Genomic DNA, 56211 nt, shown 5'->3' with positions numbered 1-56211 from the left:
GTAGGCGAGCCAGCCCAGCATGGCGGCGGCGGTGGCGACCTGCGTGTTGGTGAAGGCCACGGCGGCGACGCCGTCCGAGGCGAGCCAGGAGCCGGCGTTGAAGCCGAACCAGCCGAACCACAGCAGACCGGCGCCGAGCATGACCAGCGGCAGGTTGTGCGGCCGGAACGGGTCCTTCTTGAAGCCCACGCGCTTGCGGATGACGAGGATCACGCCGAGCGCCGCCGCACCGGCGTTGATGTGCACCGCCGTACCACCGGCGAAGTCGATCACGCCGCGGGTGAACAGGAAGCCGTCGGACGCCCAGACCATGTGGGCGACCGGGAAGTACACGACCGTGACCCACAGCGCGACGAACAGCGCCCAGGCGACGAACTTCACCCGGTCCGCGAGCGCACCGCTGATCAGGGCGGGGGTGATCACCGCGAACATCAGCTGGAAGACGGCGAAGACGTAGACCGGGATGGAGTAGCCGTCCCACAGCTGGGAGATCCCGATGTTCCGCATGCCGGCCCAGTCGAGGCCACCGATGAAGGCGTTGCCGGAGTCGAAGGCGAGGGTGAAGCCGTAGAGCGTCCAGAGCACCGTGACGATGCCGATGGCGATGAAGCTCATCATCAGCATGTTCAGGACGCTCTTGACCCGCACCATGCCGCCGTAGAAGAAGGCGAGGCCAGGGGTCATCACGAGTACGAGTGCGGCGCTCAGCAGCATGAACGCCGTGCTACCGCTGTCCAACTTGGGCGTGTCTGCGGCAAGCGTCAAGATGCCTGCTGCCATCGGCGTCTCCTCGTCATCCGGACGGCCCGTGCGGGAAGTGGGCTCTGTGGGCCGGTTTTCGCCATGAGGTTGTCCCAGGCGGGTTTCCGTGGGCGCCACCCGGTGTTTCGAGGCCGTGACGAAGAAGTCGGCTGTGTTACGTCACGGTGAACCGCAGCCCCAGCGTAAGCCGCCGTGACTGCTCCGTGACCATGAGCGGGGCCGACACGCTGTATACGGGACCGGCCGCGGACGGCCACCCGGTTGACCTGGCATGGGGGAGCCGAGTCGGGCTGTCGGGATGGCCGGCCGCGGCCGGAGTACTGGGGTGGTGGCTGGATCAGGCCGTTTCAGCGGCCTCGGGGAGGGCGCTGGCGAGACGGTCGGTGAGCTGGGCGACCTCGGCCACGTCGCCGTACTGGCGCAGGGCGGAGTCGGCGGTCTTCCGGATGCGGGTGTTGACCCGTTCGGAGCGCACGTGCCGGGCGACGTCGATGGCCTGCACGGTGAGGCGTGCCGCCTGCTCGGGTTCCTTCTCCAGCAGGTGCACCGTGGCCATGCCGATCAGGTTGAGGGCGTAGGCGCGCTGATGGACGCTGTCTTCGGCGAACAGATTGACGGCCTTCTGCATCACCGGACGCGCCAGTGAGGCGTACGCGGGGCTGCGGCCGGCCACATAGGCCAGGTCGCGGTAGGAGTGGGCATTCTCCGCGTTGAGCTCGGCCTCGTTGAAGAAGCTGATCCAGTCGGGGTCCTCGGAGGCGGTGGAGTCCGAGAAGGCGTCCTCGGCCATGCGCACGGCCCGGTGGCACTTGTTGACCTGACCCATGGTGGCGTACGCGCGGGCCTCCACCGCGTGCAGCATCGCCTGGGTGGTGGCGCTCGCGGTGCCGCGGCTGCCGTACTGCGCCAGATGGATGAGTTCCAGTGCGTCCTCGGGCCGGTCCAGGTGGATCATCTGACGGCTCATGCTGGACAGGATGAACGCGCCCAGCGGCTGGTCGTCGGCCTCCTTGGCGGCGTGCAGCGCGAGGACCAGGTACTTCTGGGCGGTGGGGTGCAGACCCACGTCGTAGGACATCCAGCCGGCGAGCGCGGCGAGCTCCGCGGTGACCCGGTAGAGCCGGCGGGCGACGACCTGCGGGTGCGGCTCCTGCAGCAGGTCGGTGACCTCGTGCAGCTGGCCGACGACGGCCTTGCGGCGCAGGCCGCCACCGCACTGGTTGTCCCACTGCCGGAACATCACCGTGGTGGCCTCCAGCAGCTCCAGCTCGGGGTCGGAGAGCTTCGGCCGGCGGTCGCCGGACTCACGGGGCGGTGGCATCTGCCCGTCGCCGCCGTGCGCGGGGACGGGCACCAGCCAGCGCTGCATCGGTTCCACGAGGGACGGGCCGGCGGAGAGCATCAGGGAGGTGCCGAGGAATCCGCGGCGGCCCAGCATGAGGTCGCTGCGCGAGAACTCGTTGATCAGCTGGATGGTCTGCGGGCCGGCCCACGGCAGGTCCACCCCGGTGGCGGCGGGCGGCTGGTGGGCGGGGCGCAGCCCCAGGTCCTCCACCGGGACGACGCAGCCGAAGCGCTCGGAGAACAGCTCCGACAGGATGCGCGGAATGGGCTCACGCGGCTGCTCGCCGTCGAGCCAGCGGCGCACCCGGGAGGTGTCCGTGCTGACGTGCAGCGCGCCCATCTGCCGCGCCCTGCGGTTCACCTGACGCGCGAGTTCGCCCTTGGACCAGCCGCTGCGCACGAACCATGAGGTCAACTGCGCGTTGGGCTGCTTGTCCTGTGTGCCGCCCACCGTCATGCCCCCATTCCGTCGCCCAACACCGCGGAGGTGTGGACCCGTTGCCTGGCTCGGCCCCCAAGTGCTCAGTGTGCTACGAGCCTTGCCTCCGGCATACCCGCCGGCCCGCATGCTCCCCGGGGCTTCCCAACCGAAAGTAATCCTACGATCACCCATCCGGCGACCCCCTTGCGGAAACGCCACCATTCGCCACCCCTTCGAATGAACTACATACCCACCCGGCGCGCTTCACTTGACACATGCCGATCAGGCACGGGCGTAACCATCGGCAACTGCGACCCGTTGGGGGTGTCATGGGCTTCACGATCGGCAGCATGCGGGAGATGCGACACATCCGCTCCGGCGCGCGCCGCCGCACGCACGCCTCGGCGTGCACCACCGTGGCGGAGTACACGGGGTTGTGCGGTTGGGCGGTGGCGCCGGGTGCGCGCGCCACACGCGGGGGCGGGCAGTGCTCCTGCGGGGACCCCGGCTGCAAGGCCCCGGGGGCGCACCGGCTGGACTTCGCGGGCGAGGTGCCGGCCGGCGCGACGCTGGAGGAGGCCGTGGCCGCGTGGGAGCGTGTGCCGGGCGCGGCACTCATGCTGCCCGTGGGACGCACCTTCGACGTGATCGAAGTGGCGGAACGATCCGGCGTACGCGCGCTGGTGCGCCTGGAGCGCATGGGACTGCGTCTCGGGCCGGTCGTCGCCACCCCGGACGGCCGGGCGCAGTTCTTCGTCGCACCGGGCGCCGCCGCGGAGCTGCCGCACCTGCTCTACCGCATGGGCTGGGACGACGCGGACCTCGATCTGCGCTGCCTCGGGCTCGGTGACGACATCACCGCGCCGCCCTCCGACCTCGGCGGCCTCGGCCCCGTCCGGTGGCTGCGGCCGCCGGCCCTGGACGCCGCCCAGCAGCCCCCCGAGGCGCGGCTGCTGCTCGGCACCCTGGCGTACGTCTGCCACCGCGACCGCGCCTACGCCTGAGCGGGCCGCCCGCACGGGCCGCGCCACCGCATGAGTAAGGGGCGCACTCCCTGGGAGTGCGCCCCTTACTCATGCACCTGTGTGCGTCCGTACGGGACTAGGAACCGATCAGCGCGTCCACGAACGCCTCGGGCTCGAAGGGGGCGAGGTCGTCCGCGCCCTCGCCCAGGCCGATGAGTTTGACGGGCACGCCCAGCTCGCGCTGGACCGCCACGACGATGCCGCCCTTGGCGGTGCCGTCGAGCTTGGTCAGCACGATGCCGGTGATGTCGACGACCTCGGCGAAGACGCGGGCCTGCACCAGGCCGTTCTGGCCGGTGGTGGCGTCGAGCACGAGCAGCACCTCGTCCACCGGGCCGTGCTTCTCCACGACGCGCTTGACCTTGCCGAGCTCGTCCATGAGGCCGGTCTTGGTGTGCAGGCGGCCGGCGGTGTCGATGAGGACGACGTCCGCGCTCTCGGCGATGCCCTCCTTGACCGCGTCGAAGGCGACCGAAGCGGGGTCGCCCCCCTCGGGCCCGCGCACCGTGCGGGCGCCGACCCGCTCGCCCCAGGTCTGCAACTGGTCGGCGGCGGCGGCACGGAAGGTGTCGGCGGCGCCGAGGACGACGCTGCGGCCGTCGGCGACCAGCACACGGGCGAGCTTGCCGGTGGTGGTGGTCTTGCCGGTGCCGTTGACGCCGACGACCATCAGCACGGCCGGCTGGTCCGCCCCGTCCGCATTGGGCTTGGCCTCGGTGTGCAGGGTGCGGTCGAAGTCCGTGCCGACGAGGTTCAGCAACTCCTCGCGCAGCAGGGTGCGCAGCTCCGTGGGGGTCCGGGTGCCGATCACCCGCACACGGGTGCGCAGCCGCTCGACCAGCTCCTGGGTGGGTGCGACACCGACGTCCGCGGTGAGCAGGGTGTCCTCGATCTCCTCCCACGTGTCCTCGTCCAGGTGCTCGCGGGAGAGCAGGGTGAGCAGCCCCTTGCCGAGCGCGTTCTGCGAGCGGGAGAGCCGGGAGCGCAGACGCACCAGGCGGCCCGCGGTCGGCTCGGGGAGCTCGATCGCGACGGCGGCGGGGGGTTCCTCGACGAGGACACCCGGGCCCGCGGCCTCGTCCGAGTCGGGGAGCTCGACCTCTTCGATGGTCCGGCGGGGTTCGTCCCGCGGTTCCTCCGCCTCGTCGCCGACATGGGGTTCGGCTGGAGGCGCGGTGATCGTCGGGGTCTCGGTGGGCGGTGCGGGGGGCAGCTGCTTCCTGCGGCGGCTGCCCACCACCAGCCCGCCGGCCGCGAGGATCACGACCAGGGCGATGACTACGGCAAGAATGACGGTTTCCATAACCCGTCCAGTATCGGTCACGCGGCGCCCTCCCCAGGGAGCCACCCGGGCACGGGTTCCCAAGTCCGCTCAACTGACGGCCTGTCAGTGAACGAACGGCGCCGCTCCCGGTCCTGATCCGGACCGGGGGCGGCGCACCCTGCGACGCGGGGGCGGCGGGCCTAGCCCATCTCCTCCAGGGTCTTGCCCTTCGTCTCGGGCACGAACTTGAGCACGAAGGGGATCGACAGGAGCGCGAAGGCCGTGTAGATCACGTACGTCAGCGACAGGTTCCAGTCGGACAGGCTCGGGAAGCTGGCGGTGATCACCCAGTTGGCGATCCACTGCGCCGACGCGGCGACGCCGAGGGCCGCGGCCCGGATGCGGTTCGGGAACATCTCGCCCAGGAAGACCCACACCACGACACCCCACGACAGGGCGAAGAACAGCACGAAGGCATGCGCGCCGACCAGCGCCACGGCGCCCTCGGCACCCGGCAGGGTGATGTGGCCGCCGCTGCCGGTCTTGTGGGAGAAGGCCCAGGCGACCAGGCCCAGGGAGATCGCCATGCCCGCGGAGCCGATGAGCGCCAGCGGCCTGCGGCCGATCCGGTCGACGAAGACCATCGCGATCACGGTGCCGATGATGTTGATGATCGACGTGGTGAACGAGTACAGGAACGAGCTGCTCGGGTCGATGCCGACGGACTGCCACAGGGTGGCGGAGTAGTAGAAGATCACGTTGATGCCGACGAGCTGCTGGAACACCGACAGCCCGATGCCGATCCACACGATCGGGGCGAAGCCGAAGCGCCCGCCCAACAGGTCCTTGAACGTGGACCGGTGCTCGCTGCTCAGGTGGGAGCGGATCTCGGCGACGCGGGCGTCGGCGTCGACACCCTCGCCCTCGACGTCGCGCAGCACCTCCTTGGCGTCCGTGAGACGGCCCGCGGAGATCAGGAAGCGGGGCGACTCGGGGATCGCGAAGGACAGCACGCCGTACAGCACGGCGGGCACGACCATCACGCCGAGCATGAGCTGCCAGGCCTCGACGCCCAGTACATGGCCGCGCTGGTCGCCGCCGGCGGCCTGGAGGATGCCCCAGTTGACGAGCTGGGACACCGCGATGCCGATCACGATCGCGGCCTGCTGGAACGAGCCGAGCCGCCCGCGGTAGGCGGCGGGGGCGACCTCCGCGATGTAGGCGGGGCCGATGACCGACGCCATGCCGATGGCGAAGCCGCCGATGATCCGCCAGACAGCCAGGTCCCACAGGGCGAAGGGCAGCGCGGAGCCGATGGCGCTGACGGTGAAGAGCGCCGCGGCGATCCGCATCACCCGGATGCGGCCGATGCGGTCGGCGATCCGGCCGGCGGTGGCGGCGCCGATGGCGCAGCCGATCAGCGCGATGGCGACGACCTGGGCGAGTGCGGCGGAGCCGATGTCGTACTTCCCGCGGATGCCCTCGACGGCGCCGTTGATGACGGAGCTGTCGTAGCCGAAGAGGAAGCCGCCCATGGCGGCGGCCGCGGTGATGAAGATGACGTGGCCGAGCTCGGCGTGGCCGGCCGTGCCGGCCTTGTGTGTGGTGGTGGTCACTGGTGAATCTCCCGGACTCTGCGTGGAGCCCACAGGTGGGGGCATGAGCTACGAGTGCCGGGACCCCCCAAGTCACCATCACTCGAACACTAAGAGAACATCGCCGACCCTAATCATTCAAGCTTCAAAGTCAAAACGCGTACTTTGACCTCACAAAGGAAGGTGATCCGCCTCCAGGCCCCTTCGATTGTTCACAGGTTGAACCCAAGTGGCCGTCATGCCTTCAAGCGCTGGCTGATCACCTTCGAGACGCCGTCGCCCTGCATGGAGACGCCGTACAACGCGTCCGCCACTTCCATGGTGCGCTTCTGGTGGGTGATCACGATCAGCTGTGAGCTCTCCTGGAGCTCGCGCATGATGCGGATCAGCCGCTGCAGGTTGGTGTCGTCCAGCGCCGCCTCGACCTCGTCCATCACGTAGAACGGGCTGGGCCGCGCCTTGAAGATCGACACCAGGAGTGCCACGGCGGTCAGCGAGCGCTCGCCGCCGGACAGCAGCGACAGGCGCTTGACCTTCTTGCCCGGCGGTCGCGCCTCCACGTCCACACCTGTGGTCAGCATGTTCTCCGGGTCGGTGAGGATCAGCCGGCCCTCGCCTCCCGGGAAGAGCCGCGAGAAGACGCCCTCGAACTCGCGCGCCGTGTCGTGGTACGCGGAGGTGAAGACCTGCTCGACGCGCTCGTCGACCTCCTTGACGACCTGCAGCAGGTCGGCGCGGGTCTTGCGGAGGTCCTCCAACTGCTCGGACAGGAACTTGTGCCGCTCCTCCAGCGCCGCGAACTCCTCCAGCGCCAACGGGTTGACCTTGCCCAGCTGCTGGTACGCGCGCTCCGCCGCCTTCAGGCGCTTCTCCTGCTCGCCGCGGTGGTAGGGGCGGGGCCGGTTGCGCGGGTGCTCCGGGTCCTCCGGCAGCTCCTCGCCCTCGGCGGGCGGCGACGGCGGCACGAGCTGGTCCGGGCCGTACTCCGCGATCAGACCGGCCGGCTCGACGCCGTGCTCCTCCAGCGCCTTGACCTCCATCTGCTCGATGCGCATCCGCTTCTCCGCGCCCAGCACCTCGCCCTTGTGCACGGAGTCGGTCAGCCGGTCCAGTTCGGACTTCAGCTCCCGCCCCTGGCGGCGCTCGGTGTCCAGCTCCGCCTCGCGCTCCGCCTTCGCCCGTTCGGCCGCCGCGCGCTCCGCCTCGGCACGGGCCAGGGACACCTGCACGTACGCGAGCAGGCCGTGCGCGCCCTTCAGCACCGCGGACGCGACCTGCGCCTCGTACGCCAGACGCGCCTTGCGCCGCTCCGCGCGTGCCCGCGCCTCCCGCTCGGCGCGTGCGGCCCGGTCGAGGCCGTCGGCGCGGCCGGCGAGACCCTTGACGCGCTCCTCGTGCGTACGCACCTGGAGCCGCGCCTCCATCTCCGTCTGACGGGCGTTGGCGCCGTCGGCGGCGAGCCGGTCGCGCACGGAGGTGTCGGGCTCCTCCTCGGCGGGCGCGGCCTCCGCCTCGCTGAGACGGAACGACAGCTCCTCGAACTCCTCTACGGCGGCCGCCATCGACTCCTCGGCACGCCCCACCGCGGCGGCCGAACGCTCCGCCTCCCCGGCCGCGGCCCGGGCCTGTCCGCCCAGCCGGCCCAACTGCTGGGCGACGGCGGACTTCTCCTTCTCGGCCGCGCGGCGTCTTTGCGTGAGCTCGTCGACCTGGCGGGCGGCCGCGGTCCTGCGCTCCTTCGCCAGGCCCTGCGCATCCGCGAGCTCCGTGCAGTGCACGGCGAGCGACTCCAGCTCCGCCGCCGCCTCGTCCACGGCGGCCTGGACCTCCAGCAGACTGGGCGCGCCGGCCGAACCGCCGTGGGCGAAGTGCGCGCCAAGGACGTCGCCTTCGGCGGTGACGGCCGTCACCGCGGGGTGGCCGGACACCAGGGTCTCGGCATCGGCGAGGGTGTCCACCACGACGTAGTCCCGCAGCAGCCGGCGCACCGAGGGCAGCAGCGAGTCGGGCCCGGCGACCAGCGAGGCGGCCGAACGGCTCCCCGGCGGAAGGGCGGCGCCCTCCGCGGACCCGGTGCCGCCCGCCACCAGCAGCGCCGCCCGTCCGGCGTCGTCCTTGCGCAGCAGGCGCAGCGCCTCCGCGGCGGCCGAGGGGCCGGTGACGGCGACGGCGTCGGCGGCGGCACCCAGCGCGGCGGCGACCGCGACCTCGTGCCCCGGGGCGACGGTGAGCAGTTCGGCGGCGGGACCGAGCAGACCGGCCAGCCGGTCGCCGGCGGCGAGCAGCGCGCCGGTGCCGTCCTTGCGGCGCAGCCCCATGGCCAGGGCGTCATGACGGGCCGCCAGGGCCGCCCGCCGGCGTTCCGCCGCGGTCGCGGCCTCACGGGCGGCGGAGTGCGCCTCGTCGGCGGCGGCCTGCTCCGCCTTCGCGGCGTCCAGGCGCTCGTCCAGCTCGGTGTCGTCGGCGTCCAGGCCCTCGACCCGGGCGCGGAGTTCCTCGTACTCCTCCTGCGCCGACTCCGCGCGCTCACGGGCCTCGTCGCGGGCGGCGGCGAGGCGGCCGATCTCGGCCTCGGCCGAGCCGGCCTTGGAGCGGGCGGCGTTGACCTGGCCCTGCAGCCGGGCCAGCCCCTCGCGGCGGTCGGCGATCGCCCGGGCGGCGGCCTTGAGGGCCTTGTCCTCATCGGCGAGACGGCGTTCGAGTTCGGCCCGGTGGTGGACCGTGTCGTCCAGGGCGCGCTGCGCGGCGTCCAGGGCCTCGGTGAGTTCGGCCTCCTGCTCGCGGATGCGGGCGGCCTCGCGCTCCATGTCCTCCGGGTCGCGGCCGCGGCGCTCCTCGGGCTGCTGCGCGGTGGCGTGCCGCACCCGCTGCTCGGCCAGGCCGATGGTGCCGCGGACCCGCTCGGCCAGCTGCGACAGCCCGTACCAGGTGGCCTGGGCGTCGGCCAGGCGCGGGGCCAGTGCCCGCACCTGCTCCTCCAGCCGGGTCTCACGCCGGCTCGCGGCGGCCAGTTCCGCCTCGACGGTGTCGCGGCGCTCCTTGAGCGCGGCCTCGTCGGCGACCTCGGTGCGCAGCGCCTCCCGCAGGGTCACCAGGTCGTCGGCGAGCAGCCGCAGCCGCGCGTCGCGCAGGTCGGCCTGGATCACCGCCGCCCGCCGCGCCACCTGGGCCTGCCGCCCGAGCGGCTTCAGCTGGCGTCGCAGTTCCCCGGTGAGGTCCTGCACACGGGCGAGGTTGGCCTGCATCGCGTCCAGCTTGCGCAGCGCCTTTTCCTTGCGCTTACGGTGCTTCAGAACTCCGGCGGCCTCCTCGATGAAGGCGCGCCGGCCCATCGGATCGGCGTGCAGCACGGAATCCAGCTGCCCCTGGCCGACGATGACGTGCATTTCGCGGCCGATACCGGAGTCCGAGAGGAGTTCCTGGATGTCGAGCAGCCGGCACGTGTCGCCGTTGAGCTGGTATTCGCTGCCACCGTTGCGGAACATGATCCGCGTGATGGTGACCTCGGCGTAGTCGATCGGCAGGGCGCCGTCGCTGTTGTCGATGGTCAGCGACACCTCGGCACGGCCGAGCGGCGGGCGACCGGTCGTGCCGGCGAAGATGACGTCCTCCATCTTGCCGCCGCGCAGTGATTTCGCGCCCTGCTCGCCCATGACCCAGGACAGCGCGTCCACGACATTGGACTTGCCGGAACCGTTCGGACCGACGACACAGGTGATTCCGGGTTCGAACCGCAGGGTCGTCGCCGAGGCGAATGACTTGAACCCGCGCAGGGTCAGGCTCTTGAGATGCACGCCGTGGGACTCTACCTGCCGGTCCCGGTTTCACCGAGGAATGCCGGGGGCACATGGAACGTGAGGGCGGAGATCATGGGAGGGTGAGGGGGAGGCAAAACGACGAAGGGACGCCGGGGCGTCCCTTGCACATTCCCAAACGGGGTCGTTTCCACTGATCGGCCGAAAGGTCGGATCAAGCGAGAACAGGCTCCGGGTGAGGTACGTCGACGAGCTCGCGCGAAGCGGCGGCAAGCGTGTCGTTCTCGGCCTGAATCCGTACGAGTTCGGTTTCCAGGTCCTGGACGCGCTGCTGCAGCCTTCGCATCTCGGAGAGAAGTCGCGGGTCGGGTCCGCCGACGTAACCGAGAAGCGCCTTTGCCATGATGGATGGTCCTCCACGCTGAGTGACCGACCGTTGTGCGGTGTGGGTCGTGGGTGAGGGGTTAGGAGACACCCGCGCCGTGTGCGCCGAGACTGCCCTTCGCCATGCATACAGCCGCGGTGCGCGGGGCTTCCAGCGTCTCACCAAATAGTTTGACGGTCAACACGATCACAGCCCGGCCGTCGGGAACGCCTGGGAATTCACGGTGCGTACCGGCACCGGGGGCGTCCCGCGTGGGGTGGAGGAAAGGGCCGGACAATGCTCCGGGAAGATCACCGAATCCTCGATGTCGGCAGCCTTCCACGCAGTGCGGGAAATGGCAACCTCCTTGACGCTCTTGCCAAGTGCGATTGCCATTGATCTTCGCTGTCCGTCCTACCTGCGAGGACGCGCCGCGATGAGCGGGGCGTCGACCCGGGGGGTCTCAGCGGATCGCGAAACCCTCGTAGCCGCCACGCGGCACTCCCCAGATCTCGGTGACGCCGTCGACGCGTCCGGGCGTGTCGCCCGTGCGCAGCGAGTGCAGCAGTCGGTCGCACAGAATACGGTCACCCTCGGCCACGACCTGGACCCTGCCGTCCGAGAGATTGCTCACATAGCCGGCCAGGTTTCCGATCTCCAGCGCGCTGGCCCGTGTCCACCAGCGGAAACCCACCTGGTGAACACGGCCGCGGACCCATGCGGTGAGGCGGACAGTCTCGTTCACGGAAGCACGCTAACCCGCCAGTTGCGCAGGGTTCACACCTGCCCCGCCTGTGTTTCGGTACAGTCACGGCGCAACAGGACTCACCCGAACGGGTGAACACCGTCGTCGATGTGAAGGACTGCACCGGATGGGCCGCCACAGCCGTAATGCCTTTGAGCCGGCGCCAGTCGCAGAGGCGCCGCGTCCCCGCGGCCACCGCAGCAACGCCCGGCGACGCAAGAGCAACCCCGTGCGCACCGGCCTCCTGGCCTCGTCCGCGGCGCTCGCCGTGGGCGCGATCGGCGTCTCCAGCGGCCTGCTGCCGTCGCCCGACGGCTCGGGCAGCATCTCGTACCACGACAACGGACCGGGCCAGATCCAGGCCGCCGGGATACCGAACTCCAGCAGCCCGCAGGATCTGGGCACCGTCCCCGCGGACCGCCCCTCCCAGCCGGCCAGCCGCGGCGACGCGCGCGCGACCCCGCCCAGATCGACGCCGCCCTCCGCCCCCGCGACCAGCGCGTCGCCCACGCCGACCCCCACGCCCAGCCGCACGGCCCCCACCACCGCCCCCACGGCGCCGCAGACCTCCGCCCCCGCGACGGTCGTGCCGACCACGCCTCCGGTGGCCACCGCCCCCGCCGTGGAGAACGGCTCCGAGAGCGCCGCCGAGGCCGCCGTCCTCGCCCTGGTCAACCAGCAGCGCGCCACCGCGGGCTGCCAGCCGGTCACCGACGACGAGCAGCTCGACGCGCTCGCCTCGGACTTCAGCGCCGACATGGCCGCCCGCGCCTTCTTCGACCACACCGACCCCGACGGCGACGACCCCTGGGACCGCGCCGCGCAGGCCGGCGTGAAGGACCTCGGCGGCGAGAACATCGCCCGCGGCCAGGCCACCGCGGAGGAGGTCATGACCGCCTGGATGAACAGCGACGGCCACCGCGCCAACATCCTCAACTGCGACTTCAAGACTCTCGGCGTCGGCGCGGTCTTCGGCGACGGTGGCCCCTGGTGGACCCAGGACTTCGGCTACTGAGAAGGCCGCGGGTCATACGGCCGGGCGGTCGTCATCGCAGGCTTGAGGCCGCATACGCGATCGCCGACGGTCCCGTCCGCGTATCGCGGGCGGGCCTCAGGGGCGGGTTTGGTCAGCCACGCGCTCACCGCGCGAACCGCTGCGGGGGTCGTGCGGTACGACTCAGCACGGCGCGCAACCGTTCCCGCCCCGCCCTGACACTCGCCTCCCACAGCCCCGCGACATCGCCGGACACCGACAGCAGCTGAAGGCGCTCCTCCTCGGCACGGAAGGCACCGCCTCCCACATTCTGATCCAGCATCCCCGTCGCGGTGAGCGCCGCATGGCCACAGGACACCCCGTCCTCCGCGCTCCCGGAGCGGTTTGCCAGGAGGGCGTGACGCAGGACGAGAGCGGCGAAGAAGGTGTACGTCTCGGCGATATCCGAGATCCCCTCCTCGCGCGGCTGAAGCTCGGGGAACTGCTCCAGCACGCCGACCCGATCGGAGGCATCGGCGAGCGGGCGGTCGGCGCACCAGAGGGCGTGCACGGACTCCACGCAGAAGTCCAGATCGACTTCACGGCCTCCTGTTCCGGCTCGCAACCCGACGAACAGCGGCGCCATCCGCTCGGCGCAGGCTGCCACGTACAGACGGACCGTCTCGTCGCCCGCACGACGCAGTCTCTCCGCGACGGCCTCCTGGACCAGCGTCCTCACGGTCACTCCTGCCTTGGGTTCGGATCAAAAGCGCAGACAGGCTGAGCGCAGGAGTCGGAGGGCTCCGCGAACCGGGACTCCAGCCCGGCGGCGCCGCTCCGCTCTCCTCCGTACACCTCGCTCCGCACAAGCTTCCGGACGGATGCACGCGTTCCGGCGTCCTTGGTCGGCGACCCCAGTGGGACTGCCGCGGACGCCGCACCGACAGGTGCTCGCGGCGCAGCGCGGCTACGACACGCCGGCGGGCGTGGGGCGCGGCGGGCGTTGACAGCGTGGACAGAAGTAGCTCGAGCGGTTCATCCACGGGCGGCGGCGGATCGGCGTGCCGCAGCGGCGGCAGGGCTCGTCCTCGCGGCCGTACGCGTCCAGGGAGCGGTCGAAGTAGCCGGACTCGCCGTTGACGTTGACGTACAGGCTGTCGAAGCTCGTGCCGCCCGCCGCGAGGGCGTCGCTCATCACCTCGCGGATGTGGGTGAGCAGCTCGTCGGTCAGCGGGCGGGTGAGAGTGGCGGTGGGGCGCTCGTAGTGCAGTTTCGTGCGCCACAGCGCCTCGTCGGCGTAGATGTTGCCGACGCCGCTGATCAGGGACTGGTCCAGCAGCGCGCGCTTGATCGTCGTGCGGCGACGGCGCAGCGCGGTGTGGAAGGCGGTGTCGTCGAAGGCGGAGTCGAGCGGGTCGCGGGCGATGTGCGACAGGGGCACGGGCAGCCCGTCGGGGTCGCCGGGGACCACTTCGTGCAGGGACAGGCCGCCGAAGGTGCGCTGGTCGACGAAGCGCAGTTCGGTGCCGAGGGTGTCGTCGAAGCCCATGCGGATGCGCAGGTGCGTCTCGGCGGGCGCGTCCTCGGGCTGGACGAGCAGCTGCCCGCTCATGCCGAGGTGGCCGAGGAGCGTGAGCGAGGAGTCCTCCAGCGGCAGCCAGAGGTACTTGCCGCGGCGGCGCGCCGGGCCGAAGGTCACCCCCTTCAGCCGGGCCGCGAAGTCCTCGGGCCCGGCGAGGTGCCGGCGGACGGCGCGCGGGTGCAGGACCTCCGCGGCGGCGACGGTGCGGCCGCTGACCCAGCGCTCCATACCGCGCCGCACCACCTCGACCTCGGGCAGCTCGGGCACGGCGGGCACTCCTCTCGGGGTTCGGCGGAAAACCGGAAGGGCCCGCCCGGACGGCCTGGGGCCGGCCGGGCGGGCCCGACGGTGTTCAGTTCACAGCAGCCGTGTCGCCGTCCCGCTTGGCGCGGATCGCACGCCACGCGGCCTCGGCGGCCTGCTGCTCGGCTTCCTTCTTGCTGCGGCCGGTGCCGGTGCCGTACTCGACACCACCGACGCGGGCGGCAGCCGTGAAGGTCTTCTCGTGGTCGGGTCCGGTCTCGGTGACCACGTACTCGGGGACGCCGAGGCCCTCGCCCGCGGTCAGTTCCTGGAGGCTGGTCTTCCAGTCCAGGCCCGCCCCGAGGTTGGAGGACTTCTCGATCAATGGATCGAAGAGCCGGTGGACCAGCTCGGACGCGGCGTCCAGGCCCTGGTCCAGGTAGACCGCCCCGATCACCGCCTCCAGCGTGTCCGCCAGAATCGATGCCTTGTCCCTGCCGCCCGTGCCCTCCTCGCCCCGGCCCAGGCGGACGAAGCTGCCCAGGTCCAGACCGCGGCCCACATCGGCCAGCGCGCGCGAGTTGACCACCGCGGCCCGCAGTTTCGCGAGCGTGCCCTCCGGGAGATCCGGGTGGCCGCGGTAGAGGGTGTCGGTGACCACCAGGCCGAGCACGGAGTCCCCGAGGAACTCCAGCCGCTCGTTGGTGGGCAGACCGCCGTTCTCGTACGCGTACGAGCGGTGGGTCAGCGCACGTACCAGAAGGGCGGGTTCGAGTGTGTACCCGAGCCGCCCTTCCAGAACCGCGGGGGACGAGGCTGCCTTACCGGCGTCTGTCGACGTTGTTCCGTCCGACATGAGGCCCCTCACCCGCCGATCAGACCTCGAGGACCTGACGACGGTTGTAGGTGCCGCAGCTCGGGCACGCGATGTGCTGCTGCTTCGGCTCGTGGCAACGCTCGCACGCCACCAGGCTCACGGGCGCAGCCTTCCACTGCGAACGGCGGTGGCGCGTGTTGCTGCGCGACATCTTCCGCTTCGGAACAGCCACGGCTACTTCTCCTGGTTCTCGTCGGCGCCCTCGTCGGCACCGCTCAGCTGAATGTCCTGCAGGGCCGCCCAACGGATGTCGGTGGCCTCGTGACGGTGGTCCGGGTCGTCCGCCAGCCGTGCCCCGCACTCGGAGCACAGACCGGGACAGTCGTCCTGGCACACCGGCTGCAGCGGCAGTTCGAGAACCACCGCGTCCCGCAGCACGGGTTCGAGGTCGAACAGGTCGCCCTCGAGGAGGTGAGTGTCCTCCTCCTCCGCGTCGTCACCGGCGTCGGCGGCACCATGGTGCCCACCGGTCCGGGTGTCGGCGTCGGGGTAGGAGTACAGCTCCTGGAACTCCGTGTCGAGCTCGCGCTCGACCGGCTCCAGACACCTTACGCACTCCCCCGAGAGCGGTGCGTGGGCGGTACCCGTGACGAGCACCCCCTCCATCACCGACTCCAGGCGGAGGTCCAGCGTGATCTCCGCGCCCTCGCGGACGCCGATGACCTCGATGCCGAGATCCTTCGGCGCCGGAACCGTGCGGGAGACCTTCTTCATCGCACCAGGACGACGGCCCAGCTCATGCGTGTCGAACACGAGCGGGTTGCGGTGGTCGAGGCGGGTGTTCAGAGCTCCTGCTTTCATCGGTTCGGTGCCCGTTCGTCCGGAGGACTGGCGGGCACGCCAAAGCGCCGGGGATCACACGGCCGAGGGATCAGGATACCGGTCCCTCGGGCTCAGCCCAAACCGCGCTCCTGCTCCAGCTCCCGCAGGCGGTTCAGGTCGATCATGCTGGTGTCGAAGAAGCTGGTCTCGTCCAGCGCCGCCTGGGGCTGCTGGTGCTGCTGCGGCATGTACTGCTGCTGCTCGTAGCCGCCCTGGGGCTGCTGCGGCTGCTGCCAGCCGTAGTTCGGGTCGTAGTACGCCTGCTGCTGCGGCTGGGCCGCGTAGGGGTCGGCGTACTGGGCCTGCTGCTGGTACGGGTCCGGCTGCTGTTGCTGCTGGTACGGGTCCGGCTGCTGGTAGCCGTAGGCGGGCTGCTGCTGGCCGGTGTTCGCGTCGTACTGGTACTCACCGGGGACCGCGGGGGCGGCCAGGCCCGCCAGGTACTCGGCGTCCGACTGGCCGGGGTCGTGGCCCTCGGAGTCGCCGACGTCGTGGGACGCCAGGTGGGCGCCCAGTTCGTCTATCGGGCGGTGTCCGGTGAGCTTCAGACGGCCGCGGCCTACCGCCTCCAGCGTCTTGCTCAGCACCGCCTCGAAGGCGCCCAGCTTGGCGTCCACGTAGTCGTCGGCGCGGCGGCGCAGCGTCTCGGGGTCGGCGCTGCGCTCCGGCGCGTCGTCCTCGTACGGGTAGCCGTTCTCGTCCAGTTCGGGGCCGTGGCCGTGGCCGAGCAGCTTCTCGCGGCCGCGGTCGACCGAGCCGATGGTCTTGGTGAGGACGACCTCGAAGTTGGCCAGCTTGCTGTCCACGTAGTCGTCCGCCTCGGCCCGGATCTCGGCGGCCTCGCGCTGCGCCTCGGTGACGATGCGCTCGGCCTCCTGCTGGGACCGCCGGGCGATCTCGGTGTCGGAGATCAGCGAACCGCGTTCGGCGTGCGCGGCCTGGAGGATCCGGCCGGCCTCGGCGCGGGCCTCCTCGACCATCTGCTCCCGGCCGCCCAGCAGCTGCTGGGCCTGGGAGAGCGAGTCCGGCAGCGCGGCCCGCACGTCTTCGAGCATGGCGAGCAGCTCGGCACGGTTGACCACGCAGGAGGCCGACATCGGCATGGACCGGGCGGCCTCGACGGCGGCCACGATCTCATCGAGCTTCATCTGGACGTCCACGTCACAGACTCTACTGCTGCGCGAGCTTCTTCTTGAGGGCCTCCAGCACGACGGGGGGCAGCAAGTGGGCGACGTCACCGCCCCATTGCGCCACCTCCTTGACGAGGCTGGAGGACAGGAAGCTGTAGGTGGGGTTGGTGGGGACGAAGAGCGTCTCCACACCGGACAGCCCGTTGTTCATCTGGGCCATCTGCAGCTCGTAGTCGAAGTCGCTGACCGCGCGCAGCCCCTTGACGATGGCGGGGATGTCACGCTGCTTGCAGAAGTCGACGAGGAGGCCGTGGAAGGCCTCGACCCGGACGTTCCCGTAGTCGGCGGCGACCTCCTCGATGAGGGCGATGCGCTCCTCGATCGAGAACAGGCCGTGCTTGGACTTGTTGATCATCACGGCCACGTAGACCTCGTCATAGAGACGTGAGGCACGGGCGATGATGTCGAGGTGTCCATTGGTGACGGGGTCGAAGGACCCCGGACAGACGGCGCGGCGCAACGGTGACTCCTCGCTCTGAGGGTTCTGCGGTGAATTCATGACGCGTCAGTGACGTCGGCGGCGCGACCGTACCAAAGCGTCCCTTCGCCGTAGCGGCGGGCCCTCAGCCCTTCGAAGCCCTCGGGCCAGCGGAATTCCCCGCCTCGGGTGCTTCGTTCCACGGTGGCGACCGCATCGGCGTCGAGCCACCCCTGCGTACGGAGTGTGAGCAGAATCTCTCGCAGCTCGTCGTCGGTGACGGCGTACGGCGGGTCCAGGAAGACCACGTCGTACGGTTCCTGGGGGGCCGGTCCGGCGATCACCTTCTCCGCCTTGCCGGCCCGTACCTCGGCGCCGGGCAGGCCGAGGGTCCGCACATTGTCCCGGATGACGCCGGCGGCCCGCGGGTCGGCCTCGACCAGCAGGACGTGCTCGGCCCCGCGGGACAGCGCCTCCAGGCCGACCGCGCCCGACCCGCCGTAGAGGTCGATCACCCGCGCGCCCGTCAGGGTGCCGCGCAACGACTCCCAGGTGGAGAACAGCCCCTCCTTGGCCCGGTCCGAGGTGGGGCGGGTGCCGTTGCCCGGCGGTACGGCCAGGCGGCGGCCACCGGCGGCTCCGGCGATCACGCGGGTCATCAGCGGCTCATTCGTCTCGTGGGCGGGCGGAGCGGCACCCTGGGGCACCGCTCCCCCACGATACGTAGGTCAGACCCGGCCCTGCTCGCCCCCTGCGTCCGGCGCGGGCGAACCCACCAGTGCCGGCGAGGCGTAGCGCGACCAGGACAGGCAGCCGTCGGGCGGGCAGTACTCGGGGCGGCGCGGGTCGTGGCCGAGTTCACGCAGCTTCGTCCGCAGGGAGTCGGGAGTGCGGCCGAAGCGGGCGGCTATCCGGGCGACGGAATCGCCGTCGTGGAACCGGCGGAGCAGTTCCTCCTCGTGCTGCGGCACCCAGGGCGCGCCGTGCCCCGGGAACAGCTCCCGCAGCACGTCGCGGTCCGGGATGGGCTCGGCCACGTCGGCCACGAGGGCGAGCGCGCGCAGCGCGCGGTTGAGGGCGATGCGCAGGGACGGGACGTCGGCCAGCGGCAGGGCGAGCGTGCCGGAGGCGAGGAGGGTGTCCGGATCGTCCTCGGACCAGCCGGCCAGGGAGAGGGTCACGGTGCTGTCGTCGTCGCTGGAGAGCTCGATCCGGAAGACCTTCTCACCGAGCGGCAGTTCGTTGAGGTGACGGAACGACATGAAATCAGCCCCCAAAGGTCCAACTGCGCCGATTCCCGAGCGGATCGGCGCGGACTGTGTCCATTCTCCCAGGGGGGTCCGACACTGACGGCCCGTCAGCCCTTGTCGAGGTACTGCTCCCGGTCCGCGTCGACGAGGCTCTCCAACGCGCTGCGCAGATCCGGTTGCCCGGTCAGTTCGGGGTCCTCGGCGACCAGCGCGACGGCCTCCTCGCGGGCGGCCTCGATCACGTCCTCGTCGTCGATGACGGTGAGCATCCGCAGCGAGGACCGCGTCCCGGACTGGGCCTGCCCGAGCACATCGCCCTCCCGGCGCTGCTCCAGGTCGATCCGGGACAGCTCGAACCCGTCCAGCGTCCCGGCCACGGCGTCCAGCCGGGCCCGGGCCGGACTCGCCTCCGGCATCTCGCTCACCAGCAGGCACAGCCCCGGCGCCGAACCGCGGCCGACCCGGCCGCGCAACTGGTGCAGCTGCGAGACGCCGAAGCGGTCCGCGTCCATGATCACCATGGCAGTGGCGTTGGGTACGTTGACGCCGACCTCGATGACGGTGGTCGCGACGAGCACGTCCACCTCCCCCGCGGCGAAGCGGCGCATCACGTCGTCCTTGGCGTCGGGATGCATCCTGCCGTGCAGCACCTCCACCCGCAGGCCCGCCAGCGGGCCCTTCACCAACTGCTCGGCGATCTCCAGCACCGCCAGCGGCGGCCGCCGCTCCGCCTCGTCCTCCGCGGACTTCTTCTTGGGATCGGGCTCCTCGTCGCCGATACGCGGGCACACCACGTACCCCTGGTGACCGTTCTCCACCTCCTCGCGCACCCGCTCCCAGGCGCGCGACAGGAAGTGCGGTTTGTCCTTGGCAGGCACCACATGCGTCGCGATCGGCGAACGTCCGGCCGGCAACTGGTCCAGCACGGAGGTCTCCAGGTCGCCGAAGACCGTCATCGCCACCGTGCGCGGGATCGGCGTGGCCGTCATCACCAGCAGATGCGGCGGCTGCTCGGCCTTGCCCCGCAGCGCGTCGCGCTGCTCGACCCCGAAACGGTGCTGCTCGTCCACCACGACCAGGCCCAGGTCGTAGAACTGCACCTTGTCCTCGATCAGGGCGTGCGTGCCCACGACGACGCCGGCCTCGCCCGTCACCAGGTCCAGCAGCGCCTGGCGGCGCGCGGCCGCCCCCATGGAACCGGTCAGCAGCACCACCTTCGTGCCCAGCTCGGAACCGCCCAGCAGACCGGCCTCGGCGAGATCGCCCATCATCTCCGTGATCGACCGGTGGTGCTGCTGGGCCAGTACCTCCGTCGGCGCCAGCATCGCGGCCTGACCGCCCGCGTCCACCACCCCGAGCATCGCGCGCAACGCCACCATCGTCTTGCCCGAGCCGACCTCGCCCTGCAGCAGCCGGTGCATCGGGTGGTCCGTCGCCAGATCCGCGAAGATCTCGGCCGACACGGACTCCTGGCCCTCGGTGAGCGTGAACGGCAGCCGCGCGTCGAACGCCTTCAGCAGCCCGTCCTCCGCCGGCACGCGCGGCACGGCCGGCAAAGCCGACTCCGCGGCCCGGCGCCGCGCGAGGGCCACCTGCAGCACGAACGCCTCGTCCCACTTCAGGCGGTCCTTGGCGACAGCGATGTCGGCCTTCGTCCGCGGCCGGTGGATCTTCTCCAGCGCCTCCGGCAACGCCACCAGCCCGCGCGACCCGCGCAGCGCCTCCGGCAGCGGCTCCCCCGCCCCGGCCCACCGCGTCGCCCCCAGCGAGGTCAGGACCGTGTCCACGGTCTTCGCGATCGTCCACGAGTTGACCTGCTTGCACGCCGGATAGATCGGCATCAGCCGGCCCGCGAACGCGTCCACGGCCTCCTTGCCCTCCTCGGCGTCCAGCAACTGGTACTCCGGGTGCGCCAACTGCAGCGCGCGGTTGAAGACCGACACCTTGCCGGCGAACATGCCACGCCGGCCCGGGATCAGGTCCTGCTCCGGCTTGAACACCCCCCGGCCGAAGAACACCAGCGTCAACGAGCCGCTCCCGTCGGTGACGACCACCTCCAGGCGGGCCTTGCCGGGGCCGTAGGTCTTCTTCGTCGCCTTCGCCACGCGCGCGACGACCGTCACGTGCTCGTCGAGCGGAAGGTCCGACAGGCGCGTCAGCTCACCGCGCTCGGCGTAGCGGCGCGGGTAGTGGTGCAGCAGGTCTCCGACCGTGTGCAGGTCGAGGTGGTCGGCGAACACCTTTGCGGTGCGGCCGCCGACGGATTTTGCGAGCGGTTCGTCAAGGGCAGCAGACATCGCGTCCATCTTTGCGTAAGGCGCGGACATCGCGCCGTCATCCCCCGCGCGTGGGCTGCGCCGGCTGTCCTGGATTGGGCTTCTTCCCCGCCACACCCCCTCCCGGGTCGGTACGGGCGACTGACGGCCGGTGGGGTGTTGTCGGCGATGACGGCTGGGCCTCTGGACGGCGCTGCGCCGACGGGTGGCCCGTGCACGGTGCCGCACTTACCCCCCTCCGGGGATCAGGCGCATGACGAAACGGAGGGGGCGGGGGAGGTGGGGGCACCCCCGGCCGGAGGCTGGGGGAGGGAGGGCCGGCGGGGAAACTACTCGACGCCGATGAGGAGCGGGCACCGCTCCTGCCCCCCCGCGTACACAACCGTGTCCACCGCCAGGTGACTGTCCCGCACATGCGCCTCAAGCCGCCCCGCCAGATCCGCCGGCGCGCCGGCGCCCAGCACGAGGGTGACCATCTCCCCACCCGCCGCCAGCATCCGGTCGAGCACCGTGATCCCGGTCTCCAGGAGGTTGCCGCCGATGATGGCGACGTCGCCGTCGATGAGGCCGAGGACGTCCCCGGCCTGGCAGACGCCCGCCATGGTCCAGGACTGCGTCTCCGCGACGGCGAGTTCGGCGTAGCGCGTGGCCCCGGCCGCGGAGGTCATCGCGACGACGTCCTCGTCGAACCGCCGCGAGGGCTCGTGGACGGCGAGGGCGGCGATGCCCTGGACCGCGGAGCGCGTGGGGATGAGGGCGACCCGGACCCCCTCGGTGCGGGCCTGTTCGGCCGCGGCCCCGGCCGCGTGCCGCAGTTCGACGTCGTTGGGCAGGAGCACGACCTCGCGGGCGTACGCGCGGCGGATGGCCTCCGCGATCTCGCCGCTGGCGGGCGGCTCCCCGGGCCGGACGGCGATGACCACGGCGCCTGCCTCGGCGCACAGCGCGGCGAGGCCGTCGCCGCGGACGACGGCGACGACGGCGCGCAGGGCGGGTTCGCCGCGCTTCCCCCGGCGGCCGCCGTCGTGGGCGCGGGCCTGGTCGCCGAAGTGGGTGACCTTGATGCGGTGGGGCCGTCCGGCCTCGATCCCGGCCTCGATGGCGGCGCCGACGTCGTCGACGTGGACATGGACGTTCCACAGACCGTCGCCACCGACGACCACCAGGGAGTCGCCGAGCCCGTCGAGCCTGCGGCGCAGGCCGCCGACGGCCGTGTCGGGCGCGTCCAGGAGGTAGACCACCTCGAAGCCGGGTCCGCCCGGCACGACGTGCGGGTCGCCCGTGTCGCCGCCGGGGGCGCAGCCGAAGGGAAGGGCGGGGCCCTTGGGGAGGGCGTCGACGAGCGGGCCCATGGGGGCCTGTCCGGAGACCGCGTCGGCGAGGGCGCCCAGGACGGCCACCAGCCCCCGGCCGCCGGCGTCGACCACGCCGGCGTTGCCGAGGACGTCCAACTGCGCCGGGGTCGCGGCGAGCGCGCGGCGCGCGCCCTCGTACGCGGCGCGGGCCACCGCCCAGGCGTCGGCGGCCGCGTCCGCCGTGGCGGCGGCCGCCTCGGCCGCGGCGGTCGCCACGGTGAGCATGGTGCCCTCGACGGGATGGGCGACCGCCTGGTACGCGGATTCCGCGGCGCGGCGCAGCGCGGGCCGCAGGTCCCCGGAGCCGGAGGCCAGCACTTCGGTCATGCCGCGCAGCAGTTGGGCGAGGATCGTGCCGGAGTTGCCGCGGGCCCCGATGAGGGCGCCGTGCGCCATGGAGTGCAGGCACGAGGAGAGGTCGGGCTCGGTGCCGGAGGCGGCGTGCCCGTCGAAGACCGCGTCGACGGCCTGGGCGGCGGATTCGACGGTGAGGTACATGTTGGTGCCGGTGTCCCCGTCGGCGACGGGGTAGACGTTGATCGCGTCGATCTCCTCGCGCGCCCGGCCGAGTGCCTGGAGGGCGAGCCGGCACCATGCGCGCACCGCGGGGGCGTCGAGCGTCGGCGGCACGTGTTCCTCCTGCGGGGGGCGGCCAGGGACCTGGGGAAGAGGCAGGGTTCCGCACGCAGCGTACTGAGGTGCGGGACCCGGCGGGGGACCGGGCCGTCCCGCTGACCATGGTAGTTTCGAGGGACAGGAGCGGACGTAGTATGCTGCTCCGGTTGCCCGGGGCTGTCCCGGGCCGTCCCTCGGTACCACCGGTTTTCCTTCAGATTTTTGAACGGACGTCCGACACCGGTGGGATCTATCCGTTAGTGCATCTGAAGTCTTTGGAGTGACCCGTGGCTGCCAACTGCGACGTCTGCGGCAAGGGGCCGGGCTTCGGCAACAACATTTCGCACTCGCACCGCCGTACCCGCCGTCGTTGGAACCCCAACATCCAGACGGTGCGTGCTGTGGTCGGGCGGACGCCGAAGCGCCTCAACGTCTGCACCTCGTGCATCAAGGCCGGCAAGGTCGCGCGCTGACGCATTCGACGTCGTAGCGCAGCCTTGCGGCTACTCGAAGCCGGTCCACCTCAGGGTGGACCGGCTTTCTGCTGTGTCCGCGTTCAGCCGCGCTGCCGCCAGGCGTGGTCGACCGGCCCGATGCCCGCGCCCAGGGGGAAGCCCGCGGCGATGGCGCCGGTGACGTACTCCTTGGCGGCGCCGACCGCGTCCGGGACCTCGAGACCCCGGGCGAGGTAGGACGCGACGGCGGCGGCCAGGGTGCATCCGGTGCCGTGGGTGTGACGGTTGTCATGGCGGGGGGCGCGCAGCCAGTGCTGCTGGGTGCCGTCGGTCAGCAGGTCCACGGCGTCGCCGTCCAGATGACCGCCCTTGATCAGCGCCCAGCGCGGGCCCAGGGCGAGGATCGCGGCGGCGGCCTCGCGCAGCGCGGCCTCGCCGTCCACCACGACGCCGGTGAGTTGCCGCACCTCGTCCAGGTTCGGGGTGGCGACGGTGGCCAGGGGCAGCAGCCGGGTGCGGACGACGTCGACGGCGTCCGCGGCCAGCAGCGGATCGCCGTGCTTGGAGACGCCGACCGGGTCCACGACCACGGGAACGCCGAGCGGGGCCAGCAGTTCGGCGACGGCCGCGACCAGGGCGGGCGAGGAGAGCATGCCGGTCTTGACGGCCTGCACGCCGATGTCGTCGACGACACTGCGGAACTGGGCGCGTACCGCGTCCACCGGCAGTTCCCAGGCACCCTGCACACCGAGCGAGTTCTGTGCCGTGACGGCCGTGATCACGCTCATGCCGTGCGTCCCGAGGGCCAGCATCGTCTTGAGGTCGGCCTGGATGCCCGCGCCACCGCCGGAGTCGGAGCCGGCGACGGTGAGCACACGTGGTGGGATCGTCATACGGCGAATCTAGTCGCCGCCCTCACTCGTCGCCGAAGTGGTCCCAGCCGCCCGCCGACTCCCACGGCGCGCCGTCCACGGTGACCTGCGGGGAGGTGGTGGCCTTCACCACGCGTCCGATCACCCGCCAGCGGGCGGGCAGCTTGACGTCCGGAGGGAAGGCCGCGACGAGGGCGTGGTCCTCGCCGCCGGTGAGCACCCAGTGCAGCGGGTCGATGCCGACGGCCTGTCCGATGTCGGCCATCTGCGCCGGGACGTCGACGTCGGCGGACGCCAGGTCGATGGTGACGCCGCTGGCCGCGGCGATGTGCCCGAGGTCGGCGACCAGTCCGTCGCTGACGTCGGTCATCGCGGTCGCGCCGAGCTCGGAGGCGGCCGGCCCCGCGTGGTACGGCGGTTCGGGCCTGCGGTGCGCCTCGACGAAGGCGCGCGGGGAGCGGAAGCCGCGGGCGAGCACGGCGAGTCCGGCCGCGGACCAGCCGAGCCAGCCCGTGACGGCCACGATGTCGCCGGGCCGGGCGCCGGACCGGGTGACCGGTTCGCGGTTGCGCAGGTCGCCCAGCGCGGTGATGGAGACCATGATCGTGTCGCCGCGCACGACGTCGCCGCCGACCACGGCGGCGCCCGCCACCTGGCACTCGTCCCGGATGCCGTCCATCAGCTCCAACGGCCAGGTGACCGCCAGGTCCGCCGGGACGACGAGGGCGAGCAGCACGGCGGTCGGCACCGCGCCCATCGCGGCGATGTCCGCGAGGTTCTGCGCGGCGGCCTTGCGGCCGACGTCGTAGGCGGTGGACCAGTCGCGGCGGAAGTGCCGCCCCTCCACGAGCGCGTCGGTGGTGGCCACGACGCGCCGGTCCGGCGCGGTGACGACCGCGGCGTCGTCACCCGGCCCGAGCCGTACGGCGGGGCTGGAGGTGAGCCGCGAGGTCAACTCCCTGATGAGCCCGAACTCCCCCAGCTCGCCCACGGTGCCCTTCATCCCACTGTCCCCTTCACCTGGCCGGTCCTGTTTCTGTTCCGTCATCGCTTCCGTGGCGGCTTTCGGGCGTCCGGTACCGCGCGGGTCTCCCCGCGGCGTGCGGCGACGCGGTACCGTGACGTTCCCTCCCACATGATCCTCGTAGCCGCCCTGGAGGTTCCGTGGTACAGGCGTACATTCTGATCCAGACCGAGGTCGGGAAGGCCTCGGCAGTAGCGGAGGTGATCTCCAAGATTTCCGGGGTCATCCAGGCCGAGGACGTCACCGGGCCGTACGACGTGATCGTGCGCGCCCAGGCGGAGACGGTCGACGACCTCGGTCGTCTCGTGGTGGCGAGAGTGCAGCAGGTGGAAGGCATCACCCGCACACTGACCTGTCCGGTCGTCCACCTCTGACCCCCTGTAGGCTCGGCGGGTGATGATTCGCCGTCGAGTCGCGCTTGTCTCCGTGTCCGCCGTCGCGTGCTTTTCCGCGGCGGCGGTCTACGTGTCGGCCGACGGGGGGCCGGCGAGCGGGATCGCCGTCCCGTCACCCTCCGCCGAGGCAGCCACGCTGTGCGGCCGCCTCCACGCCGCGTTGCCGGACCGGGTGGACGGGCTGTCCGCGCGGTCCTTGTCGCCCGTCTCCGCCCTCACCGCCGGTTGGGGGGATCCTACGGTGGTACTGCGCTGCGGTGTGCCCCGGCCCGCGACACTCACGCCGGGCAGCGCGACGTACAACCCGACCGCGGACGCCGTGGACGTCAACGGCGTCAGCTGGCTCATGGAGCAGACCGGCGACGGGTACCGCTTCACGACCACCGGGCGCGCGGCGTTCGTCGAGGTGAGCGTGCCGGCGAAGTACGCACCCGAGGTCAACCCGCTGGCCGACCTCGGGAACGCCGTCGAGAAGGCCATCCCCTCCGAGCTCTGAGGCCCGGGGAATTCAGCGCAGTCCGGTGGGACGGCGCAGGGCGGCCTGGATGAGCCGGTCCACGAGCTCCGGGTAGTCGACCCCGCTCTCCCGCCACATGCGCGGGTACATGGAGATCGGCGTGAAGCCCGGCATGGTGTTGATCTCGTTGATCACGAACTCGCCGCTGTCCAGCAGGAAGAAGTCCGCGCGGACCAGGCCCTCGCACGACGCCGCCTCGAACGCGGCCACGGCGAGCCGCTGGACCTCGGCGGTCTGCTCGGCGGTGAGCGGCGCGGGCACCAGACCCTCGGCGGAGTCGATGTACTTCGCCTCGAAGTCGTAGAAGTCGTGCGCGGTGACCGGCGGGATCTCGGCCGGGACCGAGGCGCGCGGGCCGTCCTCGAACTCCAGGACTCCGCATTCGATCTCGCGGCCCCGCAGCAGCGACTCCACGAGCACCTTGGGGTCGTGGCGGCGGGCCTCCTCGATCGCCTCGTCCAGGCCCGCGAGGTCGTCGACCTTGCTGATGCCCATGGAGGAGCCGGCGCGGGCCGGCTTCACGAAGACCGGCCACCCGTGGTCGGCGGCGAACTCCACGACCTTGCGGCGGGCGGCCGCGGGGTCGTTCTCCCACTCGCGCGGCCGGATCACGACGTACGGACCGACCGGCAGGCCGAAGGAGGTGAAGACGCGCTTCATGTACTCCTTGTCCATGCCGACGGCCGAGGCCAGCACACCCGAGCCGACGTAGGGCACACCCGACAGTTCCAGCAGCCCCTGGAGGGTGCCGTCCTCGCCGTACGGGCCGTGCAGCACGGGGAAGACGACGTCGACGTCGCCGAGCGCCTTGGGCACCGAGCCGGGTTCGCTGTAGACGACCTCGCGGCTGGCCGGGTCGACCGGCAGGACCACCGAGCCCTCCTCGGACTCGGCGAGCTGCGCGACGCTCGGCAGCGTGCGGTCGGAGATCGCCATCCGGGACGGGTCGTCGGCGGTCAGCGCCCAACGTCCGTCGCTGGTGATGCCGATCGGCAGCACGTCGTACTTGTCGCGGTCGACGGCGCTCAGCACGGCGCCCGCGGTGAGGACCGAGATGGCGTGCTCGGAGCTGCGTCCACCGAAGACGACCGCGACGCGCGGCTTGCGTGAAGAAGGCTGAATGCTCATGTCGCGTTGACCTTACCGTTCCGGACGTCAGCGTTCCGACTTGGCGGAACGCGACATCAGCTCCTTGACCGCGACGACCGGCTGCTTGCCGTTGTGGACGATGTCGACCACGGTCTCGGTGATGGGCATGTCGACACCGTGCCGGCGTGCCAGGTCGAGCACCGACTCGCAGGACTTGACGCCCTCGGCGGTCTGCCGGGTGACCGCGATGGTCTCCTCCAGCGTCATGCCCCTGCCGAGGTTGAAGCCGAAGGTGTGGTTGCGCGACAGCGGGGAGGAGCAGGTGGCGACCAGGTCGCCGAGGCCCGCCAGGCCCGAGAAGGTCAGCGGGTCGGCGCCGAGCGCGATGCCGAGCCGGGTGGTCTCGGCCAGACCGCGGGTGATCAGCGAACCCTTGGTGTTGTCACCCAGCCCCATTCCGTCGGCGATGCCGACCGCGAGGCCGATGACGTTCTTCACGGCGCCGCCCAGTTCGCAGCCGACCACGTCGGTGTTGGTGTACGGGCGGAAGTACGTGGTGTGGCTGGCGGCCTGCAGCCGCTTGGCGACCGCCTCGTCGCGGCAGGCGACGACCGAGGCGGCGGGCTGCCGGGCGGCGATCTCCTTGGCCAGGTTGGGGCCGGACAGCACGGCGACGCGTTCCGGGCCGGCCTCGGCGACCTCGGCGATGACCTCGCTCATCCGCTTGGCGGTGCCGAGTTCGACGCCTTTCATCAGGCTGACCAGCACCGAGTCGGACGGCAGCAGCGACTGCCACGCCGCCAGGTTGCCGCGCAGCGTCTGCGACGGTACGGCGAGGACGACGAACTCGGCGTCCTGGGAGGCCTCCGCGGGATCGGTGGTCGCCGTGATCGACGCGGGCAGCTCGACCCCGGGCAGGTAGCCCGGGTTGGCGTGCGTGCTGTTGACGGCCTTGACCACCTCGGGGCTGCGCCCCCACATGGTCACCCGGGCACCGGCGTCGGCGAGCACCATCGCGAAGGCGGTGCCCCAGGACCCGGTGCCGTAGACCGCGCAGCGCGTCGTCACTTGCTGGTTCCCCTCTGCTTGCGCGGGTCGAAGCGCTCGGACGGCGGGGTCGCGCCGCGCAGTTCTCCGAGCAGGTCGCTGATCGAGGCCATGATGACGTCCGTGGCCTCCTTGAGCACGTCGGCGGTCAGCTCCTGCCCGTAGTACGCGGACAGGTCCACCGGCGGACCGGCCAGCACCTTGAGCGTCTTGCGCGGGAACAGGCGGACCTTGTTCTCCTTGGCGTACGGGGGGACGGCCTCGTTGGCGCCCCACTGCGCGACCGGGATGACGGGGGCCTTGGTCATCAGCGCGACGCGGGCGACGCCGGTCTTGCCGACCATCGGCCACATCTCGGGGTCGCGGGTCAGCGTGCCCTCGGGGTAGAAGGCGACGCACTCGCCGGAGTTGATGGCATCCACGGCGGACCGGAAGGCGTTGGCGGCGTCGGTGCTCTCCCGGTACACGGGGATCTGGCCGGTGCCGCGCAGCATCGCCCCGAGGAACCGGGGCTTGAACAGCGGCGCCTTGGCCAGGAAGCGCGGGACGCGCCCGCTGTTGTACTGGAAATGCGCGTACGACAGCGGGTCGAGGTACGAGTTGTGGTTGACCGCCGTGATGAATCCGCCGACGGCCGGAATGTGCTCCATTCCCTGCCAGTCCCGCTTGAAGAGGACGACGAGCGGCGGTTTCGCGATGACTGCTGCGAGCCGGTACCAGAAGCCGATTCTGCGGCGGGACACCAGAACTCCTCCTCGTTCCGCCGCCGACCCGGGATCACCGGATCGCGGCCGTGCTGTGGGACGGCGCACCGTCGTACGGCCGGTGCAGCCGCACAAGTGTCGCCTGTAAGCCACCGTAACGCCAGGGTGGAGCAGCGGTGGCGGTGGCCTCGGGAAACCCCGAGCACAATAGTTCGGTGTCGGTAGCAGTGAACTCGTCGAAATGGTCACTCGTCGTTCCGCTGAAGCCCCTGGCCGAGGCCAAGAGCCGGCTCGCGACGGCCGCCGGGCCCGTGCGGCCCGGGCTGGCACTGGCATTCGCCCAGGACACCGTGGCGGCGGTGCTGGCCTGCCCCGCGGTCCTGGACGTGACGGTCGTCACGGACGATCCCCTCGCCGGGACCGCGCTGACGGCGCTCGGGGCCCGGGTGGTGGCGGACTCCCCCGCGGCGGGACTCAACGCCGCGCTGGCGTACGGCGCGGAACAGGTCCGCCGGCTGCGCCCGGAAGCCGCCGTGGCGGCCCTCAACGCCGATCTCCCGGCCTTGCGGCCCCCGGAGCTGGCGTTGGTGCTCGACGCGGCCGCTCGGCGCCCTGGACGGGCATTTCTGGCCGACGCGGCCGGAATCGGCACCACGCTGCTCGCGGCCACGGCCGGGACGCCGCTCGATCCGGCCTTCGGCGGCGCCTCCCGGGCCCGTCACCGGGCGTCCGGCGCGCGCGAGATCACGCTGCCGGGGGTGGACTCCGTGCGCCAGGACGTGGATACGGGCGAGGACCTGAGGGCGGCCCTGGTCCTGGGCGTCGGGCCGCGCACCCGTGAACTTCTGCGGGCCCAACCCGTGGCCGCACTGGGCTGAACCGGCGCGGGCCGGCTGCCGGCGGGCCGCCGGATAGGCTGCGTCCCATGCAGGCGACCGCGTACACCTACGACCCCGAGACCCGCGCCGGCAGCGTGCTGCTGGACGACGGGACGCCGCTGCCCTTCGACGCGGCGGCGTTCGACGCCGGGGGGTTGCGGCTGCTGCGGCCCGGTCAGCGGGTGCGCATCCGCACGGAAGGCAGCGGCGAGGCGCGCCGGGTGGTCTTCGTGACGCTGCAGACCTTCGCCGACCCCGGGGCCTGAGGCACCGGGCGACGGGCAGACACCGGAACAACGCAGCGGGCCGGGCGCCCCCGAGGGGGTGCCCGGCCCGTCGCTGTGTCGGGTCGGTGACGGCTACCGCTTCGCGGTGCGCTTGGTGGCCGTCTTGCGGGCCGCCGACTTGGCGGGGGCCTTCTTCGCCGGCGCCGTCTTCTTGGCGGTGGCCTTCTTGGCGGTGGTCTTCTTGGCCGCCGTCTTCTTGGCCGTCGTCTTGGCGGCCGTGGTCTTCTTCGCGGTGGTCTTGGCCGCCGTGGTCTTCTTGGCGACCGCCTTGGTGGTGGCCGCCTTCTTGGCCGTGGTCTTCTTGGCGGCGGCCTTCTTCGTGGTGGCCTTGGCGGTGACGCCGCCGGTCAGGCTGCCCTTGGGCGCCTTCTTGACGGAGACCTCGCCGGCCTTGGGGAGCTTCTTCGTCCCGCTCACCAGGTCCTTGAAGCCCTGGCCGGCGCGGAAGCGCGGCACGGAGGTCTTCTTGACCCGGACCCGCTCCCCGGTCTGCGGGTTGCGGGCGTAGCGGGCGGGACGCTCCACCCTCTCGAACGAACCGAAGCCGGTCACCGATACCCGGTCGCCGTTGACGGTCGCGCGGACGATGGCGTCCAGGACCGCGTCGACCGCCTCAGCGGCCTGCTGACGGCCGCCGAGCTTGTCGGCAATCGCTTCAACGAGCTGCGCCTTGTTCACGTCTTCCCCTTCGGAAACTTGCCCGGCGATGAGTTCGGGCCTTTTTCGCACGCTAGGCGGATATATACCGCAAATCAAATACGAAACGGGCGAATCACCCTTGTGCCGCAACGAACTCCGGGCTCAGGAAGGCTCTCGATCGGGGAATCGGCCTTCGTCGAGGTCCTTCATCAGATCCTCCAGACGCCTTGCCGCACCTGCGAGATCGTGCTTCGAGGCGGCGGTGATGACGAGGAGTTTCCGGGCCAACTGCACCCGGACTTCCTCCGGCACTTGCAGACCCGCCACACGGGTGTGGGCCTGCTTCAACCTGGCAGCGAGGAACGCGTACAGCTCGAGTTGGCCATCGTGTTCCATGTGCCGATTGTGTCATCTGCGGTGAGTTGTCACGAGGTGTGGAGCCGAACACGCCGCAGCGCCCCCCGCCCGGTGCGGGCGGGGGGCGCTGCGGGAAGGGCGGAAAGGGCTCAGACCTGCAGGGTTCGCGGCTTGAAGGACGGGCGCCCGGCCTCGTAGGCGGCGATGTCGGCCTCGTTCTGGAGGGTGAGGCTGATGTCGTCCAGGCCGTTCAGCAGCCGCCAGCGGGCGTTGTCGTCCAACTCGAAAGGCGCGGTGATTCCCTCGGCACGGACCTCGCGGGCCTCGAGGTCCACGGTGATCTCGGCGGTCGGGTCGGCCTCGGTGAGCTCCCACAGCCGCTCGACGGTCTCCTGCGGCAGGATCACGGTGAGCAGGCCGTTCTTCAGCGAGTTGCCGCGGAAGATGTCGGCGAAGCGGGAGGAGATCACGGCCTTGAAGCCGTAGTTCTGCAGCGCCCACACGGCGTGCTCACGGGAGGAGCCGGTGCCGAAGTCGGAACCGGCGACCAGGACGCTGGCGCCCCGGCGCTCGGGCCGGTTGAGGACGAACTCGGGGTCCTTGCGCCAGGCCTCGAACAGGCCGTCCTCGAAGCCGTTGCGGGTGACCTTCTTCAGCCAGTGGGCCGGGATGATCTGGTCGGTGTCGGTGTTGCTGCGGCGCAGCGGGACCGCCCGGCCGGTGTGCGTGGTGAAAGCTTCCATGGTTCTCAGGCCTCCAGGACGGCGACGCCGGGCAGGTCGGCGGGGGACGAGAGGTGGCCGTTGACCGCGGTGGCCGCGGCGACCTGGGGGGACACCAGGTGGGTGCGGCCGCCCTTGCCCTGCCGTCCCTCGAAGTTGCGGTTGGAGGTGGACGCGGAGCGCTCACCGGGCGCGAGTTGGTCGGGATTCATACCCAGGCACATCGAGCAACCCGCGTGCCGCCATTCGGCGCCGGCCTCCTTGAAGACCGTGTCCAGGCCCTCCTCGACGGCCTGCAGCGCGACCCGGACCGAGCCGGGGACGACCAGCATCCGCACACCGTCGGCCACCTTGCGGCCCTTGACGACCGACGCCGCCGAGCGCAGGTCCTCGATGCGGCCGTTGGTGCAGGAGCCGACGAAGACGGTGTCGACCTCGACCTGGCGCAGCGGCGTACCGGCCTCCAGGCCCATGTACTCCAGCGCCTTCTCGGCCGCCAGGCGGTCGCTGGGGTCGGTGAAGGACGCCGGGTCCGGCACGGAGGCGCTCAGCGGGGCGCCCTGGCCGGGGTTGGTGCCCCAGGTGACGAACGGGGACAGTGAGGCGGCGTCGATGACGACCTCGTGGTCGAAGACGGCGTCCTCGTCGGTCCGCAGCGTCTCCCAGTAGGCGACCGCGGCGTCCCAGTCCTCGCCCTGCGGCGCGTGCGCGCGGCCCTGCAGGTAGTCGAAGGTGGTCCGGTCCGGGGCGATCATGCCGGCCCGGGCACCCGCCTCGATCGACATGTTGCAGATGGTCATCCGGGCTTCCATCGAGAGCTTCTCGATGGCCGAGCCGCGGTACTCGATGACGTAGCCCTGGCCGCCGCCCGTACCGATCTTGGTGATGATCGCCAGGATCAGGTCCTTGGCCGTGACGCCCTCGGGCAGTTCGCCGTCGACGGTGATCGCCATGGTCCTGAACGGGGCCAGCGGCAGCGTCTGGGTGGCCAGCACGTGCTCGACCTGGCTGGTGCCGATGCCGAACGCCAGCGCGCCGAAAGCGCCGTGGGTGGAGGTGTGGCTGTCGCCGCAGACCACGGTCATGCCCGGCTGCGTCAGGCCCAGCTGCGGGCCGACCACGTGCACCACGCCCTGCTCGACGTCGCCCAGCGGATGCAGCCGCACCCCGAACTCCGCGCAGTTCTTGCGCAGCGTCTCCAGCTGCGTGCGCGAGACCGGGTCGGCGATCGGCTTGTCGATGTCGAGGGTCGGGGTGTTGTGGTCCTCGGTGGCGATGGTGAGGTCCAGCCGCCGCACCGGGCGGCCGTTCATCCGCAGCCCGTCGAATGCCTGCGGGCTGGTGACCTCGTGGAGCAGATGCAGGTCGATGAAGAGGAGGTCGGGCTCGCCTTCGGCGCGCCGCACGACGTGATCCTCCCAGACCTTTTCCGCGAGTGTCCTGGCCATCGCATTCCCTCCGACCGGCCGCGCTGCCGGCCTGTTCGTCGTTGCCGTGCGCCTCCGTCCCCGGGTGAGGGATGGGGGGCTCCGGCCCTGTCCATCCAGCGTGCCGCGTTCACGGGAAAATTGAACTTGCGTTTCACAGAGTGAGACGGGAGTATCGTTGCATGGACAACAGTAGTGGCGTCGGCGTTCTCGACAAGGCGGCTCTGGTGCTCAGCGCACTGGAGTCCGGCCCGGCCACCCTGGCCGGACTCGTGGGCGCCACGGGTCTCGCCCGCCCCACCGCACACCGTCTCGCCGTCGCACTGGAGCACCACCGCATGGTCGCCCGCGACATGCAGGGACGCTTCATCCTGGGCCCCCGCCTCTCCGAACTCGCCGCCGCTGCGGGCGAGGACCGCCTGCTGGCCACCGCCGGCCCGGTGCTCACGCACCTGCGGGACGTGACCGGCGAGAGCGCGCAGCTCTACCGGCGCCAGGGCGACATGCGCATCTGCGTCGCCGCCGCCGAGCGGCTGTCCGGACTGCGGGACACCGTGCCCGTCGGCTCGACGCTGCCGATGAAGGCGGGCTCCGCCGCCCAGATCCTGATGGCCTGGGAAGAGCCGGAGCGGCTGCACCGCGGGCTGCAGGGAGCCCGATTCACCGCCACCGCGCTGTCCGGCGTCCGGCGCAGGGGCTGGGCGCAGTCGATCGGCGAGCGGGAACCGGGTGTGGCCTCCGTCTCCGCGCCGGTACGCGGTCCGTCGAACCGCGTCGTGGCGGCCGTCTCCGTCTCCGGCCCCATCGAGCGGCTGACCCGGCACCCCGGCCGCATGCACGCACAGGCCGTCGTGGACGCCGCGGGCCGGCTGTCCGAGGCGCTGCGCCGCACCAGCTGAAGCGCGGCGGTCGCGGCGCCCGGACCGGCCGTCATCCCTGGGCGGCCCGCAGCCGCTCGGCCGCCGACTCGCCACGGCGGCCCACCGGGACGACGCCGGTCGCGGCGCCGAGCCCGAAGGCGGGCATGTCGACGTACACCGACTCGTAGGAACCCGCCGGCACGGCGTACGTCTCGTGCCATATGCCCACGCGCCCCTTGCCGGCCCGCGCGCGGCGGTTGAACTCCGCCCACGCGGGCCGGTGCTGCTTGTCCTGCTGCGAGGCATAGGCGATGAGCTGCTCCTTGGTCGACCAGTACTGCACGACGCAGAACAGCCGTGGTGAGCCCAGCAACAGGCGGTAGCCGAGGAATCCGCTGCTCTTGTCCTGCGAGAGTTCGCGCAGCATGCGCGGCATCGCCATGAAGGCCGGCAGCCAGTCGCGCAGCGCCCGCAGACGGTTGATCCGCATCCCGATGTGGAAGACGACGATCTCGCCCTCGGCGGCTGCGGTGTTGCGGCCCGGAATCAGTTGTACGGACATGACGCTCCCCCATCACCCGTGACGGACCCCGGCACGTGCCGGCCGGGCCCCTGCTCGACATGGACAGCATTGGATAGTGCCGCTATCCATGCTTAGATAGTGCCACTATCCAGTGGAGGGCGCAAGAGGAATGCGACTGGCGGAGCTGAGCGAGCGCAGCGGTGTGCCGACGGCAACGATCAAGTACTACCTGCGCGAGAACCTGCTGCCACCCGGCCGTCGGGTCACGGCCACCCAGGCCGAGTACGGCGAGGAGCATCTGCGCCGGCTCTGCTTCGTGCGGGCCCTGATCCAGGTCGGCAAGGTGCCCGTGGCCACCGCCCGCGAGGTTCTCGCCGCGGTGGAGGACGAGTCGCTCAACCAGCACATGCGGCTGGGCGCCGCCACGTTCGCGCTGCCGCACGGCCCGGAGCCCGACGAGGACGACCCGGCGACCGCCACCGCCCGTCGCGAAGTGGACCTGCTGATGTCCGGGCTCGGCTGGACGTACGGAAGCGAGGAACACGGCCCATCCCCCGCCTACCGGACGCTCGTCGCCGCGGTCGCCACCCTCACCCGCCTCGGATACCCCAGCGGGGCAGGCCACTTGGAGCCCTACGCCCGTCTCGCCGCCCAACAGGCCGTCCACGACCTGGATCTGGTCGAGCTCTACGACACCCCGCTCGAACAGGCCGCCGCCGCCGTGACGCTGACCGTGCTCTACGAGCCCGTGCTGCTGAGCCTGCGCCGGCTCGCCGAGGCCGAGGAGTCCTTGCGGCGCTTCGGAGTTGAGTGACGCGACAGGGCGCGAAGCGCCCCGGCTGCGGGACGACGGGGAGGAACGGCAAGGAGAGACGAAAGAGGCCCCCCGCCGAAGCGGGGGGCCTCTTCCCGATGTACCCCCGACCGGATTCGAACCGGCGCTACCGCCTTGAGAGGGCGGCGTGCTAGGCCGCTACACAACGGGGGCAAGTCAGAGAACTACGCTGGGGTACCAGGACTCGAACCTAGACTAAATGAACCAGAATCACTCGTGCTGCCAATTACACCATACCCCATGGTGTGTCAAGTACCCCCGACCGGATTCGAACCGGCGCTACCGCCTTGAGAGGGCGGCGTGCTAGGCCGCTACACAACGGGGGCCCTAGCGATCCCTGCGAGAGAGATCAGTACCCCCGACCGGATTCGAACCGGCGCTACTGCCTTGAGAGGGCAGCGTGCTAGGCCGCTACACAACGGGGGCGCTGCAGAAGTAATGCGCTGGGGTACCAGGACTCGAACCTAGACTAACTGAACCAGAATCAGTCGTGCTGCCAATTACACCATACCCCACCAAAAAACAACCCCCCGCAGGGGGGTGTTGTCCGGCGTGCGCTCCGGACCGGCTTTTCGGCCCGCCCGGCGGCGCAGGAAGAACATTACCTGATCGAAGACGGGGCTCCAAAACGGGTATCCGCCGCCAGGAGGGCCGGCAGCTGGTCCAGCCCGGTGATCCGCCGCAGGTCGGAGGCGGTGACAGTACCCGTTCGGTCCAGCCACACACCGTGAAGACCTGCGGCGTTCGCCCCGCGCGCGTCGGTGTCCGCCTTGTCCCCCACGTAGGCCACCTCGGAGGGTGGCAGACCCAGGGCCTGGCATGCGGCCCAGAAGGCCTGCGGCGCCGGCTTGGCGTACCCGAGTTCCTGCGAGCACAGCAGGAACTCGAAGCGGTCCCGCAGGCCCAGCCGGGCGAGCTTGCGTTCCTGGTGGGCGGTGGCGGAGTTGGAGAGCAGCCCGTGCCGGTAGCCGGGCGTGAGCGCGTCGAGGGCGGGGACGACGTCGGGGAAGGCGGTCCAGGCGGCCTCGTAGTGGACGTAGTAGGCCGCGAACCACGCGTCGGCCGCCTCGTCCGTGACGTCCGGGCCGACGAAGGCGCGGACCCGCTCCCTGCGCTGCTCCGCCAGTGTGATCTCACCCGCGAGGAAGCGTTCGTAGTGCAGCTCCATCACCTCGCGCCAACGGGCGGCGGCCCGGTCCTCGTCGTCGAAGGCGGAGAGCAGTCCCTCGTTCCTCAGATGGACGAGCACGCCGGCGTGCTCGGCCGCCGAGAAGTCGAAGATCGTGTCGTCGATGTCCCACAGCACGGCGCGGATCGGCATGCCCGGACTCTATCCGCGCGGGTCTAGACGGGTTCCGGGGGGAGGCGCAGCGTCCGGCGGCTGACGAAGCGGCGGTGCTCGCCGGTCACCGGGTCGTCGAACTCCAGCAGGCGGGCGAGCAGCTGGAGCGGGCGGCCGAAGTCGCCGGGGGCGGCCTCGGGCAGGACGTCGGGGTAGACGGGGTCGCCGAGGATGGGCAGGCCGAGGCTGTTCATGTGGACGCGCAACTGATGGGTGCGGCCGGTCTCCGGGTGCAGCCGGTAGCGGGCCAGCGAGCCGTGGCGGGACAGGAGTTCCACCCGGCTTCGGGCGTTGGGCGGGCCGGGGACCTCCCGCGCGGCGATGACCCCGCGCTCCTTCTCCATCCGGCTCTCCACTGTGCGCGGCAGCTCCAGCGCGGGGTCGTACCCGGCCAGGGCCTCGTACTCCTTGCGCACCCGGCGGTCGCGGAACACGGTCTGGTAGGCGCCGCGCAGTTCGGGGCGGATCACGAACATCACCACTCCGGCGGTCAGCCGGTCGAGGCGGTGGGCCGGGCTGAGCGCGGGCAGGCCGAGGTCGTGGCGCAGGCGGGTGAGGGCGGTCTCGGTGACGTGGCTGCCGCGCGGGGTGGTGGCGAGGAAGTGCGGCTTGTCCACGACCAGCAGCGCGTCGTCCCGGTACAGCACCTCGACGGCGAACGGGACGGGTACCTCGGGCGCGAAGTCCCGGTGGAACCAGAGGAAGGTGCCCGGCCGGTAGGGCGCGTCGGGGGGCAGCGGCCCGTCGGCGGCGTGGATCTCCCCGGCAGCCAGCATCGCCTCGACGTCCGCGGCCGGTACGGCCGTCAGCCGCTCCACCAGGTGGTCGCGCACCGACGTCCACGGCCCGGCCTCCGGCAGGCGCAGGCGCACCGCGTCGACCCCGTGGCGCTGGGGCAGCGGGGAGGGCGGGGGCTTGGACCTGCGTCGCATCGGTGCTCCGGGAAGCGCGCCGCCCCGGGTCCGCGGGGAACCCGGGGCGGTCGCGCGTGCCTTGTGTCAGCCGGCGAGCTTCGCCAGCGCGGCGTCGACGCGGGCCAGGGTGCGGTCGCGGCCGAGCACTTCGAGGGACTCGAAGAGCGGCAGGCCGACGGTGCGGCCGGTGACCGCGACCCGGACCGGCGCCTGGGCCTTGCCGAGCTTGAGGCCGTGCGTCTCACCGGCGGCGAGGACGGCGGCCTTGAGGGCCTCGGCGTTCCAGTCGGCGGCGGCGAGGTTCTCCCGGGCGGTGGTGAGGAGCGCGGCGGCGGCCGCGGGGTCCTTCATCGCCTTGGCCCAGGACGCCTCGTCCGTCACCGGTGCGTCGAGGAAGAGGAAGTCGACGTTCTCGGTGATCTCGGAGAGCACGGTCAGACGCGTCTGGGCGTGCGGCGCGACCGCCTCGAAGGCCGCCTGGTCGAACGCCTCGGGCGCCCAGGGGGCGTGCGGGGCCTTGAGCCACGGGCCGCACGCCTCGGCGAACGTCTTCACGTCCAGCAGGCGGATGTGGTCGGCGTTGATCGACTCGGCCTTCTTCAGGTCGAAGCGCGCCGGGTTGGCGTTGACGGCGTCGATGTCGAAGGCGGCCACCATCTCCTCGACCGAGAAGACGTCGCGGTCGGCGGAGAGCGACCAGCCGAGCAGCGACAGGTAGTTCAGCAGGCCCTCGGGGAGGAAGCCGCGCTCCCGGTAGAGGTTGAGGGAGGACTGCGGGTCGCGCTTGGAGAGCTTCTTGTTGCCCTCGCCCATGACGTACGGCAGGTGACCGAACTGCGGGGTCGTGCCGTTGCCGACGCCGAGTTCGGCCAGCGCCTTGTAGAGCGCGATCTGTCGCGGGGTGGAGGACAGCAGGTCCTCGCCGCGCAGCACGTGGGTGATCTCCATCAGCGCGTCGTCGACCGGGTTGACCAGGGTGTAGAGCGGGGCGCCGTTGGCCCGGACGATGCCGTAGTCGGGCACGTTCTCCGGGGTGAAGGTGAGCTCGCCGCGCACCAGGTCGGTGAAGGTGATCGCCTCGTCGGGCATGCGGAAGCGGACGATGGGCTCACGGCCCTCGCGCTCGTACGCCTCGATCCGCTCGGCGGACAGGTCGCGGCAGTGGCCGTCGTAGCCGGACGGGCGGCCGGCGGCGCGGGCGGCGTCGCGGCGCTCGTCGAGCTCCTCGGTGGTGCAGTAGCACTTGTAGGCGTGACCGGACTCCAGGAGCCTGGCGGCGACGTCCCGGTAGATGTCCATGCGCTGCGACTGGCGGTACGGCGCGTGCGGGCCGCCGACCTCGGGGCCCTCGTCCCAGTCGAAGCCGAGCCAGCGCATGGCCTCCAGCAGCTGCTGGTACGACTCCTCGGAGTCGCGGGCGGCGTCGGTGTCCTCGATGCGGAAGACGAGGGTGCCCTGGTGGTGCCGGGCGAACGCCCAGTTGAACAGGGCGGTGCGGACCAGGCCCACGTGGGGGTTGCCGGTCGGCGACGGGCAGAAACGGACGCGTACGGGTGCTGCGCTAGTCACGCTTGATCACCTTGTTGGTGAGAGTGCCGATGCCTTCGATGGTGACGGCGACCTCGTCGCCGACATGGAGCGGTCCGACACCGGCCGGAGTGCCGGTCAGGACGACGTCGCCGGGGAGCAGGGTCATCGCCTCGGAGATGTGGACGATCAGGTCCTCGATGGAGCGGATCATCTGACTGGTGCGCCCGGCCTGGCGCAGTTCGCCGTTGACGGTCGCGGTCACCGCGAGGTCACCGGCGGCCGCGAGGTCGAGACCGGTCTCGATCCAGGGGCCGATGGGGCACGAGGAGTCGAAGCCCTTGGCGCGGGCCCACTGCTTCTCGGCCTTCTGGGCGTCGCGGGCGGTGACGTCGTTGGCGCAGGTGTAGCCGAGGATCACGTCCTGGACCCGTTCGCGCGGGACCTCGCGGCACAGCCGGCCGATCACCACGGCGAGCTCGGCCTCGTAGTGCACCTCCTGGGAGAAGGAGGGGTAGGCGATCGGGTCGCCGGGGCCGATCACCGAGGTGGACGGCTTGAAGAAGGCGACCGGCACCTCCGGGACCTCGTTGCCCAGTTCCGCGGCGTGCTCGGCGTAGTTGCGGCCGATGCCGACGACCTTGCTGGGCAGCACGGGCGGCAGCAGCCGCACCTTGCTCAGCGGCACCTTGGTGCCGGAGCGCTCGTACTCGGCGAACGGGATGCCCTTGATGATGTCGAGGACGAGTCCGTCCGGGACGGACTCGTCGCCCTCGACGACGCCGAAGGCGACATTGCCGTCGATGGAGAACCTGGCGATGCGCACGGGAAGCAGCTCACCTCACTGGCCGGAGACTGACGCTCCAGGTTATCCCGGGGGTGCTGCGCGCTCCGTCCGGCGAGCCGGGGGCTCAGTCGGCGGGCTGGTTCTCCAGGTTCTTCAGGACGGTGCGGCGCGGGTTGGCGGTCTGCCGCGGCAGGATGACGACGGGGGCCTCGCCCTCGACGGCCGGTGCGACCTCGGTGGTCCGCGTGTCCTCGGCGTCCGTGAGGTGCGCGAGGGTGGTGCGACGCGGATTGGCTATGGGTCGCATGATCATGGTCGTCTTCATGGGGCGGTCAGAACCTCGTGGAGTCCGGGCGCCCGGGGGCGCAGCTTGACGTAGTACACCGTCGTGTCAAACGTCAATCTATCTGGCGGGCATTCCCCTTTCCGGGTGACCGACACGGGCAGTCCCCTGTGATTTTGCTCACCAAGTAGTCCACAAGAAGGGCGAATCGGACGGTCCGTCGATGCCCGCGAACCCGACATCACGGATGATCCACGCCATTTGCACCCGCCGGCCGGCGGTGGGCTCGTGCAGGCAGAGGCCCATGAGCCCCCGGAGGCGCCCGAATTGACCACCCCCGCCCGAATGCGGCCGGACACCGCGTGACGCGCCCGGTGCGCTGAGTCACGTATTCCACTCGATACCCGACGGGCCTTGTTGGAGGTCCGGCACTGTGCTGGAATTCCCCGGACCGCCGTATCAACAGATGCCGGCGCGCAAGGGGGAGCGTGCGATCGCCGAGCGGCGGCGGCTAACGGGTACCTGCCGGGGAGGGCGGGACTCCACAAACTCGACACCGTCCTGCCGCCCGCGCGGGGGACGCCTGGTCCAGAGGTTGCGACGCTAGTGCAGGGACGTTTCAAGAGGGATGGCGGCGCTGCGGGCGACCCGGAACAGCGTGGTGGGGCCGACACCGGCCCCATCCGCCGGGAGGACACCGCAGACGTCGGAACCGCGGGCGCGGAGAGCGGCGCCACGCCGGAGAGCGGTGTGCGCTCAGGCCCCAAACACGGCTCCCGAATAGCCATGCGCAACTGGCGCATCAGCACTCGTCTGGTGTCGCTGCTCGCGCTACCGGTGGTCGCCGCGACCACCCTGGGTGCCCTGCGCATCCAGAGCTCGCTGGAGAACGTGAAGCAGCTGGACGCGATGACGTCCCTGACCGACCTCACGGAGCAGGCGACCAAGCTCGCCGCCGCGCTCCAGAACGAGCGGGACGTCTCCGCCGGTCCGCTGTCCAGCACCCCCCGGGACGAGAACGACGACGACATCGTCGCCGCCCAGCAGAACACCAAGCTGGCCCGCCAGGCGTTCAGCCAGGCGGAGGAGGGCATCGACCCCGACCTCACGGGTGTCAACGCCTCGCTGCAGGCGATCCACCGCCAGCTCGGCACCCTGCAGGCGATCCGCGAGCGCGCTTACGACCAAAGCGGTTTCGTCTCCTCGACGGTCAGTGAGTACGACGGACTCATCCAGTCGCTGATCGACCTCTCCCAGGAGATGGCCGAGGCGACCGGTAACACCGAGATGATCGCCAGTACCCGCGCGCTGGCCGCGTTCTCCGCCGCCAAGGAGTACGAGTCCATCCAGCGCGCCGTGGTCAGTGCCGCGCTCGCCGACGACAAGAAGCTCAGCTCCAACGACTTCCGGTTCATGGGTGGTGCTCTTCGTTCGGAGCGCACCGCGCTGGAGCAGTTCCGGCAGATCTACGGCCGGCAGAAGTCCGAGGACCTGCTCGGCGGTCTCGAGCACGGCAACGCCGCGATCACCCAGCACGACCAGCAGGCCGCCCGTATCGCGGCCTCAGAAGAAGGCATCGCAAACTTCGACGGCTCCTACCTCGACTGGGACGACGCCGCGAAGACCAAGCTCGACACCATGAAGGCCATCGAGCAGCACCTGCTCGAGGAGATGCAGCAGCAGGCCCTGACGCTGCGCAACCAGGCCCAGCAAGAGGCGATCATCAGCGGTGCGCTGATCCTCCTCGTGCTCGGCATCTCGGTCGTCGGCGCCTTCGTCGTCGCCCGCTCCATGGTCCGCTCGCTGCGCCGCCTTCAGGACACCGCGCAGGAAGTCGCCCAGAAGCGGCTGCCCGAGCTGGTCAAGCAGCTCTCGGAGTCCGACCCGCAGGACGTGGACACCTCGGTCGAGTCGATCGGCATCCACACCCGCGACGAAATCGGCCAGGTGGCCCGCGCGTTCGACGAGGTCCACCGCGAGGCGGTCCGTCTCGCCGCCGAGCAGGCGCTGCTGCGAGGGAACGTCAACGCGATGTTCACCAACCTCTCGCGCCGCAGCCAGGGCCTGATCCAGCGTCAGCTGAGCCTGATCTCCGAACTGGAGTCCCGCGAGGCCGACCCGGACCAGCTGTCCAGCCTCTTCAAGCTCGACCACCTCGCGACCCGTATGCGCCGGAACGGCGAAAACCTCCTCGTCCTCGCGGGCGAGGAGCCCGGCCGCCGCTGGACCCGTCCGGTCCCGCTGGTCGACGTTCTGCGCGCCGCGGCCTCCGAGGTGGAGCAGTACGAGCGCATCGAGCTCACCTCGGTGCCGGCGGTGGAAGTCACCGGCCGCGTCGTCAACGACCTCGTCCACCTGCTCGCAGAGCTGCTGGAGAACGCGACCTCGTTCTCCTCCCCGCAGACCAAGGTCCGGGTCACCGGTCACGCGCTGCCCGACGGCCGTGTGCTGATCGAGATCCACGACACCGGCATCGGCCTCTCCCCGGAGGACCTGGCCGACATCAACGAGCGGCTCGCCAACCCGCCGACGGTGGACGTCTCCGTCTCCCGCCGCATGGGTCTGTTCGTGGTCGGCCGCCTGTCCCTGCGACACGGCATCCGCATCCAGCTGCGTCCGTCCGACTCGGGCGGCACCACGGCGCTCGTCATGCTCCCGGTCGACGTCACCCAGGGCGGCGCCAAGCCGCAGCCCGGTGCCGCCGGCAACCGCGGTCAGCAGCCCGGCGTTCCCGGTGCGGGCGGTCCGGGCGGCGCGGTGGGCGCCGGTGCGGCGGCCGCCGGTGTCGGCCGCGCGCCGCAGCGCGGCCAGGTTCCCGGTTCCGCTCCGCGTCCGGCCCTCAACTCGGGCCCGGCGGGCCCGGGTCAGGCTCCGCAGGGCGGTCGTCCCGGTGCCCCCGCGGCCCCGCAGCGTTCCGGCCCGAGCTGGGCGAACGAGCAGCAGGGCCAGGGCGGTCAGAACCGTCCGCAGCGCCACGCCAGCCCGCAGCAGCAACCGCAGGCCCCGCAGTACCCGCAGCAGCCGGCCGCACCGCAGCCGGTCGGCGCGGCTCCCGGCGGCCCGGCGGCGGACATGCCCCGCGGGCACGAGGACCTGGAGACCACGGCGCAGTTCGAGCGCCCGGACTTCAACACGATCCCGCACACGTCGCCGCAGCGCGGCACCATGGGTTCCGCCTTCGGCCGGCAGCAGCAGCAACCGCAGCAGCAGTACCAGCAGGAGCAGCAGCAACCGCAGCAGCAGTACCAGCAGGAACAGCAGCTGCCGCAACAGCAGCCGCAGTACCAGCAGGAGCAGCCGCCCCAGCAGCAGACCGGCACCTACACCCGCAGTGACGTCTTCCAGCGTCCGACGGGACCGCAGGCCCAGATGCCCCAGGCGCCGATGGCGCAGGCACCCATGCCTCCGGCCCCGCAGGCCCAGCGCCACCGCGGCCCGGCCGCCGGTCAGCAGCAGCGACCCGGCGAGCAGCGGCATCCGCTGCCGGCCGCGTCCGAGCCGATGGCCCTGCCGCCGGCCCCGGTCCGCCCGGACGAGACCAGCCCGATCTTCGACTCCCTCGAGTCGGACTGGTTCCGCACCGGCCGTGCCGAGCGCATGCAGCAGGTGCACGTCGAGCGCGGCCCGGTGGCCCCGCAGCAGAACGGCAGCGGTCCGCTCTCCGGCGGCGCCCCGAGCCGTCCGCCGCAGCGCCCGCACCAGCCCGCCCCGCAGCAGCACCCCCAGCAGCCGCAGCAACCGCCGCAGCCGCAGCGGGTCCGCGCCGAGCAGCCGCAGACCCAGCAGGCCCCGCCGCCGCCCCGTCGTGAGCCCGCCGCCTGGCGCAGCTCGCCCAACGACGAGGTGTGGCAGCGGGCCGGCCAGGTCCGCGAGCCCTCCGCCGGCGGGGTCACCCCCTCCGGCCTGCCCCGCCGGGTGCCGCGCGCGAACCTCGTGCCCGGCTCCGGCACGACCCAGCAAGCCCCCCAAGGTGGTCCGCAGGTTTCCCGGGCCCCTGACGACGTGCGCGGACGCCTGACCAACCTCCGGCGCGGTATTCAACAAGGCCGCCAGGCCGGTACGGGCACGACCGACGGTCGCGGCTTTGGCACCACTCACCAGCAGGAGCGTTAGTTGAGCCAGATGAGCCAGGCGGCACAGAATCTGAACTGGTTGATCACCAACTTCGTGGACAACACCCCCGGGGTGTCCCACACGGTGGTGGTCTCCGCCGACGGCCTGCTGCTGGCGATGTCCGAGGGTTTCCCCCGTGACCGCGCCGATCAGCTGGCGGCCGTGGCCTCCGGTCTGACCTCGCTGACCGCGGGTGCGTCCCGCATCTTCGAGGGCGGCAACGTCAATCAGACGGTGGTGGAGATGGAGCGCGGCTTCCTCCTCCTGATGACGATCTCGGACGGATCCTCGCTGTGCGTTCTGGCGCACCCCGAGTGCGACATCGGCCTCGTCGGCTACGAGATGGCCCTGCTCGTCGACCGAGCCGGCGCCGTCCTCACGCCCGACCTGCGCGCAGAACTCCAAGGCAGTCTGATGGGCTGAGCTCACGCGAGCCCGGCCAACACCGCCCTATGACAAGAGAACCGCGTCCGCTCTTATCCGGAGGACCTTCATGACACCGCCGCCTGCCTCGCCCGGCCCGTACGGCGCGCCCCACCATGCGCCGTACGGGGGCGAAGGCGACCAGCCGCTGGTGCGGCCGTACGCCATGACCGGTGGTCGCACCCGGCCGCGTTACCAGCTCGCCATCGAGGCGCTGGTGAGCACCACTGCCGAGCCGGGTGCCTACCAGGGGATGCTCCCCGAACACCAGCGCATCTGCCACCTGTGCCTGGAGATCAAGTCGGTCGCCGAGATCTCCGCACTGCTGGCGATTCCGCTGGGGGTGGCCCGGATCCTGGTGGCCGACCTGGCTGAGGCCGGGATGGTCGCCATCCACCAGCCGAGCAGCGGCGAGGCCGGCGGACAGCCTGATGTGACACTGCTCGAAAGGGTGCTCAGTGGACTTCGCAAGCTCTAGGCCGGGGCAGCAGGCGGCGTACGGTGCGCCGCCCGCGGCCCGTGCCACCACCTCGGCGAAGATCGTGGTGGCCGGTGGCTTCGGCGTGGGCAAGACCACGTTCGTCGGAGCGGTCTCGGAGATCAACCCGCTCCGCACGGAGGCCGTGATGACCTCCGCGTCCGCGGGCGTCGACGACCTGACCCACGTGGCCGACAAGACCACCACGACCGTGGCGATGGACTTCGGCCGTATCACGCTCGACGACGACCTGATCCTGTACCTGTTCGGTACGCCGGGTCAGGACCGCTTCTGGTTCATGTGGGACGACCTGGTGCGCGGCGCCATCGGCGCGGTCGTGCTCGTGGACACCCGCCGGCTCGCGGACTGCTTCCCGGCCGTGGACTACTTCGAGAACAGCGGCCTGCCGTTCGTCATCGCCCTCAACGGGTTCGACGGGCACCAGCCGTACACGCCCGACGAGGTGCGCGAGGCCCTGCAGATCGGCCCCGAGGCACCCATCATCACCACCGACGCGCGGCACCGCGCGGAGGCGAAGAGCGCGCTCATCACGCTCGTCGAACACGCATTGCTCGCTCGTCTCAAGTAAGCACTCCAGCTTGCCACTTCGGGTACGGACCGGCCGTGTCTTTTGACATGGCCGGTCCTTCTGTTCATAACGTTTCGACCGCGAATCGGAACATCTCGAACACCGCCTGCGCCCGACCGGCTTCACTGCGCATACATCGCCCTGTCGAATTGCCGCCGCTTTACGCTTATGCCCCTTTTAACAAGCGCGTGACCATGGGTTCGGCATCGCCTCCGGAGGTTTGTGGAGCACCCCCATGACGTGCTGGAATTCATCGAAACCCGAGAGTAGGAACGACGCCGCCGGCGTCGTCGCCGAGAGGTTGTTGGTCGAGTGAGGAACACGAGGCGCGCAGAGCCGGGTCCCGCGGACCACCCGCGTGGCAATTTCACCCCGCCCGCGCGATACGGCACGGCGCAGGCCGCGGCCGCCCCCGAGGTCGCCGAACCGGTCGCCGAGTCGGGCAGCCGCTTCGCCATGCGCAACTGGCGGGTGGCCACCCGTCTGAACGTCATCCTCCTCATCCCGGTACTGGTCGCCCTCGTCTTCGGCGGCTTCCGGGTGCAGACGGCCGTACAGACCTGGCAGGACGCCGACGACGCGGTGCGGACCGCGCGGGCCGTCCGGGCCGCGGTGGACTACGCCAACGCCGTGCTGAACGAGCGTGACGTCAGCGTGGTTCCCCTGCTCCAGGGCGACAAGGAGAACAAGACCGTGGTGGCGGCGCGCGGCGCCACCGACCAGGCCGCCGCGGCCTTCGACGCCACGGTGCGCGAACTGCCCGCGGACGAACGCCTCGAACGCCGTGTGGCGAACATCCGCGAGGGCGAGAAGGTCCTGGCGAAGCTGCGCGAGACCGCCTTCACCCGGCAGCTGCCCGGCGTGCAGACCGAGGAGAAGTACGTCGAGGTCCAGCACCCGCTGATGGAGCTGGCGAACGAACTCGGCTTCGGCACCAGCAGCGTCGCCTCCTACGGGCGCACGCTGTACGCCATCGAGCTCGCCAAGGCCGCCGAGTCGCTGACCCGTTCCATCGGCACCCACCTGCTGGTCGAGGACCGCTCCAAGCTGGCCCCCGAGGAGCTGAAGACGCAGCTCACCTCCTTCGCCTCGTACGCGTACCTCCAGCAGGTCGCCGAGGAGGAGTACAAGGGCGGCGGCACCGCGGCCGACTACCAGCGGCTCCAGGACGAGCAGGCCGCGGCGCTGCAGAAGGGCAAGGAGCAGGTCACCGCCGCCGCGCAGGCGGCGAAGCAGGCCGGCCAGCCCTTCGTCGTCCCGCCGGACCTGCTGACGATGATCAAGCTGATCGCCTCGGGTCAGGACCCCACGAGCCTGAAGTCGCAGGGCATCACGCCGCAGAGCTGGTTCGGCGCCACGACGCTCGGCTTCGAGGCCTACCAGAACGTCGAGAAGCACCTGTCGGACCAGGCGTTCCAGGACTCCAGCGACATCGCCGACAGCGCCCGCATCGAGGCCATCGTCAACTCGGCCATCGTGCTGGTCGCGCTGATCATCGCCTTCATCGTGGCCGCGATGATGGCCCGCTCCATGAGCAACAGCATGCGCCGCCTGCGCACCTCGGCCTTCGAGGTCGCCGAGCAGCGGCTGCCGGCGCTGGTCGACCAGCTGTCGCGGACCGACCCGGGCAAGATCGACACCCGGGTCGAGCCCATCCCGATCAAGTCCAACGACGAGATCGGCGAGGTCGCCCGCGCCTTCGACCAGATCCACCGCGAGGCCGTACGGCTCGCCGCCGAGCAGGCACTGCTCCGAGGCAACGTCAACGCGATCTTCACCAACCTCTCCCGCCGCAACCAGGGCCTCATCCAGCGCCAGCTGACACTGATCACGGACCTGGAGAACAACGAGGCGGACCCGGACCAGCTGGAGAGCCTCTTCAAGCTGGACCACCTCGCGACCCGTATGCGCCGCAACGGCGAGAACCTCCTGGTCCTCGCCGGCGAGGAGCCGGGCCGCCGCTGGAACCAGCCGGTGCCGCTGGTCGACGTGCTGCGCGCCGCGGCCTCCGAGGTGGAGGCGTACGAGCGCATCGAGCTGGTCGGCATCCCGGAGACGGACATCCACGGCACCGCCGTGACCGACCTCGTGCACCTGCTGGCCGAGCTGCTGGAGAACGCCACCACGTTCTCCTCGCCGCAGACCAGGGTCCGGGTCACCGCGACCCGGCTGCCCGACGGCCGGGTCATGGTCGAGATCCACGACAAGGGCATCGGCCTCACGGCCGAGGACTTCGCGGACATCAACCACAAGCTGGCCGACCCGCCCACGGTCGACGCGTCGATCTCCAAGCGCATGGGCCTGTTCGTGGTCGGCCGCCTCGCCGACCGGCACGGCATCCGCGTGCAGCTGCGTCCCTCGGGCGAGCAGGCGGGCACCACGTCGCTGGTCATGCTCCCCGAGCCCATCACCCACGGTGGCGGTGGCGAGGAGGTCCCGCTGGAGGACGACTTCACGGTGTCCCGGATGATGCCGGAGACCGAGACCGAGTCCTTCGCCGCGTACGGGCCGACCGCCGCCGAGCTCGGCTTCGACGACTCCCGCTACGACCGCGCAGAGGTCCCGGACGACGCCCGTGCGCTGGACCCGGTGGGCCGCTCCCTGATGCGCGGCGAGCGCCGTGCGCAGCTGGAGGCCGCGGCCAACGACCGCGGCGAGCGGCCGATGTTCCGCGACGAGGTCGGCGAGCAGCAGGACTCCTTCGACGGCTTCGAGAACCCGGCCGCCGCGAACGCCCTCCAGCAGGAGGCCTTCCCGGCGAACGGCTACGACACCCAGGCGTTCCCGGAGCAGAACCTCCAGGAGCAGCAGGGCTTCCAGGAGCAGCACGGCTACGACACACAGCCGACGGCCTTCCAGGAGCCCACGTACACCGACGGCGGCTTCCCGTCCGCGGTGCCCGAGTACGACGGCACCCAGGGCGGCTACGCCCAGGACGGCTGGCAGCAGCAGAACGGCTACGCCCAGGACGGGTGGAGCGCGCCGCAGCAGGAGATACCGCAGGCCACGGTCTACCCGGAGGCGTCGGCGGCCGATTCCGCCGCTGCCGCCCCCTTCGAGGCCCCGGACCGCGTAGGCTTCGACGGACCGGGACCGTCCTCAGGCCCGCTGCACACGTCCGTGACGGACGCGGGCCTGCCGCGTCGCGACCGCGGGCGGCAGCAGTCCGGACCGTCGGCCCCGGACCGGTCGGAGCCCCAGCCGGCGAGCGGCTTCCTCACGCAGCCGGCGCCCGCGGCCCCGGCCGGGACGCCGGACACGTCGGCGGAGTCCCCCGACTGGCGTTCCACGAACGACGACAACTGGCAGCGGGCCGAACAGGCCCGCAAGCCCAAGGCCGGCGGGGTCACCCCCTCCGGCCTGCCCCGGCGGGTCCCCAAGGCCAACCTGGTCCCGGGCACCGCACAGCAGACTCCGCAGGGCGGCCCCATGGTCTCCCGAGCACCCGAGGACGTCCGCGGCCGACTGAGCAATCTGCGGCGCGGCGTCCAGCAGGGGCGTACTGCGGGAACTGACACGAACGGCCAGGGCTTCGGCCCCAAGCACCAGGAGCGTTAGTTGAGTCCGATGAGCCAGGCGGCACAGAACCTGAACTGGTTGATCACCAGTTTCGTGGACCAGACCCCAGGGGTCTCCCATACGGTTGTGGTCTCTGCCGACGGCCTGCTGCTGGCGATGTCCGAGGGATTCCCGCGGGACCGCGCGGACCAGCTGGCCGCGGTGGCCTCCGGTCTGACCTCGCTGACCGCGGGGGCCTCGCGGATCTTCGAGGGCGGCAGCGTGAACCAGACCGTCGTGGAGATGGAGCGCGGCTTCCTCTTCATCATGTCCGTCTCGGACGGCTCGTCGCTGGCCGTGCTGGCGCACCCCGAGTGCGACATCGGCCTGGTCGGCTACGAGATGGCCCTGCTGGTGGACCGGGCGGGCAATGTGCTCACCCCCGATCTGCGCGCGGAACTGCAGGGCAGCCTGCTCAACTAACGGACAGGCATGCGAGCGCGTCTGGGGACCCGTAGGGTTCTCGGACGCGCTACCCAGCTGGAGGAGGAACCGTGGCAACGCCCCCAGGCGGAGATCAGTACGGCAATCACCAACAGCAGCCGCCCCTCAAGCGGTTCGATTTCCCCTCGGCGCCCAGCCCGGAGCCACCCCCCGCCTACGGCGGTGGGAACCAGGAACCGGGCGGCAGGCCGTCGCATCGGCAGCCGAGGATCCAGCCGTACGAACCCCCGCAGGCACCGTCGCCGCGCTCGGCCCCGGCCGGACGCAGGTCCCCGTCCGGACTGGTCCGGCCGTACGCGATGACGGGTGGTCGGACCCGGCCGCGCTACCAGCTCGCCCTCGAGGCGCTGGTCAGCACGACCGCGGACCCGTCACAGCTGCGGGGGCAGTTGCCGGAGCACCAGCGGATCTGCATCCTCTGCCGGGAGATCAAGTCGGTCGCGGAGATCTCCGCGCTTCTCTCCATCCCCCTCGGCGTCGCCCGAATCCTCGTCGCCGACCTGGCGGAGGCCGGTCTCGTCGCCATTCACCAGCCCGGTGGCGACGATGCCTCGGGCGGACAGCCAGACGTGACACTGCTCGAAAGGGTGCTCAGTGGACTTCGCAAGCTCTAGCGGTCCAGCTCGCTCAACCACCTCGGCGAAGATCGTGGTGGCGGGCGGCTTCGGCGTGGGCAAGACCACGTTCGTCGGTGCCGTATCGGAGATCAACCCGCTGCGTACCGAAGCCGTGATGACCTCCGCCTCGGCGGGCATCGACGACCTGACCCACGCGCCGGACAAGACCACGACCACCGTGGCGATGGACTTCGGCCGTATCACGCTGGACGAGGACCTGATCCTCTACCTGTTCGGCACCCCGGGTCAGGACCGCTTCTGGTTCATGTGGGACGACCTGGTGCGCGGCGCCATCGGCGCGGTCGTCCTGGTGGACACCCGCCGGCTGGCCGACTGCTTCCCGGCCGTGGACTACTTCGAGAACAGCGGGCTGCCCTTCGTCATCGCCCTCAACGGGTTCGACGGACACCAGCCGTACAACCCGGAGGAAGTCCGGGAGGCGCTGCAGATCGGCCCCGAGGCACCCATCATCACCACCGACGCCCGGCACCGCGGCGAGGCGAAGAGCGCGCTCATCACGCTGGTGGAGCACGCACTGATGGCGCGGCTGCGGTAACAGCGGATCCGCACGACGCGAAAGGCCCCGCACGGCGAGTGCGGGGCCTTCGCGTTTTCGCCGCACCTGTCATGCAACTGCCCAACCCCCCACGGCGTTTGATAGAAGTGGGACGGACGAAGCGCTTCTGCGCGCCCGAGCCGACGGGGGTGGCCCATGGGTGTCGTGCTGCCGGACGAACTGGCGTGGCTCCTCGACCTGATCGGCATCATGTGGCCGAACGTCGACGAGGACGACTACCGTGAAATGGCCTCGGCCCTGCGGGAGTTCGCCGACGACGTGGACCACGGCGGCAACGGCCTGCACGATGCGGTGGCGGGTCTGCTCGGGGCGACCGAGGGTCCCGCCGTCGAGGCCTTCAACGCCCACTGGAACAAGGTCGGTTCCCACCTGGGCAACCTGGCGGACGCCGGACGGCTCGGCGGCACCGCGCTCGACGGGGTCGCCATCGTCATCGAGGGCGCCAAGATCGCGGCCGTGGTCCAGCTCGGCATCCTGGCGGCCGAGGTCATCGCCGCCCAGGCCGCGGCGCCCTTCACCCTGGGCCTGTCCGAACTCGGTGCCGCGGGAGCCACCCAGGCCACCCGGCTCATCGTCAAACGCCTCTTCAAGGAGGCCGCCCAGCAGGCGCTCGACCAGGTCATCGGGCTGGCGACCGGACCGGTGTACGCCGCCCTCGGCAACATGGCCGGCGACCTCGCCATCCAGCTCGGCGCCAACGCGCTCGGCATCCAGCACGGCGTGGACCTCGGCCGTGCCGCCGACGCGGGCAAGGACGGCTTCGAGCAGGGCGTGCAGGACTCCAAGCACCAGGTCACCGGCGGCAAGGACGGCAGCTTCGTACTGGCCAGCGCCGGGGGCGGCGGTGGCGGGGGCGGGAACTCCGGTGGCGGCCCCGGCGGGGGCGGCGGCCAGATCCGGCACGACGAGAGCGCCTACGGCGACTTCGACACCCAGGTCGACAGCCACGGCCAGGACATGAGGTCCCGCGGCGGCGAGCGCGTCCGCCGCGCCCGCGAGCGGCACGGGCGGGTGAAGGGCAAGGGCGGCGAACTCACCCACGCGGCGGAGGAGTTCATCGAGACCCTGGTCAACGGTGTGCAGGACGGCCTGGACAAGGCCACCAAGCACATCACCGGCGACATGCGGGACGGCGTCCGCCGGATGCACAGGAACCACAAGGACAACGACGACCGCACCGCGTCCCAGCTCGAGGGCCTGCACAAGGCCCACTCCATGGAGCAGCTGCGGAACATGGGGGACAAGACACCGGTGTTCCTGGTGGACGACGCCGGGAAGATCCACCAGATATCCCCCGACGGGAAGAAGATCCACGTCGACAGCCTTCCCACGGACAGGAACACCGACGCACCGCTCGACCGTGCCGTCCCCGACCAGGAGGGACCGCGCAAGCACTCCACCGCGGTCGTCTCCGGGGACGACGAACTGTCCCGGGCGACCCAGCTGGCCCGGCACATCCAGAACGACTACAAGGGCAAGAACTACGCGGCGTTCCGCTACAGCGACGGCAACAACGACTTCATCCTGGTCGGCCGGAGCGGGGGCCCGCACTCCGAGCGCGTGCTCGGCGTCCCCCTCATCAACAGCGGTGTGCAGCACCAAGTGGTGGACGGCTACAGCGAGCGCGCCCCCTGCCGGACGCTGAACCGGTACTGCGGTGAATGGCTGCACAAGTACTACCCGGACACCGACATGTCGCACAGCTTCGAGTACGGGGAGAACGCGACATGGGAGACGACCGGCGACAAGGCGAAGGACAACGAAGCCCGCAACGCGGCGCTGCGCGCCTCCCAGTCGGAGGGCAACAAGGAGATGAGGCGTTACCTGAGCCTGCTCCAGAAGGCCGGCCGCTAGCATGAGCCCGCAGCACCGACCGCACCACCGACCTCCCGGATCCGTCGAACAGGAATCACCGTGATCGCCCCCGTGACCCCCGCCCTCCTCGCCGAGGTCTTCGCTCCGGAGCGGATCGTGCGCGTCCCCCTCGACCTGCAAGGAGACCTGCTCGTCCACGAGGACACGGCCCGCTTCCTGGCCGACGTGGGCCTGCCCCGGGCGGAAGGTGTGCTCTTCGAACTCCGCGAGGACCTGGCGGAGGGACTGACCCCGCTGTCCGCGCACCGGGACGTCGGTCGACTGGAGGACTTCGAGGGGTTCACCCCCGGCATGCACCGCTGGCCGCACCTGGGCCGGGCGTTCTCCAGCGACGTGGTGCTCGACGGGACGACCGGCTCGGTCCACGCGATCAACCTCGACACCCGCCGGATCGAGAAGGTCCACACCGACGTCTCCGGCATGGCCTACGGCATGTACCTCCTGGAACGCCGCCGGCCGGACTACGACCCCCCGGACGAGTTCCCGGAGATCGACGACCTGATCGCCGTGGCGGAGGAGATCAGGGAAGCGCTGTCGCAGGTCGACCCGGTTCCCTACGCCGACGGTGACGGCGTCTGGGAGACCGTCCACGACGAGGTCTCCGGGGGGATGTGGTGACGCTCGCCGAACGGCTCCACGGACGGTTCGGCGAGGCCGGGCTGCGCCGGGCCGACGCGCTCCTCCTGCCGCTCCAGGTGGGGCCCTACTTCCGTACCGATCCCGCGGATCCGGTCACCCTCGGCGAGTACGCCGCCTCCGTGGAACGCCGCCTGCGGCAACCGGAGTCCGAGGGATGGACGCGCCTCGGGGACGACCGGGGGTTCGAGATCTGCGCCGACGCCGAGGGCGTCGTCCGCGCGGTGCTGCTCGGGTTCGACGAACCGTCACGGTTCGTCTCCTCCTCGCCGGAGACCTTCGCGGAGGGCCTCCTCGAACTCGACCTCGCGCTGGGCGCGGTGGCCGCGACGGACGAACCGGCCGAGGCCTCGGCGGTCTTCCGGCGGCTGGAGGAGCGGCTGCGCGCGGCGGACGCCGAGGCGTTCGCGGACCGCGAGAGCTGGTGGCCGCTGGTGCTGGACGACATCCGGGACACCGCGAGCGCGCAGTGGTTCGCCGCGATGGAGGTGGTGGACGCGACCGGGGAGAAGAAGATCTTCACTCAGGCGAGCGGCATCTGCCTGCACCCGGAGGAGCGCCTGTGGTCGTCGCTGCAGGCGGCGGGGGTCCAGCCGGAGCAGGTGACCCGGATCCACACGGACCTGGAGGCGTGCTTCATGCCCGGCCACTACTGCTCGATGTGGCTGGGCCGGGTCTTCCCGGACTCGGGGCTCAGCCACACCTTCCCCTACGGCGAGACCGCCGCGTCACGCGCGGAGGGTCTGCGCCGCCTGCGCGAGAGCGCGGAGGCATGACCGTGCCGGAGGGCGCGGGCCGGCCGCCATCGGACGCGGGTCCCGCTCAGGCCCGGCGGGAACTGACCGACTGGGCGGGCGACTCCACCGCCCCGGGGCTCTGCCTGGTCACCGGTGCCCGCGGGACCGGCAAGAGCCGGCTGCTGGCGTGGTACTTCACCGGGACCGCCCCGGATCCCGCGCGACGCGTCCACGCGCTCGTCCCCGCGGCGGGGCTCACGGCGGAGGTCTTCTGCTGGGAACTGGGCCGGCAGCTGGGCTACGGCGCGCTCGGCGCCCCGGACATCCTGCGCAGGATGGACCGCGACACCCGGCCGGTCCTGCTGGCCGTCGCCGATCTGCACCGGGCGGCCGGCACGGCGCCGCAGGAGATCGTCCGCGGCCTGCTGGACCCGCTGGTCTCACTCCCCCATGTGCGGCTGCTGGCGGAGGTGGCCGACAGCGGTGCGCCGGCCTGGTCGCAGCCGTGCCGCGAGGTCGCGCTCACGGGCTCCGGGGACGCGCCCCAACCCGTCGACGCCGCCGCGGAGTCGATACGCATGCTGGCGGCCGTCCCGCTCGGTCCGGCGGGCACGCCCGACTGGGAACAGGCTCCCGACGAGGTCAGGGCCGGCGTGCTGGAGCACGCGCTGGCGGGCGGAACGGCCGCACGCCTCACCGGTGACCCCGGGTTCCTCGTCCACGGACCCGCCCCAGCGATCACCGCCGCGCTGGCCGACCCCCGGACGCCCGCCCCCCGCGGACTGCGGGCGGTGTGGCGGCGGGCGGCCCCCGCGCTGACGGCGCTCGGCCTCACCGGGCCCGAGCGCGCCGCCGTCCTCCACACGGCCGCGCTTTCCGAGGACCCGAAGCTGGCCGCGTATCTCGAACCGCTGGCCCGCCGGCACGCCTGGACCGCCCTGTGGGCCGTCACCGAGCCGGCCGCCGCGCTGGGCCTGGGCGCGGACGGACTGCTGGTGGCCGACCCGGTGGGCCGGCTGTCCGTGCTGGACCCCGCGGCCGGCGCCGTGCGCTCCCGTGTCCCGCTCGACGCGGCCCTGCGGCCCGCGGGCATCGCCGTGGCCGAGGGCGGCGGCCTGCTGCTCCTCGACGCGGACGAGACCCTGCACCCCGCGGGCCCCATGTCCAACGCCCTGTCCCGCGTGGCCGACCTCCACAACACCACCGGTACGCCTCCCACCGCGGTCACCGCCCACGGCCGCCGCGTCGCCGTGGGGGACGCCGACGGCCGTGTGCACGTGTGGGACGCCGCGGCCCATGACCGCGGCCCGGTCACCCGCAGGCTGCACCCCGCGCCCCTCACGGCGGCCGCCCTCGTCCACGCCGGCGGGTCCGGCCTGGCCCTGTGCCTGAGCGGTGGGGCGGACGGCACACTGCGCCTGTGGGAGACGGGCAGCGACCCGATGCCGGAGCCCGTCGACCGGCGGGAGGCCGTCGTGACGGCCCTCGCGGCCGCCGACACGCCCTCCGGGCCCGTCGTGGCCGCCGCCTGGTCCGACGGCGAGGTGCACCTGTGGGACCTGTTCGCGGCGACCCGGCGCGTTCTCACTCCCCCGTTCCGCGCCGCGGCGCTCGCGCTCACCCCCGGGGCCACCCTGTTCGTGGGCGGCGCGGCAGGCGTCGCCGCGTTGGACACGCGTCCGGCGGCCCCGTGACGGCTCCCCCGTAACGACGACGGTGGCGGCGCCCCCCCCCGGGGGGGGGGGCCCCCCCCGGGGGGGGGGGCCCGCGGGGGAGCCGGGGCCCCGGGGGGGGGGGCGGGAAC

The 56211-nt window shown here is 71.5% G+C and carries 55 protein-coding genes and 5 tRNA genes (1 of these 60 only partly in view); 21 read left to right on the top strand and 39 right to left on the bottom strand.

Going from position 1 to position 56211, the window contains the following annotated elements; genetic code table 11:
* Positions 1-780 carry the 5' portion of an ammonium transporter gene (locus tag ACFYXS_RS09300; protein WP_389245554.1) on the bottom strand. It extends 573 nt beyond the left edge of the window, so the window shows 780 of its 1353 coding nt (coding positions 1-780); the start codon lies at positions 778-780; its stop codon lies off the left edge, out of view.
* A gap of 319 nt (positions 781-1099) precedes the next feature.
* Positions 1100-2563 carry a hypothetical protein gene (locus ACFYXS_RS09295; RefSeq protein WP_389245552.1) on the bottom strand — a complete coding sequence of 488 codons (1464 nt, stop codon included), beginning with the start codon at positions 2561-2563 and terminating at the stop codon, positions 1100-1102.
* A 293-nt stretch (positions 2564-2856) separates the two neighbouring features.
* Here ACFYXS_RS09295 and ACFYXS_RS09290 point away from each other — a divergent pair, with 293 nt between their 5' ends.
* Positions 2857-3531, top strand: a complete 675-nt coding sequence (locus ACFYXS_RS09290) for a bifunctional DNA primase/polymerase (RefSeq protein ID WP_319659735.1) — start codon at positions 2857-2859, stop codon at positions 3529-3531.
* Between the two features lie 97 nt (positions 3532-3628).
* On the opposite strand, the gene ftsY is transcribed toward ACFYXS_RS09290, so the two are convergent.
* The 6 genes from ftsY to ACFYXS_RS09260 all read right to left on the bottom strand — a co-directional run bounded on the left by ftsY (position 3629) and on the right by ACFYXS_RS09260 (position 11275).
* Complete coding sequence (gene ftsY, locus ACFYXS_RS09285; RefSeq protein WP_389245549.1) at positions 3629-4855, bottom strand: signal recognition particle-docking protein FtsY; 1227 nt, start codon at positions 4853-4855, stop codon at positions 3629-3631.
* 161 nt (positions 4856-5016) lie between these two features.
* On the bottom strand, positions 5017-6477 hold the full coding sequence (locus tag ACFYXS_RS09280) for a sugar porter family MFS transporter (RefSeq protein WP_389245547.1): 1461 nt from the start codon (positions 6475-6477) through the stop codon (positions 5017-5019).
* 170 nt (positions 6478-6647) lie between these two features.
* Positions 6648-10205 (bottom strand): chromosome segregation protein SMC, encoded by a 3558-nt coding sequence (gene smc / locus ACFYXS_RS09275; RefSeq protein WP_389245545.1) that lies wholly within the window; start codon positions 10203-10205, stop codon positions 6648-6650.
* A 175-nt stretch (positions 10206-10380) separates the two neighbouring features.
* The gene (locus ACFYXS_RS09270) at positions 10381-10569 is read right to left on the bottom strand and encodes a hypothetical protein (protein WP_389245543.1); all 189 of its coding nucleotides are present in this window, start codon (positions 10567-10569) and stop codon (positions 10381-10383) included.
* Between the two features lie 168 nt (positions 10570-10737).
* Positions 10738-10926, bottom strand: a complete 189-nt coding sequence (locus tag ACFYXS_RS09265) for a hypothetical protein (RefSeq protein ID WP_389245541.1) — start codon at positions 10924-10926, stop codon at positions 10738-10740.
* Positions 10927-10993: 67 nt separating this feature from the next.
* A complete protein-coding gene (locus ACFYXS_RS09260; RefSeq protein WP_389245539.1) occupies positions 10994-11275 on the bottom strand; it encodes an acylphosphatase in 282 nt (93 codons plus the stop codon).
* A 229-nt stretch (positions 11276-11504) separates the two neighbouring features.
* Here ACFYXS_RS09260 and ACFYXS_RS09255 point away from each other — a divergent pair, with 229 nt between their 5' ends.
* Positions 11505-12290 carry a CAP domain-containing protein gene (locus ACFYXS_RS09255; protein WP_389245536.1) on the top strand — a complete coding sequence of 262 codons (786 nt, stop codon included), beginning with the start codon at positions 11505-11507 and terminating at the stop codon, positions 12288-12290.
* A 124-nt stretch (positions 12291-12414) separates the two neighbouring features.
* On the opposite strand, the gene ACFYXS_RS09250 is transcribed toward ACFYXS_RS09255, so the two are convergent.
* The 11 genes from ACFYXS_RS09250 to ACFYXS_RS09200 all read right to left on the bottom strand — a co-directional run bounded on the left by ACFYXS_RS09250 (position 12415) and on the right by ACFYXS_RS09200 (position 22891).
* Positions 12415-12987 (bottom strand): hypothetical protein, encoded by a 573-nt coding sequence (locus ACFYXS_RS09250; RefSeq protein ID WP_389245534.1) that lies wholly within the window; start codon positions 12985-12987, stop codon positions 12415-12417.
* Positions 12988-13215: 228 nt separating this feature from the next.
* On the bottom strand, positions 13216-14097 hold the full coding sequence (gene mutM, locus ACFYXS_RS09245; protein ID WP_389245532.1) for a bifunctional DNA-formamidopyrimidine glycosylase/DNA-(apurinic or apyrimidinic site) lyase: 882 nt from the start codon (positions 14095-14097) through the stop codon (positions 13216-13218).
* 85 nt (positions 14098-14182) lie between these two features.
* Positions 14183-14929, bottom strand: a complete 747-nt coding sequence (gene rnc / locus ACFYXS_RS09240; protein ID WP_389245530.1) for a ribonuclease III — start codon at positions 14927-14929, stop codon at positions 14183-14185.
* Between the two features lie 19 nt (positions 14930-14948).
* A complete protein-coding gene (gene rpmF, locus ACFYXS_RS09235; RefSeq protein ID WP_026251550.1) occupies positions 14949-15122 on the bottom strand; it encodes a 50S ribosomal protein L32 in 174 nt (57 codons plus the stop codon).
* A gap of 2 nt (positions 15123-15124) precedes the next feature.
* Entirely contained in the window at positions 15125-15751 is a 627-nt protein-coding gene (locus ACFYXS_RS09230) for a YceD family protein (protein WP_389245527.1), read from the bottom strand.
* 92 nt (positions 15752-15843) lie between these two features.
* Positions 15844-16932, bottom strand: a complete 1089-nt coding sequence (locus tag ACFYXS_RS09225) for an ATP synthase F0 subunit B (protein ID WP_389245525.1) — start codon at positions 16930-16932, stop codon at positions 15844-15846.
* A gap of 10 nt (positions 16933-16942) precedes the next feature.
* A complete protein-coding gene (gene coaD / locus ACFYXS_RS09220; RefSeq protein WP_389245840.1) occupies positions 16943-17422 on the bottom strand; it encodes a pantetheine-phosphate adenylyltransferase in 480 nt (159 codons plus the stop codon).
* Positions 17423-17457: 35 nt separating this feature from the next.
* Positions 17458-18039, bottom strand: coding sequence for a 16S rRNA (guanine(966)-N(2))-methyltransferase RsmD (rsmD, locus tag ACFYXS_RS09215; protein WP_389245523.1), 582 nt, complete (start codon positions 18037-18039; stop codon positions 17458-17460).
* A 69-nt stretch (positions 18040-18108) separates the two neighbouring features.
* Positions 18109-18642 (bottom strand): hypothetical protein, encoded by a 534-nt coding sequence (locus ACFYXS_RS09210; RefSeq protein WP_389245521.1) that lies wholly within the window; start codon positions 18640-18642, stop codon positions 18109-18111.
* 95 nt (positions 18643-18737) lie between these two features.
* Complete coding sequence (gene recG / locus ACFYXS_RS09205; protein ID WP_389245519.1) at positions 18738-20936, bottom strand: ATP-dependent DNA helicase RecG; 2199 nt, start codon at positions 20934-20936, stop codon at positions 18738-18740.
* A gap of 299 nt (positions 20937-21235) precedes the next feature.
* Positions 21236-22891 (bottom strand): DAK2 domain-containing protein, encoded by a 1656-nt coding sequence (locus tag ACFYXS_RS09200; RefSeq protein ID WP_389245517.1) that lies wholly within the window; start codon positions 22889-22891, stop codon positions 21236-21238.
* A gap of 272 nt (positions 22892-23163) precedes the next feature.
* Here ACFYXS_RS09200 and rpmB point away from each other — a divergent pair, with 272 nt between their 5' ends.
* Positions 23164-23349, top strand: a complete 186-nt coding sequence (gene rpmB, locus ACFYXS_RS09195; RefSeq protein ID WP_014628431.1) for a 50S ribosomal protein L28 — start codon at positions 23164-23166, stop codon at positions 23347-23349.
* 83 nt (positions 23350-23432) lie between these two features.
* On the opposite strand, the gene thiD is transcribed toward rpmB, so the two are convergent.
* Complete coding sequence (thiD, locus tag ACFYXS_RS09190) at positions 23433-24224, bottom strand: bifunctional hydroxymethylpyrimidine kinase/phosphomethylpyrimidine kinase (RefSeq protein ID WP_389245514.1); 792 nt, start codon at positions 24222-24224, stop codon at positions 23433-23435.
* 22 nt (positions 24225-24246) lie between these two features.
* Positions 24247-25206, bottom strand: a complete 960-nt coding sequence (locus tag ACFYXS_RS09185; RefSeq protein ID WP_389245512.1) for a thiamine-phosphate kinase — start codon at positions 25204-25206, stop codon at positions 24247-24249.
* A gap of 161 nt (positions 25207-25367) precedes the next feature.
* Between ACFYXS_RS09185 and ACFYXS_RS09180 the strand changes: the two genes are divergently transcribed.
* Together ACFYXS_RS09180 and ACFYXS_RS09175 are read left to right on the top strand one after the other, a co-directional pair.
* Positions 25368-25601 (top strand): Lrp/AsnC ligand binding domain-containing protein, encoded by a 234-nt coding sequence (locus ACFYXS_RS09180; protein WP_319659755.1) that lies wholly within the window; start codon positions 25368-25370, stop codon positions 25599-25601.
* A gap of 52 nt (positions 25602-25653) precedes the next feature.
* Complete coding sequence (locus ACFYXS_RS09175) at positions 25654-26118, top strand: DUF3515 domain-containing protein (protein WP_389245509.1); 465 nt, start codon at positions 25654-25656, stop codon at positions 26116-26118.
* A gap of 12 nt (positions 26119-26130) precedes the next feature.
* Here ACFYXS_RS09175 and ACFYXS_RS09170 read toward each other — a convergent pair whose 3' ends face one another.
* Genes ACFYXS_RS09170 through ACFYXS_RS09160 form a run of 3 tightly spaced genes read right to left on the bottom strand, consistent with a single transcriptional unit; the run spans position 26131 to position 29018 of the window.
* Complete coding sequence (locus ACFYXS_RS09170; RefSeq protein ID WP_389245507.1) at positions 26131-27267, bottom strand: D-alanine--D-alanine ligase family protein; 1137 nt, start codon at positions 27265-27267, stop codon at positions 26131-26133.
* A gap of 27 nt (positions 27268-27294) precedes the next feature.
* Positions 27295-28296, bottom strand: a complete 1002-nt coding sequence (locus ACFYXS_RS09165; protein WP_389245505.1) for an NAD(P)H-dependent glycerol-3-phosphate dehydrogenase — start codon at positions 28294-28296, stop codon at positions 27295-27297.
* A complete protein-coding gene (locus ACFYXS_RS09160) occupies positions 28293-29018 on the bottom strand; it encodes a lysophospholipid acyltransferase family protein (protein WP_389245503.1) in 726 nt (241 codons plus the stop codon). Before ACFYXS_RS09160 ends, ACFYXS_RS09165 begins: the two co-directional genes overlap by 4 nt.
* 176 nt (positions 29019-29194) lie before the next feature.
* Here ACFYXS_RS09160 and cofC point away from each other — a divergent pair, with 176 nt between their 5' ends.
* Together cofC and ACFYXS_RS09150 are read left to right on the top strand one after the other, a co-directional pair.
* A complete protein-coding gene (cofC, locus tag ACFYXS_RS09155; RefSeq protein ID WP_389245501.1) occupies positions 29195-29857 on the top strand; it encodes a 2-phospho-L-lactate guanylyltransferase in 663 nt (220 codons plus the stop codon).
* Positions 29858-29904: 47 nt separating this feature from the next.
* Entirely contained in the window at positions 29905-30123 is a 219-nt protein-coding gene (locus ACFYXS_RS09150) for a hypothetical protein (RefSeq protein WP_319659761.1), read from the top strand.
* Positions 30124-30216: 93 nt separating this feature from the next.
* Here ACFYXS_RS09150 and ACFYXS_RS09145 read toward each other — a convergent pair whose 3' ends face one another.
* The 4 genes from ACFYXS_RS09145 to leuC all read right to left on the bottom strand — a co-directional run bounded on the left by ACFYXS_RS09145 (position 30217) and on the right by leuC (position 33310).
* Positions 30217-30822, bottom strand: a complete 606-nt coding sequence (locus ACFYXS_RS09145; RefSeq protein WP_389245499.1) for an HU family DNA-binding protein — start codon at positions 30820-30822, stop codon at positions 30217-30219.
* A 123-nt stretch (positions 30823-30945) separates the two neighbouring features.
* Entirely contained in the window at positions 30946-31179 is a 234-nt protein-coding gene (locus tag ACFYXS_RS09140; protein WP_389245496.1) for a hypothetical protein, read from the bottom strand.
* A 110-nt stretch (positions 31180-31289) separates the two neighbouring features.
* Positions 31290-31883, bottom strand: coding sequence for a 3-isopropylmalate dehydratase small subunit (gene leuD, locus ACFYXS_RS09135; protein ID WP_389245494.1), 594 nt, complete (start codon positions 31881-31883; stop codon positions 31290-31292).
* Positions 31884-31888: 5 nt separating this feature from the next.
* Positions 31889-33310, bottom strand: a complete 1422-nt coding sequence (gene leuC / locus ACFYXS_RS09130; RefSeq protein ID WP_389245492.1) for a 3-isopropylmalate dehydratase large subunit — start codon at positions 33308-33310, stop codon at positions 31889-31891.
* Between the two features lie 161 nt (positions 33311-33471).
* Here leuC and ndgR point away from each other — a divergent pair, with 161 nt between their 5' ends.
* Positions 33472-34188, top strand: a complete 717-nt coding sequence (gene ndgR / locus ACFYXS_RS09125; protein WP_389245490.1) for an IclR family transcriptional regulator NdgR — start codon at positions 33472-33474, stop codon at positions 34186-34188.
* A 31-nt stretch (positions 34189-34219) separates the two neighbouring features.
* Here ndgR and ACFYXS_RS09120 read toward each other — a convergent pair whose 3' ends face one another.
* Positions 34220-34711: a DUF4188 domain-containing protein gene (locus ACFYXS_RS09120; protein ID WP_389245489.1), complete on the bottom strand. Its 492-nt coding sequence runs from the start codon at positions 34709-34711 to the stop codon at positions 34220-34222.
* Between the two features lie 130 nt (positions 34712-34841).
* Here ACFYXS_RS09120 and ACFYXS_RS09115 point away from each other — a divergent pair, with 130 nt between their 5' ends.
* Complete coding sequence (locus ACFYXS_RS09115; RefSeq protein WP_389245488.1) at positions 34842-35486, top strand: MerR family transcriptional regulator; 645 nt, start codon at positions 34842-34844, stop codon at positions 35484-35486.
* A 101-nt stretch (positions 35487-35587) separates the two neighbouring features.
* Here ACFYXS_RS09115 and ACFYXS_RS09110 read toward each other — a convergent pair.
* The 10 genes from ACFYXS_RS09110 to ACFYXS_RS09065 all read right to left on the bottom strand — a co-directional run bounded on the left by ACFYXS_RS09110 (position 35588) and on the right by ACFYXS_RS09065 (position 40402).
* Positions 35588-35660: transfer RNA gene (locus ACFYXS_RS09110), tRNA-Glu, on the bottom strand.
* Between the two features lie 16 nt (positions 35661-35676).
* Positions 35677-35748, bottom strand: a tRNA-Gln gene (locus ACFYXS_RS09105).
* Positions 35749-35760: 12 nt separating this feature from the next.
* Positions 35761-35833 (bottom strand) — tRNA-Glu (locus ACFYXS_RS09100).
* Positions 35834-35860: 27 nt separating this feature from the next.
* A tRNA-Glu gene (locus ACFYXS_RS09095) sits at positions 35861-35933 on the bottom strand.
* A 17-nt stretch (positions 35934-35950) separates the two neighbouring features.
* Positions 35951-36022, bottom strand: a tRNA-Gln gene (locus tag ACFYXS_RS09090).
* Positions 36023-36108: 86 nt separating this feature from the next.
* Positions 36109-36828 (bottom strand): HAD family hydrolase, encoded by a 720-nt coding sequence (locus tag ACFYXS_RS09085; RefSeq protein ID WP_389245486.1) that lies wholly within the window; start codon positions 36826-36828, stop codon positions 36109-36111.
* 23 nt (positions 36829-36851) lie between these two features.
* Entirely contained in the window at positions 36852-37781 is a 930-nt protein-coding gene (locus tag ACFYXS_RS09080) for a pseudouridine synthase (RefSeq protein ID WP_389245484.1), read from the bottom strand.
* 66 nt (positions 37782-37847) lie between these two features.
* Positions 37848-39332, bottom strand: a complete 1485-nt coding sequence (gltX, locus tag ACFYXS_RS09075; RefSeq protein ID WP_389245482.1) for a glutamate--tRNA ligase — start codon at positions 39330-39332, stop codon at positions 37848-37850.
* Positions 39325-40116, bottom strand: a complete 792-nt coding sequence (locus ACFYXS_RS09070; protein ID WP_319659772.1) for a fumarylacetoacetate hydrolase family protein — start codon at positions 40114-40116, stop codon at positions 39325-39327. Before ACFYXS_RS09070 ends, gltX begins: the two co-directional genes overlap by 8 nt.
* An 85-nt stretch (positions 40117-40201) precedes the next feature.
* The gene (locus ACFYXS_RS09065; RefSeq protein ID WP_319659773.1) at positions 40202-40402 is read right to left on the bottom strand and encodes a hypothetical protein; all 201 of its coding nucleotides are present in this window, start codon (positions 40400-40402) and stop codon (positions 40202-40204) included.
* Between the two features lie 564 nt (positions 40403-40966).
* Here ACFYXS_RS09065 and ACFYXS_RS09060 point away from each other — a divergent pair.
* From ACFYXS_RS09060 to ACFYXS_RS09005, 12 genes are all read left to right on the top strand, one after another.
* Positions 40967-44473, top strand: a complete 3507-nt coding sequence (locus ACFYXS_RS09060; RefSeq protein ID WP_389245479.1) for a nitrate- and nitrite sensing domain-containing protein — start codon at positions 40967-40969, stop codon at positions 44471-44473.
* Between the two features lie 9 nt (positions 44474-44482).
* Positions 44483-44896 carry a roadblock/LC7 domain-containing protein gene (locus tag ACFYXS_RS09055; RefSeq protein ID WP_319660047.1) on the top strand — a complete coding sequence of 138 codons (414 nt, stop codon included), beginning with the start codon at positions 44483-44485 and terminating at the stop codon, positions 44894-44896.
* Positions 44897-44966: 70 nt separating this feature from the next.
* The gene (locus ACFYXS_RS09050) at positions 44967-45374 is read left to right on the top strand and encodes a DUF742 domain-containing protein (protein WP_319659775.1); all 408 of its coding nucleotides are present in this window, start codon (positions 44967-44969) and stop codon (positions 45372-45374) included.
* The gene (locus ACFYXS_RS09045) at positions 45355-45963 is read left to right on the top strand and encodes an ATP/GTP-binding protein (RefSeq protein WP_319659776.1); all 609 of its coding nucleotides are present in this window, start codon (positions 45355-45357) and stop codon (positions 45961-45963) included. Before ACFYXS_RS09050 ends, ACFYXS_RS09045 begins: the two co-directional genes overlap by 20 nt.
* A 456-nt stretch (positions 45964-46419) precedes the next feature.
* Positions 46420-49521 (top strand): nitrate- and nitrite sensing domain-containing protein, encoded by a 3102-nt coding sequence (locus ACFYXS_RS09040; protein WP_389245837.1) that lies wholly within the window; start codon positions 46420-46422, stop codon positions 49519-49521.
* 9 nt (positions 49522-49530) lie between these two features.
* Positions 49531-49944, top strand: coding sequence for a roadblock/LC7 domain-containing protein (locus ACFYXS_RS09035; protein WP_384286824.1), 414 nt, complete (start codon positions 49531-49533; stop codon positions 49942-49944).
* Between the two features lie 71 nt (positions 49945-50015).
* Positions 50016-50579, top strand: coding sequence for a DUF742 domain-containing protein (locus ACFYXS_RS09030; protein ID WP_389245476.1), 564 nt, complete (start codon positions 50016-50018; stop codon positions 50577-50579).
* Positions 50560-51138, top strand: coding sequence for an ATP/GTP-binding protein (locus ACFYXS_RS09025; protein ID WP_360911084.1), 579 nt, complete (start codon positions 50560-50562; stop codon positions 51136-51138). Before ACFYXS_RS09030 ends, ACFYXS_RS09025 begins: the two co-directional genes overlap by 20 nt.
* A 156-nt stretch (positions 51139-51294) precedes the next feature.
* Positions 51295-53013 carry a nucleic acid/nucleotide deaminase domain-containing protein gene (locus tag ACFYXS_RS09020; protein ID WP_389245473.1) on the top strand — a complete coding sequence of 573 codons (1719 nt, stop codon included), beginning with the start codon at positions 51295-51297 and terminating at the stop codon, positions 53011-53013.
* Positions 53014-53073: 60 nt separating this feature from the next.
* Complete coding sequence (locus tag ACFYXS_RS09015; RefSeq protein WP_389245471.1) at positions 53074-53652, top strand: SUKH-4 family immunity protein; 579 nt, start codon at positions 53074-53076, stop codon at positions 53650-53652.
* Positions 53649-54446, top strand: coding sequence for a nucleic acid/nucleotide deaminase domain-containing protein (locus ACFYXS_RS09010; RefSeq protein ID WP_389245469.1), 798 nt, complete (start codon positions 53649-53651; stop codon positions 54444-54446). Before ACFYXS_RS09015 ends, ACFYXS_RS09010 begins: the two co-directional genes overlap by 4 nt.
* A complete protein-coding gene (locus tag ACFYXS_RS09005) occupies positions 54443-56101 on the top strand; it encodes a hypothetical protein (protein WP_389245467.1) in 1659 nt (552 codons plus the stop codon). Before ACFYXS_RS09010 ends, ACFYXS_RS09005 begins: the two co-directional genes overlap by 4 nt.
* Positions 56102-56211 lie beyond the last annotated feature (110 nt).

This window comes from Streptomyces sp. NPDC002574 (genome assembly GCF_042889545.1).
GTDB lineage: Bacteria > Actinomycetota > Actinomycetes > Streptomycetales > Streptomycetaceae > Actinacidiphila.
The sequence above is the reverse complement of the archived record's forward strand: the minus strand, read 5'-3'. Positions and strand labels throughout refer to the sequence as shown.

Coding starts and splice junctions, on each gene's coding strand:
- ftsY (WP_389245549.1), bottom strand. CDS start 4,855: ATGGAAACCGTCATTCTTGCCGTAGTCATCGCCCTGGTCGTGATCCTC.
- thiD (WP_389245514.1), bottom strand. CDS start 24,224: ATGACGATCCCACCACGTGTGCTCACCGTCGCCGGCTCCGACTCCGGC.
- leuD (WP_389245494.1), bottom strand. CDS start 31,883: ATGGAAGCTTTCACCACGCACACCGGCCGGGCGGTCCCGCTGCGCCGC.
- ACFYXS_RS09265 (WP_389245541.1), bottom strand. CDS start 10,926: ATGGCAATCGCACTTGGCAAGAGCGTCAAGGAGGTTGCCATTTCCCGC.
- ACFYXS_RS09040 (WP_389245837.1), top strand. CDS start 46,420: ATGCGCAACTGGCGGGTGGCCACCCGTCTGAACGTCATCCTCCTCATC.
- rnc (WP_389245530.1), bottom strand. CDS start 14,929: ATGTCGGACGGAACAACGTCGACAGACGCCGGTAAGGCAGCCTCGTCC.
- ACFYXS_RS09280 (WP_389245547.1), bottom strand. CDS start 6,477: ATGCCCCCACCTGTGGGCTCCACGCAGAGTCCGGGAGATTCACCAGTG.
- ACFYXS_RS09270 (WP_389245543.1), bottom strand. CDS start 10,569: ATGGCAAAGGCGCTTCTCGGTTACGTCGGCGGACCCGACCCGCGACTT.
- ACFYXS_RS09290 (WP_319659735.1), top strand. CDS start 2,857: ATGGGCTTCACGATCGGCAGCATGCGGGAGATGCGACACATCCGCTCC.
- ACFYXS_RS09295 (WP_389245552.1), bottom strand. CDS start 2,563: ATGACGGTGGGCGGCACACAGGACAAGCAGCCCAACGCGCAGTTGACC.
- ACFYXS_RS09170 (WP_389245507.1), bottom strand. CDS start 27,267: ATGAGCATTCAGCCTTCTTCACGCAAGCCGCGCGTCGCGGTCGTCTTC.
- ACFYXS_RS09115 (WP_389245488.1), top strand. CDS start 34,842: ATGCGACTGGCGGAGCTGAGCGAGCGCAGCGGTGTGCCGACGGCAACG.
- rsmD (WP_389245523.1), bottom strand. CDS start 18,039: ATGACCCGCGTGATCGCCGGAGCCGCCGGTGGCCGCCGCCTGGCCGTA.
- ndgR (WP_389245490.1), top strand. CDS start 33,472: ATGGACAACAGTAGTGGCGTCGGCGTTCTCGACAAGGCGGCTCTGGTG.
- ACFYXS_RS09210 (WP_389245521.1), bottom strand. CDS start 18,642: ATGTCGTTCCGTCACCTCAACGAACTGCCGCTCGGTGAGAAGGTCTTC.
- recG (WP_389245519.1), bottom strand. CDS start 20,936: ATGGACGCGATGTCTGCTGCCCTTGACGAACCGCTCGCAAAATCCGTC.
- ACFYXS_RS09140 (WP_389245496.1), bottom strand. CDS start 31,179: ATGGAACACGATGGCCAACTCGAGCTGTACGCGTTCCTCGCTGCCAGG.
- ACFYXS_RS09035 (WP_384286824.1), top strand. CDS start 49,531: ATGAGCCAGGCGGCACAGAACCTGAACTGGTTGATCACCAGTTTCGTG.
- ACFYXS_RS09085 (WP_389245486.1), bottom strand. CDS start 36,828: ATGCCGATCCGCGCCGTGCTGTGGGACATCGACGACACGATCTTCGAC.
- ACFYXS_RS09185 (WP_389245512.1), bottom strand. CDS start 25,206: ATGAAGGGCACCGTGGGCGAGCTGGGGGAGTTCGGGCTCATCAGGGAG.
- ACFYXS_RS09050 (WP_319659775.1), top strand. CDS start 44,967: ATGACACCGCCGCCTGCCTCGCCCGGCCCGTACGGCGCGCCCCACCAT.
- ACFYXS_RS09150 (WP_319659761.1), top strand. CDS start 29,905: ATGCAGGCGACCGCGTACACCTACGACCCCGAGACCCGCGCCGGCAGC.
- ACFYXS_RS09080 (WP_389245484.1), bottom strand. CDS start 37,781: ATGCGACGCAGGTCCAAGCCCCCGCCCTCCCCGCTGCCCCAGCGCCAC.
- ACFYXS_RS09055 (WP_319660047.1), top strand. CDS start 44,483: ATGAGCCAGGCGGCACAGAATCTGAACTGGTTGATCACCAACTTCGTG.
- ACFYXS_RS09120 (WP_389245489.1), bottom strand. CDS start 34,711: ATGTCCGTACAACTGATTCCGGGCCGCAACACCGCAGCCGCCGAGGGC.
- ACFYXS_RS09005 (WP_389245467.1), top strand. CDS start 54,443: ATGACCGTGCCGGAGGGCGCGGGCCGGCCGCCATCGGACGCGGGTCCC.
- leuC (WP_389245492.1), bottom strand. CDS start 33,310: ATGGCCAGGACACTCGCGGAAAAGGTCTGGGAGGATCACGTCGTGCGG.
- ACFYXS_RS09230 (WP_389245527.1), bottom strand. CDS start 15,751: ATGAAAGCAGGAGCTCTGAACACCCGCCTCGACCACCGCAACCCGCTC.
- ACFYXS_RS09065 (WP_319659773.1), bottom strand. CDS start 40,402: ATGAAGACGACCATGATCATGCGACCCATAGCCAATCCGCGTCGCACC.
- ACFYXS_RS09020 (WP_389245473.1), top strand. CDS start 51,295: ATGGGTGTCGTGCTGCCGGACGAACTGGCGTGGCTCCTCGACCTGATC.